47 protein-coding genes and 1 tRNA gene (1 of these 48 running past the window's edge) are annotated in these 57671 nt (G+C 37.0%); 14 read left to right on the top strand and 34 right to left on the bottom strand.

From position 1 onward, the window contains the following. The 8 genes from WBM60_RS18165 to WBM60_RS18130 form a co-directional block, all read right to left on the bottom strand. Positions 1–542 carry the 5' end (the start) of an argininosuccinate synthase gene (locus WBM60_RS18165; RefSeq protein ID WP_424277006.1) on the bottom strand. Its footprint begins 649 nt before the window's first position, so the window shows 542 of its 1191 coding nt (coding positions 1–542); its start codon is at positions 540–542; its stop codon lies off the left edge, out of view. After that, positions 539–1153, bottom strand: a complete 615-nt coding sequence (locus tag WBM60_RS18160) for a GNAT family N-acetyltransferase (RefSeq protein ID WP_424259788.1) — start codon at positions 1151–1153, stop codon at positions 539–541. The genes WBM60_RS18165 and WBM60_RS18160 overlap by 4 nt, the downstream gene beginning before the upstream one ends. Positions 1154–1363: 210 nt before the next feature. Then, positions 1364–2725 carry a mannosyltransferase gene (locus WBM60_RS18155; RefSeq protein WP_424259789.1) on the bottom strand — a complete coding sequence of 454 codons (1362 nt, stop codon included), beginning with the start codon at positions 2723–2725 and terminating at the stop codon, positions 1364–1366. Between the two features lie 136 nt (positions 2726–2861). Continuing rightward, positions 2862–4349: a cellulose synthase family protein gene (locus WBM60_RS18150; RefSeq protein WP_299158158.1), complete on the bottom strand. Its 1488-nt coding sequence runs from the start codon at positions 4347–4349 to the stop codon at positions 2862–2864. A gap of 1 nt (position 4350) precedes the next feature. Next, a complete protein-coding gene (locus WBM60_RS18145) occupies positions 4351–5040 on the bottom strand; it encodes a glycosyltransferase family 2 protein (RefSeq protein WP_424261456.1) in 690 nt (229 codons plus the stop codon). 18 nt (positions 5041–5058) lie between these two features. Further along, a complete protein-coding gene (locus WBM60_RS18140) occupies positions 5059–5187 on the bottom strand; it encodes a hypothetical protein (protein ID WP_424261454.1) in 129 nt (42 codons plus the stop codon). 94 nt (positions 5188–5281) lie between these two features. Then, positions 5282–6865, bottom strand: coding sequence for a 4Fe-4S binding protein (locus WBM60_RS18135; protein ID WP_424278266.1), 1584 nt, complete (start codon positions 6863–6865; stop codon positions 5282–5284). A 49-nt stretch (positions 6866–6914) separates the two neighbouring features. Further along, the gene (locus tag WBM60_RS18130) at positions 6915–8261 is read right to left on the bottom strand and encodes an NAD(P)/FAD-dependent oxidoreductase (protein ID WP_424261450.1); all 1347 of its coding nucleotides are present in this window, start codon (positions 8259–8261) and stop codon (positions 6915–6917) included. Between the two features lie 115 nt (positions 8262–8376). Between WBM60_RS18130 and WBM60_RS18125 the strand changes: the two genes are divergently transcribed. Both WBM60_RS18125 and WBM60_RS18120 read left to right on the top strand, forming a co-directional pair. Further along, the gene (locus WBM60_RS18125) at positions 8377–9378 is read left to right on the top strand and encodes a glycoside hydrolase family 113 (protein ID WP_424261448.1); all 1002 of its coding nucleotides are present in this window, start codon (positions 8377–8379) and stop codon (positions 9376–9378) included. An 85-nt stretch (positions 9379–9463) separates the two neighbouring features. Continuing rightward, on the top strand, positions 9464–10504 hold the full coding sequence (locus WBM60_RS18120) for an N-acetylmuramoyl-L-alanine amidase family protein (protein ID WP_424261446.1): 1041 nt from the start codon (positions 9464–9466) through the stop codon (positions 10502–10504). Between the two features lie 24 nt (positions 10505–10528). On the opposite strand, the gene WBM60_RS18115 is transcribed toward WBM60_RS18120, so the two are convergent. The 5 genes from WBM60_RS18115 to WBM60_RS18095 all read right to left on the bottom strand — a co-directional run bounded on the left by WBM60_RS18115 (position 10529) and on the right by WBM60_RS18095 (position 14075). Next, positions 10529–11236 carry a TIGR04283 family arsenosugar biosynthesis glycosyltransferase gene (locus tag WBM60_RS18115; protein WP_424261444.1) on the bottom strand — a complete coding sequence of 236 codons (708 nt, stop codon included), beginning with the start codon at positions 11234–11236 and terminating at the stop codon, positions 10529–10531. Next, positions 11223–11975, bottom strand: a complete 753-nt coding sequence (locus WBM60_RS18110; protein ID WP_424261442.1) for a DUF547 domain-containing protein — start codon at positions 11973–11975, stop codon at positions 11223–11225. The genes WBM60_RS18115 and WBM60_RS18110 overlap by 14 nt, the downstream gene beginning before the upstream one ends. A 154-nt stretch (positions 11976–12129) precedes the next feature. Continuing rightward, entirely contained in the window at positions 12130–12945 is an 816-nt protein-coding gene (locus WBM60_RS18105; RefSeq protein WP_424261440.1) for a purine-nucleoside phosphorylase, read from the bottom strand. Positions 12946–12949: 4 nt separating this feature from the next. After that, positions 12950–13570 (bottom strand): TIGR04282 family arsenosugar biosynthesis glycosyltransferase, encoded by a 621-nt coding sequence (locus WBM60_RS18100; RefSeq protein WP_424261438.1) that lies wholly within the window; start codon positions 13568–13570, stop codon positions 12950–12952. Between the two features lie 13 nt (positions 13571–13583). After that, complete coding sequence (locus WBM60_RS18095) at positions 13584–14075, bottom strand: rhodanese-like domain-containing protein (RefSeq protein WP_424261436.1); 492 nt, start codon at positions 14073–14075, stop codon at positions 13584–13586. 117 nt (positions 14076–14192) lie between these two features. Here WBM60_RS18095 and WBM60_RS18090 point away from each other — a divergent pair, with 117 nt between their 5' ends. Further along, positions 14193–15761 (top strand): glycoside hydrolase family 32 protein, encoded by a 1569-nt coding sequence (locus WBM60_RS18090; protein ID WP_424261434.1) that lies wholly within the window; start codon positions 14193–14195, stop codon positions 15759–15761. 4 nt (positions 15762–15765) lie between these two features. Here the strand turns inward: WBM60_RS18090 and uxuA are convergent, their stop codons facing one another. The 14 genes from uxuA to WBM60_RS18020 form a co-directional block, all read right to left on the bottom strand. Beyond that, entirely contained in the window at positions 15766–16926 is a 1161-nt protein-coding gene (gene uxuA / locus WBM60_RS18085) for a mannonate dehydratase (RefSeq protein ID WP_424261460.1), read from the bottom strand. A 5-nt stretch (positions 16927–16931) separates the two neighbouring features. Continuing rightward, positions 16932–17747: an SDR family oxidoreductase gene (locus WBM60_RS18080; protein WP_424261432.1), complete on the bottom strand. Its 816-nt coding sequence runs from the start codon at positions 17745–17747 to the stop codon at positions 16932–16934. Positions 17748–17862: 115 nt separating this feature from the next. Further along, entirely contained in the window at positions 17863–19266 is a 1404-nt protein-coding gene (uxaC, locus tag WBM60_RS18075; protein WP_424261430.1) for a glucuronate isomerase, read from the bottom strand. 1 nt (position 19267) lies between these two features. Continuing rightward, positions 19268–20584 (bottom strand): ADP-ribosylglycohydrolase family protein, encoded by a 1317-nt coding sequence (locus WBM60_RS18070; protein WP_424261428.1) that lies wholly within the window; start codon positions 20582–20584, stop codon positions 19268–19270. After that, positions 20581–21552, bottom strand: a complete 972-nt coding sequence (locus WBM60_RS18065; protein ID WP_424261426.1) for a phosphotransferase — start codon at positions 21550–21552, stop codon at positions 20581–20583. The genes WBM60_RS18070 and WBM60_RS18065 overlap by 4 nt, the downstream gene beginning before the upstream one ends. Before the next feature lie 264 nt (positions 21553–21816). Further along, positions 21817–23379: an arylsulfatase gene (locus WBM60_RS18060; protein WP_424261424.1), complete on the bottom strand. Its 1563-nt coding sequence runs from the start codon at positions 23377–23379 to the stop codon at positions 21817–21819. A 355-nt stretch (positions 23380–23734) separates the two neighbouring features. Continuing rightward, entirely contained in the window at positions 23735–25165 is a 1431-nt protein-coding gene (locus WBM60_RS18055; RefSeq protein WP_424261422.1) for an alpha/beta fold hydrolase, read from the bottom strand. 24 nt (positions 25166–25189) lie between these two features. Continuing rightward, the gene (locus WBM60_RS18050; RefSeq protein ID WP_424261420.1) at positions 25190–26122 is read right to left on the bottom strand and encodes an NAD-dependent epimerase/dehydratase family protein; all 933 of its coding nucleotides are present in this window, start codon (positions 26120–26122) and stop codon (positions 25190–25192) included. 81 nt (positions 26123–26203) lie between these two features. Next, positions 26204–27154, bottom strand: coding sequence for a proline iminopeptidase-family hydrolase (locus tag WBM60_RS18045; protein ID WP_424261418.1), 951 nt, complete (start codon positions 27152–27154; stop codon positions 26204–26206). 364 nt (positions 27155–27518) lie between these two features. Continuing rightward, on the bottom strand, positions 27519–30086 hold the full coding sequence (locus WBM60_RS18040) for a M1 family metallopeptidase (protein WP_424278228.1): 2568 nt from the start codon (positions 30084–30086) through the stop codon (positions 27519–27521). A 7-nt stretch (positions 30087–30093) separates the two neighbouring features. Then, entirely contained in the window at positions 30094–32061 is a 1968-nt protein-coding gene (locus WBM60_RS18035; protein ID WP_424283447.1) for a S9 family peptidase, read from the bottom strand. A 25-nt stretch (positions 32062–32086) separates the two neighbouring features. After that, positions 32087–32299 carry a hypothetical protein gene (locus tag WBM60_RS18030; RefSeq protein WP_424261412.1) on the bottom strand — a complete coding sequence of 71 codons (213 nt, stop codon included), beginning with the start codon at positions 32297–32299 and terminating at the stop codon, positions 32087–32089. A 98-nt stretch (positions 32300–32397) separates the two neighbouring features. After that, positions 32398–33117, bottom strand: a complete 720-nt coding sequence (locus WBM60_RS18025) for a DUF6090 family protein (protein WP_424283446.1) — start codon at positions 33115–33117, stop codon at positions 32398–32400. Positions 33118–34027: 910 nt separating this feature from the next. Next, positions 34028–34100 (bottom strand) — tRNA-Phe (locus WBM60_RS18020). 144 nt (positions 34101–34244) lie between these two features. Between WBM60_RS18020 and WBM60_RS18015 the strand changes: the two genes are divergently transcribed. The 7 genes from WBM60_RS18015 (at position 34245) to WBM60_RS17985 (ending at position 41968) form a co-directional block, all read left to right on the top strand. Next, entirely contained in the window at positions 34245–34973 is a 729-nt protein-coding gene (locus tag WBM60_RS18015; RefSeq protein WP_424259197.1) for a type III pantothenate kinase, read from the top strand. Continuing rightward, on the top strand, positions 34974–36245 hold the full coding sequence (locus tag WBM60_RS18010; RefSeq protein WP_424277626.1) for a hypothetical protein: 1272 nt from the start codon (positions 34974–34976) through the stop codon (positions 36243–36245). A gap of 40 nt (positions 36246–36285) precedes the next feature. Then, positions 36286–37656: a tetratricopeptide repeat protein gene (locus WBM60_RS18005; protein WP_424263164.1), complete on the top strand. Its 1371-nt coding sequence runs from the start codon at positions 36286–36288 to the stop codon at positions 37654–37656. A gap of 2 nt (positions 37657–37658) precedes the next feature. Then, on the top strand, positions 37659–38264 hold the full coding sequence (gene lptC / locus WBM60_RS18000) for an LPS export ABC transporter periplasmic protein LptC (protein ID WP_424263162.1): 606 nt from the start codon (positions 37659–37661) through the stop codon (positions 38262–38264). Then, positions 38261–38464: a hypothetical protein gene (locus WBM60_RS17995; RefSeq protein WP_424263160.1), complete on the top strand. Its 204-nt coding sequence runs from the start codon at positions 38261–38263 to the stop codon at positions 38462–38464. Before lptC ends, WBM60_RS17995 begins: the two co-directional genes overlap by 4 nt. 2 nt (positions 38465–38466) lie before the next feature. After that, positions 38467–39756 carry a hemolysin family protein gene (locus WBM60_RS17990; protein ID WP_424263158.1) on the top strand — a complete coding sequence of 430 codons (1290 nt, stop codon included), beginning with the start codon at positions 38467–38469 and terminating at the stop codon, positions 39754–39756. 91 nt (positions 39757–39847) lie between these two features. Further along, on the top strand, positions 39848–41968 hold the full coding sequence (locus WBM60_RS17985) for a peptidylprolyl isomerase (protein WP_424263156.1): 2121 nt from the start codon (positions 39848–39850) through the stop codon (positions 41966–41968). 89 nt (positions 41969–42057) lie between these two features. Here the strand turns inward: WBM60_RS17985 and WBM60_RS17980 are convergent, their stop codons facing one another. Both WBM60_RS17980 and WBM60_RS17975 read right to left on the bottom strand, forming a co-directional pair. Continuing rightward, positions 42058–42999 (bottom strand): GYDIA family GHMP kinase, encoded by a 942-nt coding sequence (locus WBM60_RS17980; protein WP_424263154.1) that lies wholly within the window; start codon positions 42997–42999, stop codon positions 42058–42060. Continuing rightward, positions 42996–44318, bottom strand: a complete 1323-nt coding sequence (locus WBM60_RS17975; protein WP_424277625.1) for a hydroxymethylglutaryl-CoA reductase, degradative — start codon at positions 44316–44318, stop codon at positions 42996–42998. Before WBM60_RS17975 ends, WBM60_RS17980 begins: the two co-directional genes overlap by 4 nt. Before the next feature lie 165 nt (positions 44319–44483). Between WBM60_RS17975 and WBM60_RS17970 the strand changes: the two genes are divergently transcribed. The 4 genes from WBM60_RS17970 (at position 44484) to WBM60_RS17955 (ending at position 52443) form a co-directional block, all read left to right on the top strand. Next, entirely contained in the window at positions 44484–46649 is a 2166-nt protein-coding gene (locus WBM60_RS17970) for a S9 family peptidase (protein ID WP_424283445.1), read from the top strand. 18 nt (positions 46650–46667) lie between these two features. Beyond that, entirely contained in the window at positions 46668–48053 is a 1386-nt protein-coding gene (locus tag WBM60_RS17965) for a peptide MFS transporter (protein WP_424263148.1), read from the top strand. Positions 48054–48136: 83 nt separating this feature from the next. After that, positions 48137–49921, top strand: coding sequence for a peptide MFS transporter (locus WBM60_RS17960; RefSeq protein WP_424263146.1), 1785 nt, complete (start codon positions 48137–48139; stop codon positions 49919–49921). A gap of 299 nt (positions 49922–50220) precedes the next feature. Beyond that, on the top strand, positions 50221–52443 hold the full coding sequence (locus WBM60_RS17955; protein ID WP_424283444.1) for an efflux RND transporter permease subunit: 2223 nt from the start codon (positions 50221–50223) through the stop codon (positions 52441–52443). Here WBM60_RS17955 and WBM60_RS17950 read toward each other — a convergent pair whose 3' ends face one another. The 5 genes from WBM60_RS17950 to WBM60_RS17930 are packed head-to-tail and all read right to left on the bottom strand — an operon-like array spanning position 52444 to position 57357. Further along, on the bottom strand, positions 52444–53358 hold the full coding sequence (locus WBM60_RS17950; RefSeq protein ID WP_424263142.1) for a fatty acid desaturase family protein: 915 nt from the start codon (positions 53356–53358) through the stop codon (positions 52444–52446). Between the two features lie 6 nt (positions 53359–53364). Beyond that, a complete protein-coding gene (locus WBM60_RS17945; RefSeq protein ID WP_424263140.1) occupies positions 53365–54471 on the bottom strand; it encodes a DUF3419 family protein in 1107 nt (368 codons plus the stop codon). A 20-nt stretch (positions 54472–54491) separates the two neighbouring features. Continuing rightward, complete coding sequence (locus tag WBM60_RS17940) at positions 54492–55559, bottom strand: NAD(P)H-binding protein (RefSeq protein ID WP_424277622.1); 1068 nt, start codon at positions 55557–55559, stop codon at positions 54492–54494. Beyond that, complete coding sequence (locus WBM60_RS17935; protein ID WP_424261105.1) at positions 55535–56272, bottom strand: long-chain fatty aldehyde decarbonylase; 738 nt, start codon at positions 56270–56272, stop codon at positions 55535–55537. The genes WBM60_RS17940 and WBM60_RS17935 overlap by 25 nt, the downstream gene beginning before the upstream one ends. Before the next feature lie 32 nt (positions 56273–56304). Next, positions 56305–57357 carry a GNAT family N-acetyltransferase gene (locus tag WBM60_RS17930; protein WP_424277621.1) on the bottom strand — a complete coding sequence of 351 codons (1053 nt, stop codon included), beginning with the start codon at positions 57355–57357 and terminating at the stop codon, positions 56305–56307. Between the last annotated feature and the right edge of the window lie 314 nt (positions 57358–57671).

The following is a 57671-nucleotide window of genomic DNA, read 5'->3' as shown; positions in this document are numbered from 1 at the left end:
CCCCATAATCCTTTGTTTATTGAATATTTGGCTTTCTCCCAGGAATAATCAATTCCATTTTCCTGCAGGTATTTAATCTCAGCTTCTCTGGACAAACTTTTATCTCTTATTGGAGTAATAATTTTGATATCAGGCGCGAGAATCTGGAAAATCATATCAAACCTTACCTGATCATTACCAGCACCGGTACTCCCATGAGCAATATACTCAGCTCCTATTTTTTTAGCATGGTTCACAATTTCGATAGCCTGAACTATTCTTTCGGCACTTACGGATAAGGGATAGGTATTATTTCTTAACACATTACCATAGATAAGGTACTTTACCACCTTTTCATAAAAATGTTCCAGTGCATCAATAGAAGTATAGCTGGTAGCGCCTAACTGAAGGGCTTTTTCTTTAATAAGTGCAATTTCTTCTCCGGAAAACCCACCGGTATTGACACTTACTGCATGTACTTCAAAGCCTTCTTCCTGGGATAAATATTTGGCGCAGTAAGAAGTATCAAGTCCACCACTGTAAGCCAAAACTAATTTTTTCATTTGTTCTTTCTTTTAAGAAATAATTGCTCTTTAATTGTTTTAAGCCTTTTAAACGCCTTATCATTTAGCTTTTCTTTTTTGGCTACGGCCAGTGCGGGGTCATATAACATACCGGTGCACAGGCACATTTTTTGATCGGTTCTGGTGAGTACATCAAAATTTTTACATGTTTGGCATCCTTTCCAAAAGGCCGGATCATTGGTTAATTCTGAAAAGGTAACGGGTTTATATCCTAATTCGTAATTCATTTTCATTACAGCAAGACCCGTTGTAATTCCAAAAATTTTAGCTTCCGGGAACTTTTTCAGGGAAAGTTCAAAAATTGCTTTTTTAATTTTTTTCGCAAGGCCTTGATTTCTGTAATCAGGATGAACAATAAGCCCTGAATTGGCTACGAATTTTTGGTGTCCCCATACTTCTATATAACAGAATCCAGCAAAATTATCACCATCCAAAGCAATGACAGCATTCCCATTTTCCAACCGTTTGATTATATATTCAGGTGTTCGTTGGGCAATACCGGTTCCTCTCACATTAGCCGATTCGGCAATAGTGTCACTAATTATTTTGGCGTATTTAAAGTGCGATTCGTTAGCAATTAATATTTCCATTGCTAGCTTTTTTTTTAAATGGTAAAAAATAGTTGATCTGATTGTGCGGAAATGGACTCACCTATTTCCAAGAAAGAAATACACCCTTACGGGCGTGGACGTACAAAGGAGCGTACGGGAATAGAATTCCAAAGAGGTAAAGTTATGTTTATGCATTTTTTCATTGCAGATCAAATGTACAAATTAAATTGAACTATCATAATTTGCGTTCTAATTTTTACGAATTAGCAATTTTAGACCTTTCGATTTAAATATTTCGTAAATCATAAATCCAAATACTACGAAATATTCAATAAATAGAAACCCAAGATTCTCTTTGAATTCAGGGTTTTCATAGGCAGAATAACTTAAAATGATCACTACTGACCAGGCCAGTGGGAAACGGTAATCTGTAAAAACGGACAACCCTACTAGGAAAATTATATACCACGGATGTACCGTCGAGGACAGGAAGTAATAAAGTACGAGTACCCATAACATAGAACTTATCAGGATTGGCATTTTTTTATTATCCCTTAAAAAAGTCAGTAACAACACAAAACCTATCATTATGTAAGGAACTAATTTCCCATAGATTTTAATTAGCTCCCATGGTTTTGCATCAAATTTAATCGCGATCTGCTTAATTAAATTGTAGATACCGGCATTGAATTCAAAATTAGAAAACCACAAGCCAACTGTATTCGTATAATTGTTAAGGAATTCGGATGAGTAAAATGGCAAAACACCTATTAAAATAACCAATCCCAGCACCATATAAAATTTCAGACTTTTCCTAAATCCAAAATAGGTAATAAACAAAGGAAGGAACATTAAGGGTACGAGCTTCACTGAAATGGAACATGCAAATGCGATAGCTGCAAACAACCACTTATTTAGCGTAATTAAACACAAGCCCCAAATAAAGAAAAATAGCATCACCCCTTCAAAATGGAGATTACCTGTAAGTTCTATAATTACCAGGGGATTTAAAAAATACCAAAAAATAAGATATGGTGATCTGTTTAGGTACCGCAGTAATTTCTTCCCAAAATAATAGATGCCAATATCGGCCAGTATAATGATAGATCTCATGGCTATTAAAGATCCCATAATACTCTTCCCTCCCAAAAAGGCAGAAATAGCAAACAGCAGTTGATTTAAAGGCGGATAATTACTAAAATGTCTGGCGCTTAAAGAGCCCATGCCGCTATGCAATTCCTGAGCATTGGCCAAAAGTATTCCGCCATTTTCCATAATAGTATCAGGTGTCTGTAAATACGGATTTATACCGGAGAGGACTAATTCACCATCCCAGATAAATCTATAGAAATCCTGAGACAAGTTTGGTTCGACCAAAAGAAAAATCAAACGAAAAAGAATACCGGAAATCAGCAGAAAATTAAAATTCCACTTTTCAAATTGAATCAGTTTATAACAGAGGAAAAAGAGAGCAAAAAAAAGGCTGATAAGCTTTATGAAATCTGTTCGCACAAGGTCATACGCGAAGCTGGTATAGAACAAGAGGCTTGCCAATACCATTAGAATTGTAAATTTATGGAGATTCCAATAGGAGGAAATCCTTGAAGCCATTGGTCTTTATAGTTTGGTCTCTACAAAGTACACAAAAATTGATAATTTTCAAGCACTTAAATGTCGTATAAATGTGCCAATAAAAAAGTTTAAAGATATCCCTGTACCCTCTATGATTTAAGCTAATATTAAGTGCTTAGGTTTGAGCAGATAGCGATTTAAGAGCGACAAAACCGAATCCGAGGAACAACATAAAATGAAAAGGAAACAAACCAAAATCATTTAAAGGAATAGCACTATACATTCCAAAAAGGAAATAGATCATCAGGCCAAACTCAAGAATCATATTGGGCGATATCTTTTTAGCCAGATATTTATTACCCTTCCAACTGTCTGTTAGATTATTGATATTGAATTTTGGCGTTCGTACAAATTCACTTCTTTTTCCCATATGTCCTTCAAGAACAGCAACGGTATTGTGCAAGGAGAAGCCCAGAGCTACGGAGAAAAATGTAAAGAAAAGTTTTATATAATCCACAAAATTATCAAAACTACTCCCTTGTATACTTTTATAGGTGAACCAATAGCATATGAATAATATGACCGTACTTAATATAAAAAAGCTGGTTACTTCAAATATCCAACCTAAATGGCCATACATGTTCTTTATATATAGCATTGGAATACTCAACAAGGCTACTATAAAAACAAAGAGGAACATGGAACTGTTTAACAGGTGCATTACCCCGTGAAATTTGGTTTTGAATGAAATATTCTTAGAAGTAATAACACTCCATACGGTTTTTCTAAAGTTTTCTGCACCACCTTTATTCCATCTGAATTGTTGTGATCTTGCAGCGCTGATAACTACGGGAAGTTCAGCCGGGGTTTCGACATCTTCAAGGTATTTGAATTTCCAGTTTTTTAACTGGGCTCTGTAGCTGAGGTCCAGGTCTTCGGTTAAGGTATCGCCTTCCCAGTTTCCTGCATCAAGAATACATTCCTTTCTCCAGATACCTGCTGTTCCGTTAAAATTAATAAAGTGACCTTTTGCATTTCTTCCAACCTGTTCAAGTGTAAAATGTGCATCGAGTGCAAAAGCCTGAATTTTTGTAAGCGTGGAATAGTCTCTGTTAATATGTCCCCACCTGGTTTGAACAACACCTATTTCCTCATCTTTAAAATAAATAACTGTTTTCTTTAACCAGTCGTATTCCGGAAGAAAATCGGCATCAAATATAGCTATGAAATCACCTTTTGCTATTTTTAGCCCCTCTTTAAGGGCTCCTGCCTTATAACCTGTCCTGTTTTCTCTTCGAATGTGCTGAATGTCTAATCCGGTTTCCTGCAGCGCTTTAATTCTTCCTGCTGTTTCTTCAACCGTTAATTTATCTGTGGAGTCGTCTAAAACCTGAATTTCAAGTTTGCTTTTAGGGTATTCCATTTTGGAAATATTTTCCAGCAAGCGTTCCACAACGTATTCTTCATTGTATATTGGTAGCTGAATAGTGACAAAGGGAATCTCCTTTGCGTCCAGTAAATTGTATTTAGGAGCAACCTCATTTATCTTCTTATTCCCTAAATAATTGACCAAAAGGTTCAATTGTGCCAGACTGTAAAAAAAGATCAGTAACAAGGATGTGCTGTAAATCCCAATAATGATGTAAGCAATTGTTAGTCCCATATTATTTTAAACTGTATTTAAAAATCCAACCCAATATTTTTACGCCTGCAAATATACTACCTTTTACTGTGCCTGACACCTTAGAAACACCAATTCTTTTCTTGTAATGCACTGGTATTTCGACATATGACATTTTATTTTTAAGTGCTTTTAGCTGCATTTCTATGGTCCAGCCATAGGTTTTGTCTTCCATTTCCAGCTCTAAAAGCTTCTCGTATTTAATTGCCCTAAAAGGTCCTAAATCTGTAAATGTTGACCCAAAAAACAACTTCATTAAAAATGTGGCCAATTTATTGCCAAAAATTTGCTGCGGGGTCATAGAGCCATCCTCTCTTAACGCTTTTGTTCTTGCCCCAATCACCATATCCACATTTTCCTCCAGAATAGGTTTTACAATTTTGTTTAGTTCTTCCGGGTAATCTGAATAGTCTCCGTCGATAAATACGATAATATTGGGCTTCCTGGACTTCTTTGCGATATAATCCATTCCTCGGAGGCAGGCATATCCATAGCCTTTTCGAGTTTCATTTAGTACCGTAGCTCCTGCTCTTGTTGCGTTTATTGCCGTATCATCCGATGAGTTATTGTTTACAACAATTATTTCAGAAACTATAGCCGGGATTTCCTGAATGACCTTTGCAATGGAATTTGCTTCATTATAAGCCGGGATTATGACCTTGATATCTGTCATACCTTCCAAAAAGATTTATTATTCTCCACGTCTATTATTTATTTCGGTCATTTCTCGCCAGGAAGAAATATTCTTCGGCTTATGCGGTGCAAAAATATCACTATTTATGGCACCATCGATACCTGAAATAATTCTTTTTAGTTCCATTTTCTTAATGAGAACATTAGAAGTACAAACAATATGAAAGAATAAAAAAATAAGACTTAAAGACAGTATTAAAGTTAACGATACCAGGTAATATCTATTTTTGGTTTACGAGAGTCATTAAATCTACGTCATTGCCCAACAAGACCTCATTACCATCAATACGGCCTTTTAATGGGCCATTCTCAAGTTTCAAAACACCTCGCGGACAAACTGCAGAACATATGCCGCAACCAACACAGCTTGAGCGTACTATGTTTTCGCCTTTCTGAGCATAAGCACGCACATCGATGCCCATTTCACAATACGTAGAACAATTGCCGCATGATATGCACTGGCCACCGTTAGTTGTTATTCTGAACCTTGAAAACAAGCGTTGTTGAAAACCTAAAATTGCGGCCATAGGGCACCCAAAGCGACACCAGACCCGGTTGCCAAAAATAGGATAGAAACCTGTGCCAATAACCCCCGAAAAAATACTGCCAATGAGAAATCCGTATGATTTCCTTAAAGTTTCAGATTTAAAAAGGAATACGTTGCCATCTCCACTGAGGTAGTGAAAACCAATAAGGGCCATAATTATCGCGAAATATCCAATAGCACCATAACGGGCATCTTTTTGAAATTGCTCTCTTTTGAATACCATAACCAGAACGAAAATCAAGGTCAATAACAGGGCTACACCAATAAGAAAATAATTTTTAGTCAACCAATATTTGCTGGTATCGTTGCCCAGATAAGAATAAATTACTGCTGTAGTCATTAGAGTAACAAAAACCACAACACTATGAACCACCCAGCGCTCAACTTTCCAAGCCGATAAACTTTTGTCGCTTAACTGTCTAAATGAATCTCCCGCTGTTTCGGCCAATCCACCGCAACCGCAAACCCATGAACAGTACCAACGTTTACCATATTTATAAGTCAGAATAGGGGAGATCACAAAAACGGACAATACACCGAATAGGAGCATAGCCATGCCAATATCTCCTGAATCTATAAATGCGTTGATACGGTATCTCTCAAAATTATAATAGTTTAACGGCCATATATTCTTCAGATCATAATATGGGAGATTGCCATTTAATCTGGCCATTATTTCGGGAATGATGAATGCAAAAGCTGTTTGAAAGAACATAACACTTATGGTACGAATGATTTCGTATCTGTTATGTCTGTATTTCCAAATAAATTTAATTCCGAAAGCCAGAATAGCAACGGTATATAGTGATCCGTAAACAAACCACTGGCTGGCCGGATTACCGCTCAATAATTTGCTTAGTGGGTCAAATAGTGCAATTATACCCGTATTTGTACCATTCTTCACCAGCCCCAGGAATTCCGGGAAAAAGTAAAGGACTATATAGAATCCTGTAAGCGTAATTCCGGTTATCCAGGCCCATAGTCCTTTAGAAGATATTGATTTAAACCAAACACCGTCATTTTTTATGCCCTTCAGTTTTAGAGCATATGCCTCTTTTGTAAACCAAAATACTCCGATAAAAATTGCCGTGAGGGAAATGCTCAGCCAAATTCCTTTATTGGGAAAGTCTACATTAAAACCGGCAAGCAGAACAATAAAAAGACCTGATAATCCCAATAAAACGGCTAATTTTTGAAATCGACTCAAAGCCGCAGGCGGTTCTCCTGTTAGTGCCATACTTTTATCCGCAATGCTCATTCTTTATTTCAGTTTTATTAAGTTTTTAAAAATCCCATAGTTAAACGACTCATTCGAGTGCAAAAATTCGTTTCCAGTTTTTCTTTTCAGGCTTAATATCTGTACCAAATTTTAAATTGAACTCAGCTGCAATTTCATTTTCATACACTGCATAGAATTCAGGATCAAAATTGGCATCTTTAAGATATTTAATCACATGCATAACATCTCGTCCTTCATTTAGCCATTTATTGAAGATCTCGTGGCGGAGGCGAATTCCAAAAGTATTTATTCCTAGAAATTTCCTGGTTTCTTTATGAAAAGCAATTGTCAGACATATTTTTTCTTTGGAGTGTCGCCAATGAAAATGTTGTTCATGTTCTTTTCTGCCGTTGCTACTAAAAACCCACCCATAAGTTTGGTATTCTATGTCCAGAAATTTGGCGGAATTAAACCAGTATCCCGGTTTGTATTCTGTCCTGTTTCCGCAAATAGACTGGGCAACTGTTTCTCCCATCATACGGCCTGTATACCAAACAGCTTCAATAGGTCTGCGATTACCAATGGGCTCATGTTGTTCTGCACAGTCTCCTATGGCATAAATATCTTTTATGTTAGTTTCAAGAAATCGGTTTACCTTAATTCCTCTACCCAACTCAATTCCGGAGTCGTTTAAAAATGAGACATTAGGCGAAACACCGGGAGTTAATCCTACCATTTGACATTCAATGGTTTCACCCTTATCTGTCGTAATGGCCTTCACCCTGCCGCTATCATCGGCCAGAATTTCAGTCAAATTCGTCTCCAGACGCAGATCTATATGATGATCCAGAATGTGTTCATTCAGCATCTCAGATTCTCCATCCGGGAGCACCACATTCCAAAAACTCTTTTCCCGGACTAGAAAAGTAACTGGAATTTCTCTGCTTCGAAGCATTTCAGCCAATTCAATCCCAATTAATCCACCACCAACAATAACAGCACGTTTGCAAACTTCTTTATTGGGGGCATTAATTTCTAATAAATCGAGATCTTGTTTGGAATACAAACCCTGTACCCCGTGCAGATCCTGTCCGGGCCAACCAAATTTATTGGGTTTTGACCCTGTAGCCAGAATTAACTTATCGTATTTTAATATTTGGGCGTCCTCAATATGCAGTTCTTTTTTCTCATGATCTACTTTACTGACATAGCCCCGCAGGAGTTCAATCCTGTTTTTCTCCCAAAACCAGTCTTCATAAGGCTTTATATGTTCAAATTTCATATGACCCATATAAACATACATCAATGCTGTTCTGGAAAAGAAATAATCGGTTTCAGCAGAAATTATTATAATTCTCTTATTCGAGTTTTTACGGATATGTCTTGCGGCGGTTACACCTGCAACTCCATTCCCAATAATTACAATATTTTCCATGTTGTTTAAGGTTGATAGGCATTATGTCGAATATAAAGATAATAACTTAACACCCTCTTTAAATTTACATCAAGATTTATTACCTTAATTTTGTAAATGTCCTTATATATCAAATATGAAGAGATTCGGGTTTTTAATATTGCTAGTTCTTCAACTGTCTTGTAACAGCCAATCGGTAAATAAGATTAATGGAATTAGTTTTGTTGCTTCCAGGGATAAAGCCGTCCAGGAGCATGTAGATGCTTTCCTGAATATTCACGCGGATCATGCAGCCGTAATGCCATTTGGTTTTATAAGAGATATTTCAAGTCCGGAAATAATTTTTGATACGGACCGCCAATGGTATGGCGAAACCCAGGGTGGTGCTAAACAGTACATTGAATTATTGCGGGCAAACAATGTTAAAGTGATGGTAAAGCCCCAAATCTGGATATGGCGTGGGGAATTTACAGGAGGCCTAAAGATGGAAAAAGAAGAAGACTGGAAGATTCTGGAGGCATCCTATGATAAATTTATGCTTACTTATGCCAAATTAGCCCAGGATACTAAGGCTGAAATTCTTTGTATTGGTACAGAACTGGAGCAATTTGTGATGAACAGGCCAAAGTATTGGGAAGATTTAATTGTAAAAATCCGAAAGATTTATAAAGGTAAATTAACCTATGCTTCAAACTGGGATGAATACAAACGAACCCCCTTTTGGGAATCTCTTGACTATATAGGCATAGATGCGTATTTTCCTTTATCTGATGCCAAAACCCCAACGGTAGAGCAGTTAAAGACGGGTTGGAAACCCTGGAAAGAGAATATTGCTGCTCTTTCAAAAAAAACTTCTCGCCCGGTACTTTTTACAGAATTTGGATATCGAAGTATGGATTATACTGCAAAAAAACCATGGCTAGTTGATCGAAATGAGGAAGGTGTAAACCTCGAAGCTCAGGTAAATGCCAAGAGAGCTATTTTTGAGGAGTTTTGGCAGGAAGACTGGTTTGCAGGGGGGTTCGTTTGGAAGTGGTTTCTTAATCACGAAAAAGCAGGAGGGGGAATGGACAACAGATTCACGCCTCAGAATAAACCTGCCGAAGAAATCATTAAATTGTTTTATCAATCTAATTGATCACCATATTTTATTCCATTTTTTCTATTCGGATGTACTTGCAATTTGGCAACATTTTTGATAATCTTTGTAAAAATTGATTATTGTGCCACAGAATCTTATAAAACCACTTTTAATACTCCTATGGTTCCCACTCTTAACTTTGGTGGCACAGGATTCCCTGAAATCAGTTGTTGCTGAAAAAGGGGATGGTATTTATTCATTGCTTCGCAAGCAGGGAGTTGACCCTTATATCACCTATGATGATTTTATTGCTCTTAACCTGCCAAGACTTAGGGATAGTCTGCATTTGTATGAAGGAATGGCCTATGTCATTCCTAAAACAACAGGAGATAGTCTGGAAATAGTTAAAGAAGATACCAAAGTTGCAGGAATAAAAAATTCTGTAAAAGGGATTTCCTATGATATTTTTGGAGAGAAATATGCCGAGGTAACTGGTAAAAGCGAGCGTTTAAAAGGCACAGTATATTATTTGATATCAGGACATGGGGGTCCTGATCCAGGTGCTATGACCCAATACGCCGGGAAATCCATTTCAGAAGACGAATATGCTTACGACGTGACCCTAAGGTTGGCAAGAGAATTACTTTCCCATGGGGCACAGGTTTATGTTATAGTACGTGATCCCGATGACGGTATTCGCGATGAACGAATTCTGGAAATGGATAAGGATGAGTTAATCTTACCTGACCAGATCATTCCTTTGGACCAAAAAGACAGGCTTGAGCAACGTGTAGATGCCGTAAATAAATTATATCTGAAGCATAAAGGTAAACATCAACGCCTCGTGGTTACTCATGTCGATAGTCGTAGTAAAGGACAAAATATTGATGTTTTTTTCTATTACCACGAGAAAAGTAGTAATGGTAAAAAACTTGCTGAAAGCATTCACAATACATTTAAAAAGAAATACAAAAAGTACCAACCCAACCGAAGCTATTCGGGAACTTTTGAAGACCGGAGCAATCTATACCTGGTTAAGAAAACCTTGCCTGCAATGACGTTTATAGAAATTGGTAATATTCGCAATAAAAAGGACCAAAAACGGATATTGGATTACGATAACAGACAGGCTTTGGCAAAATGGATTTCAGAAGGGGTAATCCTGGACTACGAGACGAAATAGCTAACTGCAAATCCGCGGAATAAATTAGGTAGAAATTTTTCTTTTATAGTAGCGGTATAACTGTTCGGGATCTGCCCCGAAATAATTCTTAAGATGAATTATTCCAAAGTAGAATTGAAGTTTTAGCTTCCCTATTTGCTCATATTTACGCGCTGAGGTTTGCACTTTATCTGGAAGGATCTTAAAATTAGTAAGCTCGTAGAGACGGCTTGTGAATTCGTTATCTTCATATATTTTGTAACTTTCATCATAGCCACCAGAAGTATGGAATAATGCCTTGGTGATAAAAAGGGATTGATCTCCACCTCTACATATCCTATGATTTATTCTGCTAAACCAGGAAAAGAAACTCAAAAAACGGCTATTGCTATCAAATTTCATCCTAAAACATCCGGCTTCACCACCTTTTTGAATGGCATCTACGATTATCTTGTCAAAGTTTTTTGGAGGAAAAGTGTCTACGTGCAGAAAGTACAGAATATCACCTGCGGCATGTTTAGCGGCATAATTCATCTGTTTTGCGCGACCTTTTTCAGAACTGAGTACAACGGTATCAAATTTTGAAGCGGCCTCCATCGTTCCATCAGTACTGCCTCCATCTACTACAAGAATCTCTTTTATATTTGAAGAACTTCCATTTTTCAGAATATAATCTATAAGCTTAACTATATAGCCCTCTTCATTCAGAACAGGAATAATAATGCTTATTGAGGGCTTATTATTTAATTTCATTTAAACTCCAATTGTATTTAAGATATTCAATTTTCGCATCAGGATTAATGGGTGTTTTTAAATATTGGCTCAAATAAACTATTAAGGAACCGTTATTTTCAAAATCTTTTTTATACCATTTGAAGATTTTGGACAATGCTACTTTATTTTCAGATATTTTATTTCGGCTGGGGTCATTTACAAAGTCTTTTGAAGCCTTTTCCAATTGTTTATCCAACTTTCCTTCCGTATAGGCTTCGTTTAGTAATTTTGGACATGAATATGAGGCACAGTTGATCGCAAAATGAATTCGGGGTTCATTCATCTTTCTTAGGATCTGATGCTCTATTTCTCCTAATGAAATGAATTTTCCGCCATATTTGATCCACGCCTTGTCCCAGGGGTTATTTATATCTCTTATGCTGGCCAAAGGATAATTATCCAAAATTAGTTTAACTGTGGCGGCATTGTAAAGATTTATATAGTATGCCAGTTTTTTTTCTCTGGCCCAGTTTTCATTTACCGTATTACTACCCAATTGCTCTAAGTACCGGTTTAGAGTTTCTGATTCCTTTTTAAAACCTAAATAGTCTACGTTGCCTTTCTCGTCAACAAAGCTATGCAGCAATCTGTCCCAGCTTTTGTGGTCTGCTTCTCCGCATATCTGTTCACTGGAGATTGGATCTAAAACCAATGAGTCCTGCAAGAGTGAAATCGGCTGGAAAAGACAGCATAAAAGGAGGAAATTTATTTGGAGCATTGTTTATTTTAAAACTTTAGTTGAATTAGTAGTTTAAACCTTACATCAAATCATAATTACTTCGCGAATAGATATTTATGTCTCCCATGAATAACTACGGTGCACATAGTTTTAGTAATTGGACTATAGCCATTTAATGTAATAGCGGTATAACTCATAATTCCCTTATTAATTCCATAAATAATTTTATCATTTTGGGTTCGGTTTCTTCTGCGACCTTAATTATTTCGTCAATATGTACGGGCTGCAGATTGTCGGGATCGCATTCATCAGTAAGTACGGACACCGCTACAACAGGGAGATTTAAATGCTTAGCCACAATTACTTCGGGCACCGTACTCATACCAACGGCATCTGCCCCAATAGTTTTTAGCATTCGATATTCGGCTCTTGTCTCTAATTGAGGTCCAACCACCGAAGCATATACGCCGGTATGTAATGTAATACTTTCGCGGACTGCAATTCCTTTAATTTTTTCACACATTTCAATATCATAAGGTTGGCTCATATCCACAAAACGCACCCCAAAATTGGCAACATTTTTGAATGCCAAAGGCGATCCCCCCTGAAGGTTAATATGATCTTCGATAAGCATGATATCACCTTTTTTATAGTTGAGGTTAATAGCCCCGGCGGCATTGGAGATGAACAACTTTTTTATTCCCAATTCGTGCATGACCCTTATAGGATAGGTAACATCATCAAACTCATAACCCTCGTAAACATGAAAACGACCTTGCATAACCACTACTTTTTTATTTTCGAGTGTGCCATAAATAAGCTTACCACTATGAAATTCAACGGTAGCCAAAGGGAAAAATGGAATGTTATGGTAATGGGCTACAACACCAGATTCTATATGGTCTACCAATCTGCCAAGTCCTGTACCCAGTATAATCCCTATTTCAGGACTTTCAAAGCCTTTATTTGTGAGGTAAAGGGATGATTCTTCAAGCTGTTTTTTGGTCATAGGCTCAAATTTTTACAAAGGATTCAAAAACATCAAACTCTTTTAAATCTTCGTAGACATCAATATCATTTTTGATTTGCAACAGTTTTACCTTTTTATGATTTAAGTTATTAAGGGTATCTTCCAGGACGGTTTCTGTGCCCCAATTCTTGTTTAAGAATATCTCCTTGTTCAATGTCTTCATTCCCAGGAGATAGTAACCTCCATCTGCTGCCGGACCTATTACAAAATCAGAATTTTCCAAACTATTAAAACCTGCTTCAATGGTTTCACTATTTAAGTCATAAATATCACTGCCTATAATGATAATCTTTTGATAACCCTTTTGAAATCCAGACTTAAATCCATTATACATTCGTTCTCCCAAATCATTACCTTCTTGCAACTGTTTTGCGTAATTGTCTTTATCCCATAAATCATTTTCGGGTATTTCTTCTGAATAATAAACTTCTTTTGAACAATTAAGGTCTTTTGTAATCTCAGCCGTATGCTGCAATAAGATCATATAAATATCCAATGCCGCCTGATCTCCTATAACCGCCGCCAATCTTTTCTTACACTTTCCTAATTTGGGGTTTCTAGTAAAAATAAGTAGTAATCGGTCTTTATTTTCTTCCAACTTCATATATGAATTAATCCTAATATACTTTTTCTGCCTTGGTCAGATATTTCCCCCATAACTTACCATATGCGTGTACTTTTTTGGTTTTTTCACCCTTGGTATTATAAACAGGATACCCCTCATTGGTCCATTCAAAAATACCCCCATATAAATTCTTCGTATTGAAATAGCCAGATTCTAAAAGTTCTTCGCCAATATTCTCAGATCTGACCCCTATAGAACAATAAACCACAATATTTAAATTTTTATCAGGATATTTCGTTACCACATCTGCCAATTTAAAATCATCATAACCTATCCAGACGGCATTTTTTAAATGACTTACCTCATATTCTTCCCATTCTCTTGTGTCTAAAATAAGTTGGTTTTTTAAATTTTGTAATTCAGTAACAGAAATGTAAGGGACACTCTCGTTATTATACCAATCAAGAGCCTGGTCTATAGATGATTGTGCATTAGCCGAGAATAGGAGAAAAAAGAAACATGAACATTTGATAAAAAGAGGCATCGCTACGAATTATATCCAGGTGTAAAGATACTCATTTGGGCAAAAATTTATCCTATCTTAAGGTGGTTTTCGGGTCCAATAAATAAAATGTATTTTTATAAAAATCAACTGTTTGTGATGAGAAATTATATCCTATTTAGTCTTCTGAGCGTATTATTTTTTTCATTTTCTTCCTGTAAAAGCAAAGAAGAAGAAAAAAACACAGAAATAGCGTCTATACCAGAAACCACTTTTTTTAAAGAGCCTTACAGGCCACAATTCCATTTCACACCAACAGAGATGTGGATGAATGATCCTAATGGACTGGTTTATAACGACGGAATATATCATCTTTTCTATCAGTATTATCCTGAAGATATTGTTTGGGGACCAATGCATTGGGGTCATGCTACAAGCAAGGACCTGATATTTTGGGAACATAAGCCTATTGCTTTATTTCCGGATGAAAATGGTTATATTTTTTCGGGCAGTGCTGTTCTTGATAAAAATAATACGTCCGGTCTGGGCACTCTGGACAACCCTCCTCTGGTGGCTATTTTCACTTATCATGATATAAACAAGGAAAAAGATGGTTCGAACGATTTCCAGACTCAAGGGATAGCGTATAGCCTGGACAATGGGGAATCGTGGACTAAATATCAGGATAATCCGGTTCTGGGAAATGAGGGTATTAGGGATTTTAGAGATCCCAAAGTTTTCTGGAATGAACCAACTCAAAGTTGGATCCTTGTATTGGTCGCAGGTGACCATGCACAACTTTACAGGTCTGACGACCTAATTTCCTGGGCCTATCTAAGTGAATTTGGAAAGGAATCAGGGGCGCATGGAGGTGTCTGGGAATGCCCCGATCTGTTTCCACTCAAAGTATCTGGCTCAGAAGAGGAAAAATGGGTGCTTATTATTAGTATAAATCCAGGGGCACCAAACGGCGGTAGCGGGACCCAATATTTTATTGGTGATTTTGACGGGACCACATTTACCTCAAATCAACAGGCCGAAAAATGGATAGATTGGGGAACGGATAATTATGCAGGGATTACTTATAACAATGAACCAAATGACCAGCGGATATTTATCGGATGGATGAGCAACTGGGCCTATGCAAGAGACACGCCAACAAAGGAATGGAGAAGTGCTATGACCGTTCCAAGAAAGTTATCACTTATTAAAGTGGGCAATTCATATGAATTGGCCAATTACCCCCTGGATGATTTTGGAACCGTCTTTAAATCGGAATTTAAAAAGGACCTTGAATTGGCAGCGGGTGAGTCGGAAACTGTCGCTTTTGACAATTATAATCAATCCGAAATAAGGTTTAAAACCATGAATCGAAATTTTGAAATTTCTTATAATAATAGTTTAGACGAGGAACTGGTATTGACCTTAGACGGGGATCAGGAATTGTTTTTATTAGATCGAACTAAGTCGGGCAAAACCGCGTTTAAAGAAGAGTTTGCAAAAAGTGTTCAGAAAATGCCGATCAGGAACTTGCCTGATGGGGAATTCGAAGTGCGGATTTTGATGGATTGGTCTTCAATAGAAGTGTTTATAAATAACGGGCAATATGTAATGACTTCACAAATATTTCCTAATGAATCGTATACAAATCTTATTTTCAAGAATTCCTCTTCCTCAGTTTTGACAATTAATGCATTAGAGGTAAACAGGGCAGAATCTATCTGGTAGGGATTCAGGCATTTTCATTTAAGATTCCATACATAAGCCCTCGCAATTCCGCGAGGCCTTTTAAACGCCCTATTCCGGAATAGCCAGGATTTGTCTTAATATCCAGGTCGTTTAACAATTGCTGTCCATGATCCGGGCGCATAGGTAATTGTTTGTTTCTTTTCTCCTGCAATTGAAGGAGTTCCTTCACCACGCCATACATGGGAACATCACCTTCTAAGTGGCAGGCCTCATAAAAGTTGCCATCCGCATCCCTTCTGGTACTTCTAAGATGAACAAAATGAATATGATCTCCATAGTCCTTTATGATTTGTACCAGGTTATTATCTTCTCTTACGCCGAGGGAACCGGTACAAAATGTAATCCCATTATTAGGGCTGTTGTTTTCCGATAGGATTCGCTTTATGTCCGCCGCCGTGCTCATAATTCTTGGCAGACCGAGTATCGGATAAGGTGGATCATCCGGATGTATAGCGAGAAAAACATTGTTTTCTTCAGCCGCAGGAAGTACTTCATTTAGAAAAAGATGCAGGTTTTTTTCCAAAGTTGGGGCATCAATATTTTGGTAACTATCTAATGCTTTCTGAAACTCCTCCAGTGTATAGCCTATCTCTGCCCCGGGAAGATTGTCTAAAATGGTTCTTTTGAGTTTATCAATTTCTAAAGCACCCAAACCCTGATAATAGGTTTCGGCTTTTTTGATGATATCCGGAGGATAAGATTCTTTAGCACCCTGTCGCTTTAAAATAAAACAGTCGAAGGCGGCCAGGGCTCTCATTTCAAAATTTAGTGTTCTTGCTCCGTTTGGCAGTTTATGATCCAATTCTGTGCGTATCCAATCTAATATGGGCATAAAATTGTAGCAGATAATGTTTATGTCTTCGGAGGCAAGATTTTTGATAGTTAATTTGTAGTTCTCTATAAGTTCCTTGAAATTTTCACTCCGCCTCTTAATAAATTCATGAACGGGAACACTTTCTACAACAGACCATCTGAGTCCCGCATTTTCTATAAGACGTTTTCGGTTTTGTATGGCCTCTTTAGTCCATACCGCTCCATTTGGAATTTCATGCAAAGCTGTTACAATGCCAGTTGCTCCTGCCTGTCTTATATCACTTAAGGTTACAGGGTCATTAGGCCCGTACCATCTCATTGTTTGTTCCATTGTCTTCATACGCCCGAATATGCATTAAATCCGCCATCTACCGGAATAATTGTCCCGGTTACAAATTTTGAGGCATCGCTGCTAAGCCATTGCAGTACCCCAAAGAGTTCATCGGGATTACCAAATCTGCCCATAGGGGTATTCTCAATAATTTGTCTGCCTCGTTTTGTTAATTTGCCGTCTGCCTCTGTAAGTAAATTTCGGTTTTGTTCGGTTAAAAAGAAACCGGGAGCAATAGCATTAACTCTTAACTCTGCACTGTGTTTATTACAAAATTCGACAGCCAGCCATTTGGTCAGGTTATCAATAGCGGCCTTTGCAGAACCGTAACCCAAAACCCGGGTTATGGGCCTTTGAGCGGCCATGGAAGAAATATTAATAATACTTCCTTTTAAATCTTTTAGAAATAAGGGCAGGAATGTTTTTATTGGGAGGAAGGAACCCATATAATTCAGTTCCATAACTTTATTTAATTCATCTATCCTGGCATCCAATATGGTCTGCTCCGGAGTAATTACTGCCCCGGCCATATTCCCGCCTGCCAGGTTAACCAGGACATCTATTTTTTCAAATTCATTTTCAAGTTCGAATTTTGCCCGATTTAAATCCTGGTTATTTGTCACATCCGCAATCAGTGGAAATACTTTGTGTCGGGTATTCTTTATTCCCTCGATTAGCGAATTTACTTTATCAGGATTCCTGCCCAGCGCAACTACCCTGGCACCTTGCCCTGCCAGATAGGCTGTCATGGCCGAACCTAATACACCGGTTGCACCACTAATTACAATAATTTTGTCGTCTACAGAAAACAATTCAGACATGATAGGATGTTAAGAATATTTCGATTTGGGAATGGCAAATACTAAGATTCCCGGAACCCGATTAATCTTTCCAAATATAACTTAAGAAAGTGAAATTATTAAAGTACTTCCCAAACTAAAATGGAAAATAAGCCTTTGCATTGTGGTAACAGATATCTGATACAATCTGACCCAACCATTTTTCATCTTCCGGTAATTCTCCATTTGCAACGTCTTTACCGATAAGATTGCAGAGTACTCTCCTAAAATATTCATGTCTTGGAAATGAAAGAAAACTGCGAGAATCTGTTAACATCCCAATAAAACAACTAAGCAGGCTAATATTGGAAAGCGAGTTCAATTGTTTTTCCATGCCGTCTTTCTGATCTAAAAACCACCAGGCAGAACCAAATTGAATTTTACCCTTGACGCTTCCATCATTAAAATTACCAACCATAGCAGCAATAACTTCATTGTCAGCCGGGTTTAAATTGTAAATAATTGTTTTGGCAAGTTGGTTTGTACTATCCAGGGTATCCAGGAAGTTACTCAGGGACACGGCCTGCGAAAAATCCCCTATAGAATCAAACCCTGTGTCCGGCCCCAACCGTTGAAGCATCCTTTGATTATTATTTCTGAGGGCACCGAGATGAAATTGTTGTACCCATCCATTTTTATGGTAGCATTTGGCAAGAAATTTTAATACTTCAGATTTAAAATAGGCTACCTCATGCGGATTAAGGGACTCCCCATTTTTTAATTTTTTAAAGATTTTGGAGCTATCAAATGTTTCATTTTTGAAAAAAGGGAGGTAATCCAAGCCGTGATCTGCCAATCTGCAGCCATTTTCATGAAAGTAATTTATTCTTGATTCCAAGGCGGACAGAAGGTCCGTATATGAATGAATAGAAGCATTGGCAACTTCTTCCAATTGGCCTAAATATTTAAGGAAAGCGGTGGTATTTTCAACGGCATAGGCTTTATCCGGCCGAAATGCCGGCAACAATCTTAGACCCTTGTTCTGTCTGGCTTTTTTATGATATTCAAGTGTATCCAAAGGATCATCAGTTGTGCAAACCACTTCAACGTTCATCTGTTCCAATAGACCGAGGGTACTATATGTGGGAAGTTGTAATTGTTCAGTGCACGTATTATAAATATTTTGTGCATTATTTTGATCCAGGAGCACATCAATATTAAAATAACGCTTTAATTCGAGGTGGGTCCAATGGTACAAAGGATTTCTAACCGTATATGGAACAGTCTCTCCCCACTTTACAAATTTTTCCTGATCTGTGGCATTTCCGGTAATATATTTTTCTTCAATACCAAGAGTCCGCATAGCTCTCCATTTATAATGGTCTCCGTTCAGCCATACCTGGGAGATGTTATCAAATTGAAAATCTTCTGCTATTTTCTCAGGCGACAAATGATTGTGGTAATCAATTATTGGCAGATCTTTTGCATAATCGTGGTAAAGCCGGCTGGCAAAAGGGGTCTGCAATAAAAAATCTTCATGTATAAAATTATTGACCGCCATTTTAGTTCACATTTACGGTTTCAGGCAACATTGTTCCAACCATCCTGGAAGCAAGTTCTTCCAGATCAATACCCAATTGCTCTTTGTTTACACGAAGTACTTCGGTGCGTAATTCTAAAGGTAAATTCGAATAACCATCCTTTGCCCCCAGGATCATTCCGGCCACTGCAGCGACAGTATCATTGTCTCGCCCGTAATTTACAATAAACTGAATGCTCTTAACAAAATCACCTTCCCCGTAGGCCAATCCGGCAATCATAATTTGCCAGATTTCACCTGCATGAAAAGGGATGGCCTTTTCGTCTTTTTCCAATAATGCGTAAACAAATTCCTGTTGTGCCCAATCCGTCTTAGAGCCGTTAAAATGATCGGGAATTTTTATCTCCAATGAATCTGTCAATGTTAGAGAATCTGATATCATGATTTCCCGGGACAGGTTTACATATTTTCTGGTCGCGTTTGCTGTGTTATAGGAAATACGGCCTACCAGCCTACTGTCCTGATAACGCATAGGATCAATAAAAATGGCAGTATTAAGTATGGAATCTATATCTGTGGTTCGCATGGCCATTTGGGTCATCGCTGCTACCAGCCCCGAAATATCCTTAGCGTATCCAAGATCAAAAATTGAATGTTTGTAAGCTTTAAGATATGCTGTCTCCGGATTAGGCTCTATCAAACCAAACATGGGGGTGTATAACATCCCTGCGCAGGACATTTCTCCCCCATAAAACCTGTTTTGAGCCTCCAGATACTCCTCTGTGCCTTTCTGGTAGGCCAGTGCCACCCGGGCCCATTCTTTAATCCAGTCTACCTTTTCTAACCTGGCGTCCAGGGCATCAGGAGAAGCTAAAATTTCCTTATCACCCAGCCTGGAAGCTATAGATTGATAGTAATCTGTAATAAATTTTGCAAAATGTTTCGCATCTAGTTCGTGTGAATAGGTGTCAAAATATGAAACCATAAAGTACTTCCATCGGGTATCATCAGTAGTAGCGCCGGCATTCAGGTTATGTTCCCAGGTTCCTTCAGGAGATTGTATGCGTTCTGCAGGGGTAAGCCCGGTAATGTACCCATATTTATGCTGAATGTCAGACCTGTGCCACATTTCAGTAGACGCTCCCATGGCATCACCTATGGCAGAACCAACAAGTGCTCCTAAAATCTTATCGTATAATTCTTCCTTATTTAAGATAAGAGAATCCTGGGCGTAAGCAGATTTCTTAGGTTCAGGGATATCAATGTCTGCCTTCCGATCCTTGCATGATAAGATGATCACAGACAATAACAAGGCGATAATAAAAAAATTATATTTCATACTAATATCATTTTTCTGGCAAGATGTAAAAGATAGTCTTTTTCCTCGATAGTTCGTTGCAATGGTAGCTGTGCCAGGCCAATTAAACGCCGCATAATTTCAATACCAGCTACCTGGGAAACAAGACTATTACTTGCTTCTCCTTTATAGAGTTCCATTACTGTGGCTAAAGAGGAATCATCCATTGTAGCCATAAGCAGGTGTGCCGTCATAACGCCCAGGTCAAACTCCCTAAAACCAATAAAACTAAATTCGGGATCTATAATATACACCTCATTTTCCAGTTGCATCCAGCTACCGGGATAATAGTCGCCATGGATTAATACATTTCCTTTGGAAAGGTACATGTCGCCAAGTTTATTGACAACTGTTTTTATGGCTGCATCCTTTTTATATGGGAGTGATAATTCCTGCAAGCCTTCCTGGATATCATTTAACTGAAATCCGTTGTCTTCCATAAAGGGAAGCACAAAAATATGCTGATGATTTAATTGCCTCAGGATTCTGTTTTCAGGAAAATTTTCTACATTAACCGCGTTGTGAATAATTTCTGAGATGCCTACAAGTTTTTCCAGAGCAGGCAGGGAAATCCTGCGTTCCCCGTAACAAAAAGTCATGTCCTCACACTGTCCCAGATCTTCCATTTGAATTAGGTAGTTCTCCTGATCAAAGGCTAAGATAGCAGGGATATGATCCGCAATGGCAGCCCCCTGTATTGCTTTATAAAACTTATATTCCACCTCTATCCGGTCGAGAGGAGCTTCTATCTGCTGGTATTTCTGTACATATGGTCGTGATTGCTTTAATATAAAAGAACGCTGATTCGATTTTACACGAAGTACAACATTCATGTTGCCTTCTCCTGGTTTTGAAACTGCACTAATTTTTTCATTTGGATTCAGCCACTTATTGGATTCCAGAAAATCCTGAAGCGCTGGTAGAGGAGTATGGGTATCTAAAGAAATCAAATGGCGAAGAATTTTATTGCAATATAGTCCCAAAACAAAAAAATCCTTACGTTAAGCAGGATTTTTTATCAATTTTAAAAGGCGGAGAATACCATCCAATTTTGATCGGTAATTTATATTTCTTCAAAGGCTATAGTTCTGTCAATTTATTATTTATTACGAGTCGAAAGTTCTCCTTTGAAACGTTGTGTACTTGTTGAGTAAGGCCAAGGTAAATAAGGGCCGCTAAGCACCATGTGCGTGCGGCCCTTAAAAAATAAATATCTATTTGCCGCCCATGGAGTTTTCAATTTGTTTCTGGACCTTTTCGAGATTGAAGGACCCTGGAGTCTGGCTCGGCGGATATTCCTTCATGGTCATGAGAAACTGTGCTGCTACTTTTTGCATTGGTCCGAGGACGAAAACCCGGTCAAGGAACCAATCATTATAGGTGTTTGAATTGTGCTGGGCTTTCTCAAATGGATCCCGGCGAAGATTGAATAACAGCGGTACACGAAGTTCTGTGAAGGGTTCGCGCCATACTTCGAAGGCAACCCCTCTGTTTTCTAGGAAAACGGCTTTCCAGGGCATATATCGCATGGCAACTATCTGACCATCATCATTCACATATATAAACTTTTTTCGAGGTGATTCTGTGGTTTTGCCACTGATATAGTCGAGTTGGTTGGCTCCATCGAGATAGTTCTTGTATGTACGTCCATTTAACTCAACCCCCGCCTTCAACTGCTCTATAATGTTGGGGTTACCGCCTGCAGCAGCGAATGTTGGAAGCCAGTCCTCATGGGAAACGATACCGTTTCGTACCGTTCCGGCAGGAAAATGGCCGGGCCATCTTACGAAACAGGGTACGCGGTAAGCTCCTTCCCAGTTTGAATTTTTCTCACTGCGGAAAGGTGTGGTGCCCGCATCTGGCCAGGTGTTGTAATGTGGCCCGTTGTCCGTGGAATACTGTACGATCGTATTGTCGGCGATGCCGAGATCATCCAGAAGTTTCAGGAGTTCACCAACCTGCATGTCGTGCTCTATCATGCCGTCTGTGTATTCGTCATTGCCTTTATGGCGGTTCTCTTCCTTTACATGGGTTCGGAAGTGCATACGTGTTCCATTCCACCAGCAGAAAAACGGTTTACCAGCCTTGACCTGCCGTGTAATGAAATCTTTGGCAGCAGCAATGGTTTCCTCATCAATAGTTTCCATCCGCTTTTTGGTCAGCGGTCCGGTGTCTTTGATAGTTTGGCCGCCTTTTCCGTCTGCTAAGCAGTGGAGCACGCCACGAGGACCGAAAGACTCAATGAAAGTGCTGCCATCAGCTAATATCATATCCCCCGGGTAATCTTCGTTTTCAGGTTCTTCCTCGGCATTGAGGTGATAAAGATTCCCCAGGAATTCGTCGAAACCGTTCACGGTAGGCAGGTGCTCATCACGGTCACCCTGGTGGTTCTTCCCAAACTGTCCGGTGGCGTAGCCAAGACTTTTCATAGCTGTGCCAATCGTAACATCCGTTTGCTGCCAGCCTTCCTTGGCACCGGGGATGCCAACCTTAGTCATACCTGTTCGGACAGGGACGGATCCGTTAAGGAAGGCGGCGCGGCCTGCAGTGCAACTTTGCTGGCCGTAGTAATCGGTAAAGAAGACGCCTTCGTTTCCTATACGGTCTATATTGGGAGTCTTGTAGCCCATCATGCCACGGTTATAATAGCTGATGTTCTCAGTGCCTATGTCATCTCCCCAGATAACTAAAATATTGGGTTTTTGATTTTTCTGTGCATAGGCCGACATAAAGACAAGAGCCAGCACAATAGATAGTAAAGTGTTTAACTTTTTCATGATTAGTTTTGATATAGTATTATAATTTGTGGAGAATATAATATTCTCTATTAAAAAACACAAAAAAACCAATATAATAATTAGTTTGTTCTTTAATAATATCCCTGTAAGCCATGATTTTATGCCTATTAAATCAATTAAAATAGATTAATTGCTGACCACGGAATTTATTCAGGGTAAAAAACTCTTGCTTAAATAAATATTAAGACTTAAACAAAATACGCAGCGAATTTTGAAACTTGCTTGGATATTTATTCAGACAATGCAGATATAAAATATGTGCAAATCTCTTTAAAATAGCAGATTAATCAAGATTCCTAATAGATGGATGCTGGGCTCCAAATAAATACGTTTTTTAGTCCGTAAATAAATTTAAACAAGAGGTGTTCAATTTACCATTTGGGTTATTCATAAAATCTATCATAACCTGGTTTTTGCATTCCCGATTTCCACCTCCATGTCCTCCTTCATCAAGGATTAATAGGTTTCCCTTGCTCAGGTTTTCCATAAATAAATCACCGTTTTTGGGGGGGGTAACAGGATCAAATCTATTTACGAAAACTAATGTTGGGACATCAGAATCCTGGAATTTTCGTTCTTCCAAAGGCAAGTTATTGGTGTGCCAATTCATCCCTGCGATGTAAAAAGCATCAAAAAAGCCAAGTTTGACAGGAATTAGAGGAAATTTTTTATAGTCCTCAAAAATCACTTCCGCAGTATTTGCCGGATTAAAATTTTCAAATTTTTCTACCGAAAGTAACATGGTGAGGTTTAGTCCTCCGGTTAACTCATATTCAAACTGCAGCACTTCAGTAATCACTTCTCCACCTCCCTCAATGAAGGCTCTAATGAGTTCTGGAGCCTTTTCTCTTGAATTACTCTGATATAGCAACCTTCTCAGAAGATAGATCCCGTCCTGGGCATTGATAGTTACATCTATTGAATCATTCATGGTGACTGTCAATGGCTTTTCCTTCAATGTCGAAATCGCTTTAAAATAATCGTCTTTTAGACCTGGAAATTGTTTTTTGCAATCGGAATCATTTTCACAGTACTCAAAAATTCGCCCTAGTGCTAGGGAATAACTGTCTAAGCGATTTAGAAGAAAATCCCCGCTCAGCGGAGCTGGGGAATCCAGAACAGAACTATTAATAAATTCCGGAAACATATCCTGCACAATCCTTGCAATACGAGTGCCATAAGAACCCCCGAACAGGTTGTATTTCTCATACCCCAAATGCTTAAAAAGCATTCCTACATCCTTCGCATTTTGAATAGAATTATAATACCCCGGATTAATATCTTGTGCCTCACATTTCTTTTTATATTTAAAAATCAAGTCTGTCATCAAAACCAATTCCTCTTCTTCATCGGCATCCTGGGCCATAATATCAAAGGCATCAAAAGACATGTCGGGTAGGGCAGAGGAATATCCAATGCCGCGTTGGTCAAAAAGAATTATATCGCGTTCATTTCTCATGGGGTGTTCCAATAAGAAACCAACCATGCCCTGACTCAGAGAATTGCCACCCGGGCCACCCGAAAAGAAGATCATTGGAAATGCAGCAGAAATACTGTCTTTGGCTTTTAAAACTATGTAGGTAATCTGAATTTGTTTACCATCGGGATTATCGTGATTTTCAGGCACTAAAATTGCACCGGCCTGCACATCTTTTCCCTCCGGGAGCCAATCCAGGCCTTGGGGCTGAATTGATTTCGGGTATTTCTGCGCCTGACAAACAAAAGTTAGCAGGAATACTACAATGTAAAAATTAATTTTTCTCATATAGAATATTTTTTATGAACCCTATCATTTACTGTAATCTAATTGTATAATTTCCCTTATTCCATCCAAATAGGAGGTTGGTTTAAAATCAAAATGATCGTTAAACTTGTCTGAATTAAACACATAATCTCTGTCGTACTGGTACATCATTTCAGGCATTTCCCGCATCAAAGGAATAAAAAGGCCAAGTAATTTTACGATGAACTTTGTAGCTGTCTGGGTTTTAGGTTTTACATTCATTTCTTTTGCAATTGTGTCAATCCATTGCCTTCCGGTAAAAGGATTTTCAGCCGTAGGCAAATGCCACACCTGGTTATAAGCGTTTTCAGAATTGCCAAGAAGTGCAGTTGCTTTACCAGCGTCGGGAGTATAGGTAAATGAGTGTTTAAAATTTAAGGAAGCCATCCAATTGGCCTTTTTGCCGATGCTTAAGGGTTTAAAAACAGTCTCGGTTAACATACTCGTATTTTTAATGCCCGGGCCATAAAAATCTGCTGAACGCGCGATAAGTGCAGTAAGCTTTCCTTCTTTAACTTTAGACAGGATCATTTCTGCTATTTCTGCCCGTATTTTCCCTTTTTTGCTGGGAGGGTTAATTGGTGTTTCCTCATTCATCCCATTTAAGTGGTCTGGGTCGTACATATAGATGTTGTCAAAGAATACCAATTTGCAATTATGTGTAATACAGGCATCAATTACATTAGCGGTGAATTTTGGCCAGTTTTCCTTCCAGATTTTTAAATTGTATGGAAATCCAACGGTTACATAAACTATGGTTGAACCTTTCACTGCTTCATTGACTTCAGACGAATTGAGGAGATTGGCCGGGAAAGTTTCATCTGTCTCATTGACTTTTCTAGGATTTCTGCTCACCAACCTAATTTGGGAGGTATATTCTTTTAAGGCTTTGGCTAATTCTATCCCAATTGCTCCGCCTGAACCTAGTATTGTTTGCATATTTTTTTATTACCACCCAAGCGTTTGATTACAATTCCTTTTATAAAGTTAACAATAAATGAATATGAATAAGGCTTAAATTTAATTCTCCAATTCGAACAAAAAATCTCTAATTGCAAGGTTGTTCTCTTCCGGGTTATCGTGCATTGTTATGTGTGCGGCACCCTTAATTACGACCATCTTGGAGTTTGAAACAAGACTTTGAAAATGCCGAACTGTTGAAGGTCTGGCTTCGTCGAACTCACCACAAATGAACAGGGTGGGGATTTTTATTTCTTTTAGTTGTTCGCCCCTTTCATAATTCTCTAGTATTCCGGTTGCATTGAATTCGCTCGGCCCCCACATATAATTATAAACATTCATATTTGCCCCTGTAAAAGTACTATCCATATTTGCATCCCATGGCAGTTTTTTAGCCACAAAATTCTCATAGAATATATTTATGGCCTGTTGGTATTCAGGAGAATCATAGGTTCCGTTTTCATTGTTAATTTTTATAGCAGATTGGATGGAATCCGGGAGTGTCTTTATTAATTCTTCGGTATCTTCTGACCATCTTGAAATGCTCAATGCCGGACTTGCAAAGATCAGTGCTTTTATACGATCCGGATATTTAAGATAATAATCCATTCCTAACATAGTACCCCATGAATGACCATACAGGTAAAATTCTTTTACCCCCAAATTTTGCCTGAGGGTTTCAAGTTGTTCCACAAAATTATCAACGGTCATTAGGGTGCTGTCAACTTCCGTTTCTGACCTTCCACAACCAAGCTGATCGAAAAAAATTACCGGCCTGTCCTTACCTAATTCTTTCATTGGGTTTAAGTAGTAACTCGGGAATCCCGGCCCTCCATGCACTAATAGTAGAGGGGTTTTGTCACTATCACCGACAATTCTGTACCATATTTGTCCTCCTTTAACTTCGGTATAGCCTTCTCCCGGAATAAGCTTAGTTTTCGATTCACAACCAACAACCATTATTGTGAGTATTGCTAAAACCGCCCATAAATTTATTTTATGTCTTTTCATTATCCTGTGCTATAAACCTTCCGCCTTAAGATAATAATTAATCCAGTAACCCTAAACTTTATCTAAAGCTTTCCAAAATTACAATGATCCAATTGATATTGCTAAGTGAATAGCTGATATATGTCTTATTAAAGACCATTTGTATTTCCACCATATTCCGAGGATATCTTCATTGAATCAGAAATAGAGCAGGGCATCTTTAAAAATAAAACTACCCCCAAAAACAATTATGAAAATCCAAAAAATTAGAGACAGATAGCCTTTGAGTTTGGATATGGAAAAATAGTTGATTGTTTCATTTCTTTCTCATTTTAAGTTGGTTGCTTTATTTGTTGTGGGAAGTATTTTTTGACATTATCTGAATTTAAGGTATTCCATTGCCTTTACGCTGAATTCGATATAAATCATCTGTCGCTTGTAAGATCTTCAACCTGAGTTGGGGGTTCAGATTGGGATTAGCCTGGAGAAACTCCGTTAAGATGGCGTAAGCCTCACGGGATGAATACATACCAATGGTATTGTTTAACCATGCTTTCGGGAAAAATATGTCCCCGGTTTGTTGAATTTCTTCAATCAGATTTAGGCTAAGTTCAAGTGATTCAATAGCCGTTTCTTGTCTTAAGGGATGGTGAATGTAGTAGCAGGCAGACAATACCCAATTTTCCTTCTCCCGATTTTCTTCATCTGCCAGTGACTTGAAAAAATCCATCCTGATTTCATTTTCAGTTGACAATGCCGGCATAAGGAAATCAAATCGTTTCACCTTATTAGAATCTTTTAGAGCTGCCCTCGATTCGTTAAGTATTTTAGATGCCGCCTGGTGTTCATAAAGAGCCAACCTCATTGCAATTCCGGTAAAGTCATCTTGATTCAGCAGCAAGTCGGGAATTACTATTTCTTCACGCCAAATTTTATATAGTCTATCCCGGGCTATCCCGGTATAAGCAAAGGATAGAAATGTATTGAACAAGGTTTTTTTAATGCTCGGTTCCTCATTCTGTTGAAGCCGGGCAAACAAGAGTTCCTCTATTTCGTTTTGTTGCTGAATTCGTTCCTCCTCTGAAAAATAGGTCCAGAATAAATGAATTATTTGGTTGGAGAGTAATGATAATAGCAACTCGTTTTTTTCTTTTTTTAATCCCTCCTGAAAAATCCCGAATGCTTTGTTTTTAGATATATTACTGTTTAATGCATTATCATAACAGCTAAGGTATATACTTGCCCGGCCTATTTCATCATTAATTTTTGACGCAAATTCTAAGGCGGCATCTGATACCGGAAATACGCCATATCCCAAGCCATTGCTATTGTAGATGATGTAATTTGGTTTTGCCAAACCCTCCGCTTCTGTAAGCTGGATTTTTTGTTCTTTTAAACCAACTTCTATTACATGTGTGCTGTCTGGATAAATAAGTGATAATTCGAATACCTGAGGCCAGATATTTCCGGAATCATTTTCTGACCGCTGCTCAATAACAAAGGATTTTATGTTATTTAGACCATCATAGAGAATAGTACTTTCAATAATGGGACGCCCGGGTGAATTAACCCATACGTTACTCCATTCTATTAAATTTAATTCCGTGTATTTATCCAGGATATTTACAAGATCGTTCCAGTCGGCATTATCATTTTCGAACGTTTTTATGTATTCTATTATCCCTTTTTGGAAATTGTCTTCCCCAATAATGACCTCCAATTGGCGCATCATTATTGGTGCTTTATGATAGATTATGTTACCGTAAAGTGATCCTGCGTTGTTGAGGTTATCAAGATTTTGGCGAATAGGGTTTGCCCCTGTGCTGCGGTCTATATTGTAAGCTGGCGGATAGTGATCGATAAAGAAAGACAAGTCATGGTTTATACTATTAAACTGTGGATTTACGATTTTGTCTGCCATAAAATTGGCAAAGACCTCTTTTAGCCAAACATCGCTAAACCATTGCATGGTTACTAAGTTACCAAACCACATATGAGAAGTTTCATGTGCTATTAGTTTAGCGCGCCTTAACTTCTGATTTTGAGTGGCACTTTTATCCAGAAAGAGAGGAGATTGCCGGTATTGGATGGCTCCCGTATGTTCCATGCCACCGTAAGGATGACTATATATGGAGGCATAATCTAATTTTTGAAAAGGAAAATTATAACTCGTGTAGTTTTCTAAATAATTAACGGATTGTTGATGTAAATCGAATATTCTTGAAGTACTCAATTGAATTTTTGTACTGTCTTTCTCCTGATGAAGTAAAGTCATATTGAATCTTGTGCCGGTTGAGGTTACTGCATCAAATTTTCCTGCCACAAACGAGAATAGATACGTGCTCATTCTATCAGATTCTTTAAATTGATATTCTACAAAATCACCTCTGTCTTTAGTATTGTCTAATGGTGAGCCACATAACACTTTCCAACCTTCCGGTGCACCAATATTTAAAAGGTAGGTTGCTTTAATATTGGGCTGATCAAAACAGGGGAATAAAGTTCTTGCGCGGTCTGGTACAAGCAACGTATATAAATAGTCATCGTTTCTGTTCAATGACATTTCTCCGGCTATGAATTCGATTTCAATTTTATTGCTACCTATTACCAAATGTTTACCAGGGATAATTAAATGTTCATTTTGATATTGAATTGGAACACTTTTACCATTTGCAATGGATGATTGAGGTATTTTTTTGTTCGACTTAAAATCTAAGATTAGAGGTTTACTTAAGTCATTTACGGACAATTCTAAAATGAGTTTGGAATTTATGGAGTCTTCTTTTATTAAAGGAATTTTAAAGAAGAGCTGGTATTTAACGTTTGAAACTTGATTTTTTCTATAAGATGCAAGTTCTTTTGAAACTCCTTCTGAAAGGTCCAATTCATTGTTCGATTTCCTTTCACAGGAAAGAAATAATAGGATAGCAATGCAGAGCAGAATATTTTTCATGTTTTTATTAATTCAAATATTCTTTTAACCAGCTAATCCACCTGTCATAAACATCTTTCCTATTTATAGGATCTGAAGGGAAATGACCTCCTCCGGGATAAGCAATGAACTTTGTCGGGATGTTATTTGCCAATAAAGCATGGTATAATTTATATGATCCGGTAATTGTTACAACCTGATCTTCTACTTTAGACATTACTAAGGTTGGAGTTTTTATCTTAGATAGATTTTTTAATGGTGACATATTGTAATGATCCTTGTAGTTATCACCTACCCATGGTGACTTTGTGATAGCATGACGTAAGGTAAGATTCATGCTACTTAGACTGGTCATATCTGTAAAATCGATTGGAGCAGCGCCGGCTACTGCAACTTTCCAGAAGTCCGGATATCTTCCAATAAGCCATGAAGTCATATAACCTCCATACGACCAACCCGAAACTGCTATTCTGGATTCATCTATATATCCACGTGATTTCAAGGCTTCAATGCCTTCCATTACGTCTCTGCCGGGCCCTTCACCACCATCATTCATAATAGCTTCCTGAAATGAATCACCACGGTTGTTGCTGCCACGATAGTTTGGTTGAAATACAATCCATCCATTTCGTGCCATCTCTTGTGCTACCGGATTAAATGACTCCATAGATGAGGCAGTTGGACCTCCATGAATTAGCAACACCAAAGGATATTTTTTGCTGGTAGTAAAATTTGGTGGATAGGTTACTACACCATCCGTGGTTAAATTTAGATCTGTTTCCCATTCAATAGTTTCTACCCTGCCCAGTTTCATTTTTTTAAAAGTGTCATTATTGTGAGTAAGTTGAATTGGGGTAGAGGAATGATCTTTTAGATAAAACAATTCCAAAGGTTGATTCCCTGTAGATCCTATTAATACTATTTCTCCATTTTTATTTATAGATAAACTTGAAATCACAAAAGAATTGCTGAAAGATGCTTTTCTGATTTTGCCTTCATTAGAAATAATCCATACACCATCCGTAGTGCCGTCTTGACCATATGCAAGAATTCCTTCATCGGAACTGAGCCAATCATAGGATTTTATATTTCTATCTAAAGATGAGCTGAGGTTTACAGATGTATTATCTTCATTTCTAATATATAAGTCCGTTAATCCTGCGGGATTTTTATCTGATTTATACCAATATAAGAGCTGGTTATTCTTTGGTGTAAATTCAGGATCAAATTCAAATTTGTTGTTTTTGGAAAATGGCATCAAGGACTTAGTTGCTAGATCATAAAACATGATTTCAGAATCATTCCAGCGAGATGGATAGGCATCTGTTTTTTTTGTAAACACAAGTTTTTCATCATTTAGCGACCAGCTTATACCTGAATTGATGGTCCAATTTCCTTTTGTTAATCGCTCTTCATTTTGAGTTTTAACATCTAATAGATAGAGGTGAGAAGGCAAGTATTGATGGTCACTGAGATACCCTTGTGGTCCGACTTCAAAAGCTGATATAAATTTTTCATTTTCTTCTTTTTCAATTGGGATATCCCTTGAAATAAAAGCTATTTTGCTTTCGTCATGACTCCAGTAAAACCGTGAAATATTTGTGTCATGATTACTAATAGCTTTTACTTCTCCTGTTGAATATTCTTGCACATAAATCTGACTGTTATCCTCATCAGTTGCCAAAAATGACAAGTATTTCCCTGAAGGGGACCATTTAATTTCACGAACATCTTTTTGATCAAATTGAAGAATTGAATCCTCCTTGCTGGAGATATTCATTAAATGATGTTCGATAACCCATTTATTTGAATCAAAATCTGAATTCCTCGTTGAGTATAGTATATGATTGCCATCTGGTGAAAATTGAAGATCACTCAGATAGGTTGCCTTTTTATTAAATTCATCCCAATTAAATGGCTGTTGAATTGTTTGACCATATAAATTACAGCTAAGGATAATTGAAGCGATTAGAACAGAGTATAAATTTTTTTTCATCTTCTTAAAGGTACTTTTTTATCGGTTATTTCTTTTTTGTGAAATTACGATATGTTTCCAATCTGGAATTTCGGTTTTTCAAATACGTTTTAATGTTTGCGATGCGACTGCTGCCAATTTTTGCAGCAATGGCATCTAAAAGATGATCTTTTTCTCTTTGAACCAGGGCAAGGAAATCAGCATCTTCTTCACATAGTTGCATGTTCCAATAGCTATGGGGATGAAGTACAACGTTCATGTTTATTAAGCATAATGGCGATTAGCCTCTATGACTTCATACACCTTATTAGCCTTTGGTTTTACTTTATGATAAAAAGATCCAATCTGCATTCTTTTTCAGTTATCTAAATATCTATTTATCTGGCTAAGACATAATTCTACATTACCAATTGTTCGTTCAAAATCTCTTAGAAAATTTGCTCTGCCGCTAATTGCCTCTACCACTAATGTTTCAAATTCCGGATCATTTACCAAGGCTGTATAGTTATTAGGTACACCAATCTTGAATTTATTTTCTCTAAAATCCGAATAATCTACATCTTTAAGGAATTTTGTTGTAAAATGCTTTTGATAATAAGGAAATAGCAGACGAGCTGCATTTCTCCTTGTATCCACTTTGTTTACGATTCTCTTAAAACCAGTTTCATAAACATCAGTAATAATTTCCTTCAGACTATCTGATTTGATTAGTTCCAGGTTTCCGGATTTTAAGGATTCGTACGTAGAAGTCTTGGGAAAGAAATAAGTGAATTGAACACAATTAAAAAAATCCTTATACAAAGAATCTATTTCTGTCGGCTTCATTAAAATGAAGTCATAGACATTTATCGTAGCCTGATGAAATTTAAGTGTCCTTTCATAATCTGTATTTAATTCATTAAGGTTGATTATTAGTTCAGACTTTAAACTATTTAGAATCACTTTCTCTCTCCGGGAATTAATTCGATCTTCATTCCAATTATTAATAGATAATGCTATCAAAATTCCAATGACCACAAGAACGATTTCCCCAACTGCATAGAGCAGGTACTTGCTAAATTTGTTATTAGTTAGCAAACGTTGACGGATTTGGCGGAAGAATTGGAGCATAGGTTGGTTGTTACCCCTTAAAATTACAAAAAACGAGCTAAAGCTTTTATGCTCTGTTTGTGGAGTGGATCAGGAATGAAGAGCGCTACTTGGTTTTTCGAAGTTGTTGGTGCGCCACACTGCTATCATACCCCAGAGCTATCCCCCCCTTGGTCGTTTTCGATTTATGGGGTGCCCCCCGCCTTCGAGATAGAGTTTTTGAATTAAAAAGCACCCTAGCGAGCACCCTAATAAAATGAAAAATCCACAATTAACTATAAATCAGTTAACTATGGATATTGATAGTGGTAACTCCAGGGTTAACTTCGATCCTTAGTAACCTCGCCTGAAAATGTCAAACTTCTCTGCCTTTTATTTAAAGCTTAAATATGGCAAATCTTTGACGTCAAGAAATGTCTTGAAGGTTTTTCAGAAATAGCAAGGCCTGTAGCGGAAGTGCGTTTCGTGGAGCGAAAAAGAGCATGTAGCTATGAAAGGCAATTGCGGTTTTGTCAAGGGCCAAAAATTTCATTAAAAGCTTCTTGATTTTTTGCTTCGTTTTGTATCAAGACAAAATGAAGAGAAGCAATCATTACCGTTTGCAGAAGATTGGATATCGAGTCAGCATGATAAATATTGAATGTATATAAGAAAAAATAAATGGATCTTTTAGAAAGGCTAGGCTGCCTTATAAAAGATTTGAATTCCCTCCAGGGTTAACTCCCCCCATTGTTATCGGGGTCGTTGTTCCTTTGTTCCCTCAGTTGAAAATGCCAAACCCGCCTGCCTTGGGCAGGGGTTTTTTTATTTCCCCGATCCTCAGGAAAGTAAACTTTCCACGTCCGATGAATTAAAAAACCCGCTTCTTGCAACAAAGAAGCGGGTTTGGCGCTTTAAGTGGTACCTCCAGGAATCGAACCAGGGACACACGGATTTTCAGTCCGTTGCTCTACCAACTGAGCTAAGGTACCTTATTTAGTTAGGGTCTGCACCCTCCGAAGCACACGCAATAGCGCAGTGCGTAGGAGGGGGCAAATATACTTTCAAATTTAGGAACTACAAACAAAAAAGAAAAAAAAGCCTGCTGTTTTTTTTCATTTTATAATCTTTGTGTTATGAACCTTATTGTAGATGCCGGAAATACCTATGTAAAGCTGGCCGTTTTTAACGGACATAGCCTGTTATGGCAACAAAAGTTTGAAAAAGAGGACTTTCCAAAGATGGTGAAAAAAGTGTTTAAAAAATATCCTGCTATACAAAAAGCCATTGTTTCTTCAGTAGGTGTTTTAGACAAAAAATATATTTCGGTATTGTCTGTTTTTGTTGAGGTACATTTATTGAGTCATAACAGTAAAATTCCCTTTAAGAATTCCTATGCCACGCCTCAGACCTTGGGAATGGACAGGGTGGCACTCGCCACAGCAGCCTTCTATTTTAATCCCGACGCCAATACCCTGGTCATTGACGCAGGCACATGTATAACTTATGATATGATAAATGACTATGGCGAATATCTGGGAGGTGCAATTTCTCCTGGCTTACGTATGCGTTATAAGGCATTGCATGAGCATACTTCAAAGTTGCCTTTACTAGAACCTAAGAATTATAATGATATTATAGGAAACTCTACAGATGCAAGTATCCATAGTGGTGTTTTAAATGGCATTTGCAGGGAGATAGATGGGGTCATAGGCCAATACCAATCGCGATTTGAAGATTTAACAGTTATTTTAACAGGCGGTGACGCTCAAATTTTGTCTAAACGATTAAAAAATACCATATTTGCGCATTCTAATTTTCTCCTAAAAGGCTTGAATTATTTACTGGAATACAACAAACGCTAGATGGTAAAGAAAATCGTATTGCTAATACTCTGCTTAACGGCGATAGCATCATACTCCCAGAGTGGTAACGGAACCGTATCACCTTATTCTTTTGGCGGGATAGGAGATTTTAGACCGCAGACTACAATAGAAAATCAGGCTATGGGAGGATTAAGCATGTATACGGATAGTATTCATGTCAACTTAAATAACCCTGCGGCTTATGGAAAACTGAGGTTAGTAACATATACCGCAGGCGGGGGACATAAAGAAGTAAAATTAAAAGATTTTACAGATAAAGAAAGTTCTTCGGTCACCACTCTTGAATATATTGCCCTGGCATTTCCAATATCGCCAAAATTTGGAATTGGGTTTGGAGTTCTTCCTTATACGGCCGTGGGTTATAATGTTTTTTCTCAAACAACTAATGTCACCCAGGATACTGTTGTAAATCAGTTTACCGGGGATGGGGGATTAAATAAACTATTTTTATCAGCTGGATATGAAATTACTAAAAATCTGCATGTAGGAGCAACAGTAAATTATAGCTTCGGGAATATAGAATATCAGAGTGTTCAAAGTATTGAAGGAGTACAGTATGGTACAATAAATATTCGTGAATCTGAGATTAGCGGGTATGATTTTAATTATGGAGCAACGTATACCCCCAGGATTAAAAATAAATACACTTTATTTAGTTCAGTTACTGTGAATACACAGGCCAATCTGGTATCTTCAAACACGGAAAGGTTAGGTTCATTTTCATTAAGCACAGGAGAGGAAATTGAAGTAAGAGATGTAAATTTAGAACCTTCAAATCTTAGGAATACGGAACTGAAAATTCCAACAAGGACTACTTTTGGACTTGGGTTAGGTCGAGATAAAAAATGGTTTATAGGTGCAGAATATAGTTTACAGGCGGTGAGTTCGTTTAGAAATGATTTTATTGACCCCGAAAATATAGCATATGAAGATGCCAATACTCTTAGAGTAGGCGGATACTATGTACCCGATTATGCTTCATTTACCAGTTATTTGAAAAGAATCACATATAGGGCCGGGGCACGTACTTCCAAAACGGGCCTGATAGTCAATGATACATCAATACATGATTTTGGCATAACTTTTGGACTAGGTTTACCTGTTGGAGGAGGTTTTTCCAATATGAATATTGGATTTGAATACGGCAAACGAGGAACCACAGTGGCCAATTTAATAGAGGAAACTTATTTCAAAGTCAGTGTAGGACTATCATTCAACGATAAATGGTTCCAAAAAAGGAAAATAAATTGATAAAAATTTAGTACATTAACCACTTTAAAATTTATACAAGATGAAAAAGAAGTTTTACTGTATGATGATTGGGTTTCTGGCAATAATGGGTACGGCAAATGCACAAGCGCAAAACCCTGAATGTATGACCAATCTTTCTATTTATGCTGAGCATGCAAAAGTAAAAAATTACGATGCTGCTTACACACCATGGAAAATGGTATATGAAACATGTCCGTCGATAAATAAAGCCAATTTTTCGCTGGGTGAAAAAATTCTGGCTTATAAAATAGATAATAGTTCCGGCGCCGAAAAAGATGGTTATACAAGTGACTTACTTGCTTTATATGACAATAGCTTGAAAGTTTTTCCGGATAAATTTCCCAAAGCCGTTGTTGCCATAGATAAGGCCTTACTATTATATGATAATAAAATGGCTTCTGATGAAGAATTATATAATATGCTTCATGTTGCTTTTGAGGAAGACGCTTCAAATTTTAAAAACCCTAAAGCACTTTATCTTTATTTTTCAAGTCTTGTAGACCTTTATAATGAAGGGAAAAAAGATCTTCAGACAGTTTTTGATACCTATGATGATGTTACTGAAAAAATAGAAGAAGAGAATGAAAAATTAACAGACGTAATTAGTCAATTGCTACCTAAGGAAGAGGCTGGAACCCTTACTTCTAAAGATAAGAGAAAGTTAAAAGTGGCAACCACTAATTCTGAATCTTACGGTAAGATTGCAGGAAGTGTGGATTCTAAATTAGGTGCCTTGGCAGATTGTGAAAATCTTATTCCTCTTTATCAAAAGAGTTTTGAATCTAAAAAAACCGACGTCACCTGGGTAAAAAGGGCAGTAGGAAGAATGTTTAGTAAAGATTGTACCGATGATCCTATGTTTCAAAAATTATTTGAGGCCCAGTTAGCACTGGATCCTTCTGCGGATGCTTATGTTTACGGAGGAACCTTAAAGAAAAAGGCAGGGGATACCAAAGGAGCTATAGCGGATTTTAATAAAGCTCTTGACTTGGAGACAGATTCTAAAAAGAAATCCAATATTGCTTATAAGATAGCAACAAGCTATAGGAGAACCAATAAATCAACTGCAAGAAGTTATGCCCAGAAGGCTATAGATGCAAATGCTGCTAATGGAAGAGCCTACCTTCTTATTGCAAATTTATATGCTACAAGTGCTAATGATTGTGGTAGTACACCATTTGAAAAAAGAGCTATCTATTGGAAAGCAGCAGATATGGCCAGAAGAGCTGGCAGAGTAGATCCTTCATTGAGTAGCAATGCAAATCAATCTGCGGCCAGTTATAGTGCCAAAGCACCCTCAAAAACAGATATCTTTAATTCTGGAATGGCTGGTAAAACCATCAGCTTTAGTTGTTGGGTGGGAGGCAGCGTAACGGTGCCTAATCTATAACAATGGATAATTCTTACGGAAATAAATTTAACAACATTGCCATAGTATTTTCTGTGGCAATGTTGTTTTTTGGTTGTAAGGATAATTACAAAAGGGTTGGAGAAGAAGCACAACAAACCATCTATCCCCAGGGGGTTGCCCAGAATTTTGTACTTACTTATACAGAAACTCCTGAAAAATTGGGAAGCGAAGATACCAAAGATTCCAAGATCATAGCCATTTTAAAAAGCCCGTTGAGTGAAGATTATGACAATATGAGATTTAAGTTTAGGACTTTTCCAGATGGATTAGAGGTGGATTTGTTTGATGCTGAAAACAACAAAAGTACAATTAAGGCCGACTACGGGATTATTTATTCCAACACGAATTTAATAGACTTGCAGGGAAATGTGGTAATCGAATCTCATGATGGAAAAAAGCTTGAAGCTCCTCAGCTTTTTTATGATCAGACAAATGAGTGGATTTTTACTCAGCGTAAATTTAAATTTACCAATCCCGAAGATGGGACAATTATGGATGGTGAGGGAATGGATTTCAATAAAGACTTTAGTTTCTTCAATGCCCATAAGACTTATGGATTAATCACAATTAAGGAAGATAAAACATGATTAAAATACTAAGATATACGGAATACTTATACCTGGTTGTGGCAATAATATCTGTATATAAGACAATTGAACTTTGGAATACAAACAGAGAAGGTACTTACATCTTTATTTTCTTTGCACTCGTCTCTATAGGAATGTTTATTTTTAGGCGTAATTACAGAAAACGTTTCGAAAAGCGAAAACGGGATAATCAGCAATAGCCTTGGACTCTAGCATACTTATTATTTGTATTTGTTTGTTGTTATCTGCATTCTTTTCCGGAATGGAGATAGCTTTTATCTCTGCGAATAAGATTCATATAGAAATTGAAAAAAAACAGGAAGGTCTGTTGGCTCAGATACTTACACGGTTAACAAAAAAGCCTTCTAAGTTTATTGCTACCATGCTCATAGGCAATAATATTGCTTTAGTGGTTTATGGGTTGTATATGGGGGAGTTGTTGATGAATTGGTTCCAAACCAAATTAGCATCAGAGAATAACCTTGTTCAACTTTTGTTTACAGATTTTAGCCTTCTGACCCAGACGTTAATTTCCACCATTATAATTTTGCTTACGGCGGAATTTTTACCCAAAGTCCTTTTTCAGATCTATGCGAATAAACTACTTATATTTTTTGCGGCTCCTGCATATATTTTCTATTTGTTATTCTCTTTTGTTTCCGATTTTGTCATTAAAGTTTCCGATATACTCCTCAAAACCTTTTTCAAGACAGACGGGGATGAAGTGCAACTGGCATTTAGTAAGATTGAATTAGGAGACTATATCACAGAACAAATGGAGACGGTAATGGAAGAGGATGAAGTGGATTCTGAGATTCAGATCTTTCAGAACGCACTTGAGTTTTCTGCAGTAAAGGCAAGGGAAGTTATGGTTCCCAGGACTGAGATTATAGCTGTAGAATTGCATGAAACTCCAAAAAACCTGGCAAAACTATTTACCGAAACCGGCTTGTCAAAAATATTAGTCTTTAAAGACACTATAGATAACATTATTGGGTACATCCATTCTTATGAGCTATTTAAGAAGCCTAAAACAATAAAAAGTATACTCCTTCCGGTAGAGTTTGTGCCGGAGACCATGTTAATTCAGGACATCCTAAATGTGCTGACAAAAAAGCGAAAAAGCATTGCTGTAGTCCTGGATGAGTATGGTGGTACGTCAGGAATAATGACCGTTGAGGATATTGTAGAAGAACTTTTTGGCGAAATAGAAGATGAACATGATTCTACAGATTTACTGGAAGAGCAACTAAACAGTAATACCTACAAATTTTCTGCCAGGTTAGAGGTAGATTACCTTAATGAACAATACAAGCTGGAACTTCCTGAAAGCGAGGAATACGAAACACTTGGCGGTCTGATAGTGAATGAAACAGGTGAGATCCCGGACCAGAATGCAGAAATACAGGTTGAACATTTTTTGTTTACTATCCTGGAAGTTTCCAGCACAAAAATAGATTTGGTATCACTTCAAGTCCTGGAAAAGGATTAGCACTATAAATATAAGTTAGATAGAAAGCTTTAAGTTTTTATTTCTTAATGTAAAATACTAATTTCGCCAACTGATTTTAAATAAATAAAAAATGGCAATTCTAGAGAATATTAGAAAACGAACAACTATTTTAATCCTTATCATTGGGATGGCCTTATTTGCGTTCGTAATATCTGGAATTTTTACCAGCAATGATTTTTCTGGTGGAAAAGTTGGGTCTTCTGTAGGTGAAATTAATGGAGACGAAATTTCTATCGATAACTTTAGACGAAAGATTGAGAGGGCATCAAGAAGGTCCGGGCCAACAACCTCATCTATGCAATTAGTAAATTCTGTCTGGAACCAGGTAGAACGAAACACTATTTTGGGGCAACAGATAGAAGACCTGGGTATTTCTATTGAGCAGGACCAGATAATAAATGTTATTAAATCCAGCCCCGGGATAGCTCAGAATCCACAATTTTCAGATGAGAATGGCGTATTTGATGAAACAAAATTTCGGGATTTTATTGCCGAATTAAAAATCAATGCCCCTGCCCAATATAACGATTGGTTGCAGGACGAAGAAGCTATTATTCAGGGCGCAAAGGAACAAACGTATTTTAATTTAATAAGAGCAGGAGTTGGTGCCACTTTGAAAGAAGGGGAATTGGATTATAAATTAACTACCGATAAAGTAGATATCAGATATGTAAGAGTTCCTTACACGTCCATTCCTGATAGCACTTTTATTATTACTAAAAAAGAAATTTCGGACTACATCAGTGCACATAAAGAAGAATACAAGCAACAAAGGTCCAGAGATATTCAATTTGTTTATTTTGAAGATAAAGCTTCTCTTGAAGATGAGGCTGCCATAAAAGGTCAAATAATAAAACTTCTTGATGATACCGTGGAATATTTCGAAGAACGCGATGAAACAGATACCATTCCGGGATTTAGAAATACAAAAGACAACGCGGCTTTTCTTGACAGAAATTCAGATAGCAAATTCGATACTATTTATAAGTCGAAAAATGAACTTCCGATAAAATTCGCAGATACACTAATGGCCTTAAATATTGGTAAGTTATTTGGGCCTTACCAGGATGGTGATAGTTTTAAAATCACCAAAATGGTTAGCAAAAAACCTAATGGATCTGTAAAGGCCAGTCATATACTGATTACATGGGAAGGAGCCGAAAGAGCAAACCCTGAAATCAAGAGAACCAAAGAAGAAGCCGAGGCCATAGCACAAGACTTACTAAAACAAGCTAAAGCCGAAGGAGCCGTTTTTGCTGAACTGGCAAGAGATAATTCTGACGGACCTTCCGCTCCAAGAGGTGGCGACCTGGGTTATTTTCAGGAAGGTGTAATGACTCCCAAGTTTAATGATTTTGCCTTTGGAAATGAGGAAGGACATATTGGACTGGTTGAAACAGAATTTGGGTATCATATTGTACGGGTGGATGATAAGGAAGATCTAGTTCAGCTGGCAACTCTAAGCAGGGCAATCGAGGCTTCAGACGAAACATTAAATACATTATTTACGGATGCGACTAAATTTGAAATGGCGGCAACATCTTCAGAAAAGTCTTTTTCCGATATAGCAAAAGAAAATGAATACTTAGTAAGACCTGTTAATAAAATAAATGCATTAGACGAAAACCTTCCGGGACTCTCTAACCAAAGATCTATTGTTCAATGGGCATTTAATGACGAAACTGAAATAGGTGATATTAAAAGGTTTGGAATTGGTAACGGTTATGCAGTTGTCCAGCTAACGGCGAAGTATGAAGAAGGTTTAATGTCTGTAGAAGATGCTTCCGCCAATGTCCTTCCAAAAATTCGTAAAGGGAAAAAAGCTTCAAGGATTATTTCTCAAAACCAGGGAAAATCTTTGGAGGATTTAGCGTCAGGCAACAATACTAATATATCTACTGCCTCTGCCTTAACGGTTAAGACTCCTACAATACCAGGTGCCGGCAGAGAACCTTTGGTTGTGGGTACTGCATTTGCTTTAACAGAAGGGAGCGTTTCAGATCTTATTGAAGGCGAAACCGGAGTTTTTAAAATTGAAGTATCCAAAAAAGAAGAGGGGCCTAAGCTGGAAAACTATACCACATTCGCCAGTTCTTTACAGGCTTCAAACGGAACCCGGGTAAATACAAGTGTGTTCAATGCCTTAAAGGAAAATTCAGAGATTACAGATAACAGAGCAACTTTCTATTAAGAACTATATCGTTTATCGGTAAGAACTTTTTAGAAAAGAAATCCAATTAAATCATTTATAAAAAAAGCTTCTCATAGGAGAGGCTTTTTTTATAATATCATTTCTGCAAACGGAATTACAGTCTTATAGCCCTTGTTATTGAAGTATTCAGGAGTATTAGTATCTCCTATGGCAAGTATAAAATCTCCGCCCCATGCCCCTAAACTTTTTAGAGACCCTTCAAAGTCGGGAAACAGTTTTTCCTTTACAGGTGTCAGATTAAGAATATCTGCCAAAAGCAATTCATGAGTGTTCATTAATTCCTTAAACCTGGTTATTTCGGTACAACGAATACATTCTTCTGTTAGTTCTGAAATTTTAAGTATTAAAGATTCTTTATCAAATTCCTGTTCTTTATATCTGGTAATCCCTTCTCTGCTGTTTTGCTTTCTGTTGAGATGTACAAAGAACAAGGCGTCTTTGAATGGAGGGTTAAATTCAATTTCTTTTATAAATTGTCCGCTGTTTTTTATTTGATAAATTATTGGATGATTATGTTGTGCACAGGCAATATCGTATCCGCTTCCATTAAATGTTTTGGATAAAAGAACAAAAGGATCAACGTTTGCCCATTGCGCAACATTATTAATTAGGGTTGAGGAAGATCCAAGTCCCCAATCCCTTGGAAAGCTGAGGTTTGTATGAACTTCATATCCCTTTTTTCCATTTAAAAAATTCGGATTCAGTTTTTTTGCCTCCAGCAGAATTTTCAACAGCATTTTGGAGACCTTATCTGTAGATGCTAAATGGTTTTCCTGTTCATTTGAAATTTCTAAATCCGTAGTCCTAAAAAGCTCCAATGGCAGAGAGGTATGAAACCATATTTCACCTTTTTCATCCAGGCTCGTCCATAAGAACTTCGGAGAATCCAATTCTTTAACCGTTAAAGCTTGCCCGTATTTAGTAGGCAGGGCAAAGGACAGGGCGCCGTCAAGAACTGCGTACTCGCCGGTAAGCAACAACTTTCCATTGCTATAGAACCTTTGAGTCATAGATTGTTCCGTAAATTTTGAAGCGCTTCAACAACAGCATTATGAGTGGCTGCATTCTTTTTAAAATAGGCGATCAAAGTTTTCTTTTCATCATCTGAGGCACTCATTTGATTAAGAATATTTAGCAAATGCATTTTCATATGCCCCTCCTGAATTCCTGTTGTGACTAACGATCTGACTGCGGCAAAATTCTGAGCCAATCCGGCCACTGCAACAATTTGCATCAATTCACGGGCTGATGGTTTCTGTAAAATCTCCAGCGCTAGGTGCACCAATGGATGTAAACTGGTAAGGCCTCCTACAGTTCCCAGGGCCAGAGGCACTTCTATCCAAAATTTAAAAATACCATCCTCCAAAGAGGCATGCGTAAGACTTCTGTAAGATCCATCTTTTGCCGCATAAGCATGAATTCCGGCTTCTACTGCCCTGAAATCGTTACCTGTAGCCAGGACAACAGCATCTATCCCGTTCATTATGCCTTTATTATGGGTTACCGCTCTGTAGGGTTCAACGTTGGCAATATTAACTGCCCTTACCATTTTTTCTGCGAATTCTTTTGGGGAAACAGACTGTTCCACCTCTAAATCATCAACAGGACAACTTACCTCAGCCCGAACAAGGCATTCGGGAACATAGTTTGAAAGAATGCTCATTACCACTTCTATTCCCTTTTCATCTTCATTAAACAGTGCGCAGGTTTGAGCTTCTCTTTTCAGTGTTGTGGCAAATTGTTCCAAGCAGGAGTTAATAAAATTCGCCCCCATAGCATCAAGGGTTTCAAATTTACAGTGCAACTGATAATAGTGATCAAGTTTGTGTGTCTGATCCCTAAGTTCTATTGATGTTATTCCGCCCCCGCGTTTTTCCATATTTCGGGTGATGGACTTAGTATCATTAATGAAAATTGGTTTTATTTTTTCAATAAATTCTTGCAATTTCTCTGAAGATCCTTTGAAGATAAAATGTACCTGTCCTATCTTTTCGGTTCCTAATACGCTAGTCTTAAATCCGCCCTTATCCAGCCAGAATTTGGCAGCTTTACTGGCGGCCGCAACAACAGAACTTTCTTCAATAGCCATTGGAATGGCATATAATTTATCATTTATAAGAAAATTAGGAGCAATTCCGAAAGGCAGGTAGTAGTTACTGATCGTATTCTCTATGAATTCGTCATGGAGTTTTTGTAACCCATTATCTATATTCCAGTACTTTTTAAGTATTTGTACTGTGGCCTCCGAATTATCAGTATAATTATCGGCAATCCAATTGATTTTTTCTTCTTTGGAAAGTTTGGAAAAACCCTGGATCGGTGTTGTCATAAGCTGTGGTTCTATAAGGGCAAAGATAGTGATTACACAATTATGCCATGGAGTTTCTTCATTCGGGGTATCAGGGTATAAAGTTGGAATATTTTAAGATTAAAGTTATTTTTTTCGCAAAAATATTAGTAAACTTGGTAGTTTATAATCAATTTTCTAGATTTTATGAATAAATCTTTCGTTCTTATATTTCTTGCCGTTTGCTTTTTAAATTACGCACCTGCTCAACAAAAAAAGATTTCTCTGGAAGAGCTTTGGTCCGGAGCCTATGTTACTGAAGGCATGGAAGCCATTTATCCTTTAAAAAATGGCAAACACTACACAGTCCTAAATACAGATATAACCAAAGGTATTGTCAGTATTGATAAGTACGATTATAATACATTGGAGAAGATAGAAACTATGGTCTCTTCACAGGATTTAACTTCAAAAGCGGCATTTAGTTCATATACATTTAGTACAGACGAATCAAAAATATTATTGGCCACAGAAGAGACTCCTATCTACAGGCGTTCTAAATTGGGGATCTATTATATTTATGATGTTGTCACTAAAAGGATAACTCAAATAGCAGATACATGGATTCAGGAACCCACTTTTTCGCCGGATGGAAAAAGAGTAGCTTTTGCTAACAATAATAATATCTATCTTTTTAATATAGCCGATGGAACAATATCCAAAATAACCTCAGACGGGGCGAAGAATAAGATTATTAATGGGATTGCAGATTGGGTATATGAAGAGGAATTTAAAATTGTAAGGGCCTTTGAATGGAACTCAGACGGGACAAAAATTGCTTTTTTAAGATTTGATGAAACGGCTGTTCCTGAATTTGCAATGGATGTTTATGGAACAGACTTATATCCTTTTCAATATATCTTCAAGTATCCCAAAGCCGGGGAAAATAATTCTGTTGTTACATTGCATAACTATGATATTGAATCAGGGGAAATTTCAGATGTTTCACTTCCGGACGCCTATTACATCCCCAGGATAACACAGATGAATAATCCGAATTATTTAAGTGTCCAAACATTAAACAGGCACCAAAATAATTTAAATTTATATGCTGTTAACCTTCAAAATAACTCAGTATCTCTTTTACTTGAGGAAAAAGACGAAGCTTATGTAGATATTACAGATAACCTTACTTTTCTAACCGATGATAGCTTTATCTGGACCAGTGAAAAGGATGGATATAATCATATTTACCTACATTCCAAAAACGGGGATTTAATGAATCAGATTACGCAGGGAGACTGGGAAGTGACCAAATACTATGGATATGATCAAAATAAGGATAGGGTCTATTACCAGTCCACAGAAAATGGATCAATAAACAGGGATATCTATCGCATTGACAGTAGAGGGAAGAATAAGAGGCGACTCTCATCCAAAGACGGAACCAATTCTGCCAAGTTTAGCGCAGATTTTACATATTTCATAAATGAGTTTTCCAATTCAACTACCCCTCCTGAATTCACCCTGCATAAGGCGGTATCGGGAGATAAATTAAAAGACATTTTAGACAATACTAGCCTTGTTAGTAAATTAGAACAATATGAGTTAAGCCCTAAGGAATTTTCTACAATGTCTGTCAATGGTAATGAATTGAATATGTGGATGGTGAAACCAAAAGACTTTGATGAGTCCATAAAATATCCCTTACTAATGTTTCAGTACAGCGGACCGGGTTCTCAGCAAGTAGCCAACAGATGGATGGGCACAAATGACTATTGGCATCAGATTCTGGCTTCACAGGGGTATATTGTTGCTTGTGTAGATGGCAGGGGGACTGGTTTTAAGGGACGTGATTTTAAGAAGGTGACTTATTTGAATCTAGTGAAATATGAAACTGAGGATCAAATTGCTGCGGCTAAAAAACTAAGTGAATACCCTTTTATAGATCAGGATAGAACAGGGATATGGGGTTGGAGTTTTGGCGGTCATATGTCTACAAACTGCCTTTTAAAGGGCAGTGATACTTTTGAAATGGCCATTGCCGTTGCACCGGTCACTAGTTGGCGTTTTTATGACACTGTATATACAGAACGATTCATGAGAACCCCGGCTGAGAATCCAGGAGGTTACGATGAGAATTCACCTTTTAATTATCCCGAGTTATTAAAGGGAGATTATTTGTTGGTGCACGGCTCAGGTGATGACAATGTACACGTGCAAAACAGTATGCGCATGATTGAGGCCCTGGTACAGGCCAACAAACAATTTGACTGGGCAATTTATCCCGACAAAGACCATGGTATTCACGGGGGTAATACCAGACTGCATTTATATACTAAAATGACCAATTTTATTAAAGAAAATCTATAAGTTAACCCGGAAATAATTATGGAAAAATCAACTAAACCAGCAATTCAAAAAGAGCTTTTTGGACATCCAGTCGGACTTTATATTCTGTTTTTTACAGAAATGTGGGAACGATTTTCTTACTATGGAATGCGCGCTATTTTGGTGCTTTATTTGGTGGCTAAAACTACTGAAAGCAATGCTGGATTGGGATGGTCTAATGGAGAAGCACTTGCTTTGTATGGCTGGTACACCATGTTAGTATATGTGGCGTCCATTCCTGGGGGATGGATTGCGGACAAATTTCTTGGACAAAAAAAGTCTGTCTTATATGGCGGAATTCTTTTGGTAATTGGTCATAGTGTATTGGCAATAGAAGAAATGTGGGCTTTTTATTCGGGCTTGGGATTCATAATTGCAGGGGTTGGCATGCTAAAACCCAATATTTCTACAATGGTGGGAGGGCTTTACAAGCAAGGAGATATTAGACGGGATAAGGGATTTACAATATTTTACATTGGTATTAATGTGGGAGCATTCCTCTCCAGTTTAATAGTTGGCACCGTTGGGGAAGTTTATGGTTGGCATTATGGTTTTGGATTGGCCGGAATCGGTATGGCATTGGGTCTTCTTCAGTATGTTTATGGTCAAAAATATTTAAAACATGTAGGTAACTTTTTGGGATCTTCCGAGAACAAATTGGAAAAGGAGGCCATGGACAATCCTTTGACCAAAATTGAAAAAGATAGAATTGTAGTGCTATTCATTTCCTTTATTCTGGTCATCGTTTTTTGGGGTGCATTTGAACAGGCAGGTGGCCTAATGAACTTATACGCCTCGGATAAAACCAATAGAATACTCTCATTTTCCGTGCCGTTTATTGGGAATGAAATACCAGCGTCCTGGTTTCAATCTCTAAATGCCATGTTTATAATTTTCCTTGGAACTTCAGTAGCCGGGTATTGGGCCAGACGAAAGTTGAAAGGAAAATTGTCAACCGGCTTGTTCAAGATGATATTGGGGCTCATTATTATGGGAACTGGTTTCTTCTTTATGTCAGCTGCCGCGGTAGAATATAATAGTGATGGCTCATCCGCCATGTACTGGTTGGTCCTGGCTTACTTGTTCCACACTGTGGGAGAGTTATGTATTTCTCCGGTGGCATTATCATATATCACAAAATTAGCCCCGCTTAAATATGCCTCTTTTATGATGGGAATCTATTTTGCCATGACGGGCTTTGGAAATAAGTTGGCTGGATTACTAGGAGAATCTGCCTCAGAATTCGGGGAATTAGCCGTCTTTAGCGGTATCGCCATTTTTTGTATCATTTTTGGATTACTGGTAATGTTATTTAGAAAAAAATTGGAAAAATTGACACATGGAGCTGAAGATGATGAGCATGTAATAACAGCTGATGAAGCGTAAAATTTAGGCTAATTTGAATCAATTAAGCTGTTTCTTGTTGATTAATTGTGAGTTAACAACCATTATTAATACCAATAAAACCAATGAATACTGATATTGAAAATCTTTTTAAGGATAAGGTCTTAGGCCATCCAGCGGGCTTAATGGTCTTATTTTTTACAGAAATGTGGGAACGCTTTTCATTTTATGGGATGCGTATTCTTTTAATCCTGTTTCTTACTGCACCTTTTGCCAGTGATAATCCGGGATGGGATTGGCCAAGAGAACATGCCCTGGCACTTATAGGCACTTATGCTTCCTTGCTTTATTTAACCCCGATTATTGGAGGTTATGTAGCTGATAAGATTACGGGATATCGCATGGCTGTTGTAATAGGCTGTGCAATTATGACTTTGGGCCATGCTTTTATGGCATTAGAAACGACTACGACCTTCTATTTGGGGCTTGCCTTTTTGGTTATAGGAACCGGCTTTTTTAAACCTAATATCACTTCTATTATTTCAGAAATGTATAAAGGCAAAGAATCCAAAAAAGATGGTGCATACACCATATTTTATATGGGTGTAAATGCCGGTGCATTTTTCGGAATGATGCTATGCGGGTATCTGGCTGAGAATTTTGGTTGGTCCTGGGGATTTGGACTGGCAGGTATTTTTATGTTTTTCGGAATGATGCAATTTTTATTAGCTAAAAAACTATTTGGGAGTATAGGAGGCAAACCAGGCAAAGTACATGAGGTAGAATTACCTCAAAACATTAATGAAGAGTCTCCTGTAAATATTGAGGAAGAAAAGGCGGTGGAAAAATTAAATCCGTTTATGACTTTTGATTATGTCCTTATTATCATGTCATCTATCGGAGGATTGCTCTATCTCTTTAATGATCCTATTGAAAAGATAAGTGGAGATAATTTATTGCCTTTTGAGGTCTGGGGCTTATCAGGGTCAAATTTTGTGGTACTCTTTGCATTAGTTTTGTTTCTTATTCTTCTTGTTTCAAGGATTTCAAGATATATTCCTTTAGTTAGAGACCGGATTATTGCAGTTGTTTTCTTTGGGATTTTTACGGTAATTTTCTTTGCAGCCTTTGAACAGGCATTAGGATCTATGACCCTCTTTGCAAGAGATTACACCAATAGAAATTTGGTAGGATCTTCAGCAATGATCTTCAAAGTAGTGGATGCCCTACTTACGACTGTTCCACTCTTGATTATCACCTGGGTTTTATATCTTTTGTTTAAAAAAACCTATTCCAGGATTGGCTTATCTAATATAGTATTGGCCTTGGCATTTGTTGGGATTTGGGGATTAGTGATTTATAGGCTGATTGATAAATTTTCACAAGAGGGAAATCAGATAGACGCCTCCTGGTTTGGAATTTTAAACTCCTTTTTTATCATTACCCTGGCTCCTATGTTTTCGAGATGGTGGGAAAGTAAATATAATCCTAGTGCTGCAATGAAATATGGCTTGGGATTAATACTTTTAGGACTTGGATTTGCCATATTGTCTTATGGTTCCGCAGGTATAATCCCGGGGTCAAAAACGGCTTCGGTAAGTATGATTTTTCTTATTTTGGCCTATTTGCTTCACACTATGGGAGAATTGTGTCTTTCACCGGTGGGTTTATCTTATCTGAGTAAATTGGTGCCTGCCAGGATGATCGGTTTTATGTTTGGTATTTGGTACCTTGCAATAGCCATAGGACAAAAAGCAGCGGGAACTATGGGGGGAATGATAGATAAAATTTCAGAACAATATTCTTTAAGTACCTTCTTTTTAATGTTTACCCTGGTGCCTATTGCTTTTGGTCTTATTTCCATTGTACTAAACCCGGTTTTAAAAAGACTTATGCACGGAGTGCGCTGATTTATTCTATTTCCAGTATAAATGCCCCTTTTTCACCTGTATAGTAAAATGGCAACTTCCTGTCTGTGCACGATTTTTTCCACCTTGCGATATCACTCCTATAATTGCTTTTATTAAGAGGATTTAAAGAGGCAACTTCATATTGAATAATTTCGATCTTATTGAACAGGATTTTAAAAAATGAATTAAGTTCAAGGATAAAACCTGTTTTGAAATTACGTACTTCCAGAAAATATGGGTAGCTTGAATATGTTAATCCAAAATTAAGAAGGAAAATGAGGTTTTTAATCAACTACAGATTGGTCGTACTTGCCATTGTAGTTGGATTATGCATTTATGGAAGTAATTATATTCCCATTGCTATGCAACCAAATAACGACCTGGAGGTCTGGTTTGACAAAAGTGATCCAATACTGGAAGCCTACTATGATTTTCAAAAAGAATTTGGAAACGACAGGATTATTACACTCGCTTTTAAAGAAACAGGGGGTGTTTTAACACCGGCATGTATAAAGAAAATTAAACGTATAGAAGAAGGATTAGAACAACTAGAAGGTATTGATCGAGTCCTATCAATTGTCAATGTCAAAGACTTTAGAAAACTCACAAAAGACCAAACTATTTCCTATCAGTTCACGTCTTGGTTCAATGAAGGTTTGGATACAATTACGCCAGCATTAAAAAGAGAAATAGAGAACTCATCACTTTATGAAAATAGATTAATAAACAAAAAAGGGGATGTGACAATACTTGTCATTCATTTTGAATCATTTGGATTAGTTCATGACAAGATGGATAAAATTATTCCCAGAATAAAAAGTATTTGTAATAAGGAACTCGGTGAAGATAATTTTCACTTAGGAGGTGCAGACATCATTGATTTTGGATTGAACGAACTCTCAAGAAGGGATTTCATCAAATTTACTGGATTGAGCTATCTTGTTATGTTCATCCTGATCGCTTTGTTTTACCGACGAACCATGTACTTAATATTAGCCTTTTTGATTGCTTTCACAACTATCTGGTTGACCTTTTCTATTTACGGTTTCTTTGGTAATGGCCTCAATATTTTTACAGTAATGACACCTACAATCGTCATTGTTATCAGCCTTATGGTATCAATGCACATTTTTAATGAGTTCGAAAATTCAAACACAAACGAATATGACAACCAGGAGGAAAAAGCTGTCAATTGTTTAAAGAAAATTGTTAGCCCTTGTTTTTATGCGGCCTTAACAACAATGATTGGATTTTTATCACTACTCACCTCTTCTACAGCGGTCATTAAAGAATTTGGATGGCTATCAGCAGTGGGTTGTTTTCTTGCTTTTGTAATGGCCTTTATTTGGAGTGCTGTATTATTACCTTATGTAAATATTGAAGGGGAAAAGGCGAATCGTAGTCATAATTTAGGTCAGGCAGTCAGCAACTTTTCTAGTTTTATTTTGGAGAAATCAAGTGTTTTTAATTTCCTTTCTATATTCATTTCAATAGTAGCCATTCTCGGTATTATGAATATCAACATAGATATGGATCCGATAGGTTTCTTTCCTAAAGATCATTTTGTAGCCAAGGATCACCAATTCATGGAAGACAACTGGGGCGATTATTATCCAATTGATATTGTCTTGCAAACTGAAAATGAAAGTCAGATAAATAATATAGCCATCATCAATGCAATGATAAATTTTGATGCTCAAATTGTAGAAAACAATTTAGCAAGAAATACTTTTTCCTATGTCAAAGTATTGGAGCGATTTGCCGAAGTAAGATATAATCAGGACTTGAAGAAGATTTTGTTAAATCCAATGCTGAATAAATATTTTTTGAAAAGTTTTAATAGACTTGTAGCAAATGAATCTGATATATTAATCTCTGAAGATCAAAAAAAGGCTAGAATTACAGTCACTGGATCAATTCAAAGTGTGAGAGCATTAGAAGGAAGTATAATGGAGATGAATAAAATTAGTGACGAGGTTTTTAATAATACCACAAGTTTACAAGTGGCTGGCTATCCAGCTCTGTTTGTTAAAATAATGAATACCTCATTTGACTCTATGAAGTCAAGTTTGATCATGGCTTTACTTCTGGTTTTCATAATCATGTTATTATTGTTACGTAATTTCAAAATTGCAATTATTGCAATTATTGTAAATATATTCCCTGTAATTATAATGTTAGGTTTCTTAGGATTTAGTAGTATAAATCTTGATTTAGCAACCTGTACAATAGCGGCAATCATTCTTGGGATTGCGATTGATGATACCATTCACATTCTCTACAGATATCAGCGGGAAAAGAGGGAAGGTCTTTCAGTAGAAAGCGCATTAAAAATTACCCATTTCCATATAGGCAGAGTTGTTGTTTTGACCAGCTTATTGCTATTTGTAGGTTTTTCCATTTTATTATTGGCCAGCTTGAAAACAGTTTTCTATTTCGGACTGCTTTCAATCATTTCTGTTATTGCCGTTTTTTACGGCGATATTATTCTTTTAACCCTATTATTGAAGAAATGGAAATGATTAATCTTTATTAGTTGAAGGTTTTGGAGAAGGTTCTTTTGTCAATAAGGGTCCATGCCACAACCTCACATAATTCTTAAAAAAAGAAAACCTTCCTTTGTTGGATTTAATATACTTCGGCAAATGTATCCAAGGGATCTGTGGGTTTTGATGGTGTGCCAGATGAATATTAAAATTGAGATAAATAATATTCAACCATTTCGGAATAGTCAAATTATGAGCACCATTTATTATGTCACGAGGACTAAAAGCATGATTGACATAATTTTGTGAAGACCAGATGAAACCGTGTATTATATAAAAGATAATCCATGTCATAAAATCCCAGCCAATAAGCCATAAACTGAATACTTGAAAAACTATAATTATTATAGATTCAATTTGAAAGAACTTCATTTTGAACGAATTATCCAGGCCTTCTACAAAACCTCTCATTTCTTTATGATGCTTAAATATCTTTGATCGTATCATATTTGGGGAGATAGCAAAAATAACTATGCTCAACCACAGTGAAAAATAACCAAAACCAACCATCATTAAATATAAATTACCATATCGTACCCACCTGTTTTGATGTTCATAATATAAGTCCCACATTTCTTCATCCGTTCTGTTTTTTTTGTGATGTTTGAGATGGCAATGACGAAAAAAATGATAGGAAACACCAAACAAGGTACTTAGAAATTGACCTAAAAATAAGTTCAAATTTTGATTAGGATGCAATGTTTTGTGCGCAGCTTCATGCATGAGTGAATAAACTGGAATCATAAGTATCCCAAAGGCCAAACCTAAAAGTAGCTTCATTCCAATTTCCGGGGTGTTTGATCCGACTTGAAGAAGAAAAAAGTAAAGTACCGTACATATGATGATGATTGTAACATTAAGTTTTGTAGGTATTTGATATAGATCTTTCATATAGGATTATTTGCGGATGGAGTAGGCGGCCACCTTCCCGTAAACAAATGAGCGATCATTGGCATAAATTTGTTTACTCAAGGTCTCGTCTTTTACAATCCTATCCTTTAATTTATCCGGTACCTCCCTCGGAATCATCAGGTTTCGAAAAATGACCCTTGCTCCTTTTCTAGCGGTTTTGTGTATGCCAAGAAATAAGCGATGTGTTTCCTTCTCGCTCATCAATTCGCAAATATTTGATAAGGCAAAACAGTCAATACTTAAGTCTGGCATTGAATCTAACCAACCTTGAGCGTCTGCGGTTATGATTTTAATTCGATCCAATTTTGCTTTAATCATTTCATAGTTTTCTTCTTTGAGATAATTAGGTACTTCATGATCATTTTGGAATTTCCCTAAGAGGTAAAGTGAAAGAAAGTAATTTCCTTTTATTGGAATATCTCTAAATGCATTCTTGGCTCGTTTATAAAAACTCTCTGAAAATGATGTGCTCCCATCATCAAAATGAAAATACTCAGCTACTAAACCTCGTTTTGCAAGCATTCGTTTGTTGAATAATATCTTAAAAATGTAATGAAATCGTTTTGTATTCCATATTTTATCGAAATAAGTTTCTTGCTCTTGTTTAGATTTTTCATTAAAGAGGCCTAGAACCCTTTTCTTGCCTTGCAATAGCATAATGAATTTACCGGCAATTTTTATGAACTTTTCAAATTGGCCATTCATGATAAATCCATTCTTAATTATTTTATTTTGCTCATCCCAATATTTGCGAGCATCCTCACTCAACAAGGGTTTTATCTTTTCATATTGCTCCAACCTATTTTTAGAATCTCTTAACCCCGCAAAGGATGTAAATGCAATAAAATCTAAACTTTTAATTGCAGCTACCTTTAGTTCTAATAAATAGGATTGTGTCGGATTAATGTCAAGAGTGTAAATTACCTGAGGGTCAAACAACAGAAATCCTAACACATTGCAGCCCCCGGAAGTAATGGCCATTAAGGCATCATCCTTTTTAATTTTCAAAACGACATGATCACTTTCAGGATCTTCCCAATTATGCGTAAAAACTAATTTAAATAATGAAACCTGGTCCTTTTGGTTTTTCATCAGAATTATTTTAAAACCTGTTAATTAATAATCAGTCCTTTCGAGTTATAAAAAGGTGCCACTGTAATTCCATGTTTTAAACCAAGTTTATAAATCTCTTCAATTTTATCAATAGAAATGTTGCCCTTCCCAATAGAGTAATCTTCATATTTGTTTTCAAAAGCCAAAATCATCGCCTCAAGAATACAGCCATGGATAATATTTGGGGCCGGATATTGGTAAAATGAATCTGTATAATCTGGATAAAACTCGAAACCAAAGTTTACCTGTCCCATGCCTCCATGGAAAATTAGATCAAAATTATTCTCCACTTTTGAGTCGAGATTTTTTGGATAGCCGGCATCAGAGATAATCACATTTTCCTTACAATTCGAAATTTCAGATATATTGGAACTGGCAACGCAAATAATAATATCTGCTTTTGGAATTAAATCCCTTAAGGAGATTGAATAATCGTTTTCAATATTTTCGTCATCAAGCTGATCTGATAATTTCTTAAGTTGCTTTTCATTACGTGCGCAGAGGAGTAATTTGTGAGTCCTGTTTTTCAAATATTGCACGCAAGCCATGCCAATATCGCCTGTTGCACCAACAATTAACAATGAAGATAGTTTTAGGTCAACATTCTTTTGTAAAGCTGCTTTTTCTATACTTTTTACAATAAACGCAGAAGTAAGTGTATTTCCTGTTGTAAACTTTGAATTTTTCGTAGAAATAGAATCGAAGTTTCCCTCTAATACAATAGAAGTAAAACCTCCTAAAGCCACGACTTTAGCACCCATCTTCTTTGCACAGGCTATGCCATCATGAACCTTTTTAATATTTGATCGCAAATAACTCGTATTGAGCTTATCTGGCTCAATAAATGTATCAATATAAACACCATTTATAGAGGCTCCTGTTTTTGAATTTACTTTTACCCGAAACAAATCTCTGGCAGGAATGAATGGGAAAATGTTTTTAATCTTTTGCAAGGAAAGATCTCCCTGACTTTTATTTCTTAGTCTATTAACAAAAGCCGCAATATTTTCCCATGAATCCTGATGTCCTACAACAGCAAAGTCTAAGCAGGGAGTTGAGCTATCCATACTATTGATTTTTCTCCAGGGATCCCAATATTGTCGAGTGTTTTTGCATAAAGTGACAAGGCGTTACCACGCATCTTTTCTATCTCAAGTCCAACATGATGCAAAGATCCTTTCATACAATCACCATTGCATACACCACAATGTCCACGTAGGTCCGTTGTGGCAGAAAACTGCGCTAGAATAGTCATACAATTGAAATGAATCTCCTCAAATTTATTTATGAAGGCCTCAGGATCTTCTTTTAATTCTGAAACCAATATATCTGTAGAATGCTCCAAATGTTCTTTTTCCTCATCTGCTATAGCAAGAAACAATCTTCCAGCTTCGCCACCAATTGCCGTTCCTACATCTGTATACATCGAAACTGCAAATGATTCTAAAATCACTTCTTGAATTATCAGACACGAGATGAAATCCTTTTTTTTGGCATAAGACAAAAATTGCTCTCGTATATTACGCCAATATTCTCCTTTCAAATTTATTTTCGTTTTCAAACCTGTTTTTTTCGCATAATCCAAAAATACTTCTGCATGCATTCTTTCACTATTCGCATGTTCCACGGCTTCTATTTTTTCAGTATAATCATCTATCGTCTCTGCAAGAGATGCGAAGTTTGACATACCAATGAGTTCGCCTGTTATTGCTTGTGAAAACAAATCAGAAATGACATTAAATTTTTCTAAACTTTCGTGCTCTTTTGGTAATGGCTCCATATTTGCTGGTTTTTATAGTAATTTCGTTAATATCAGACTAATGAAAAGTCTTCATAAGGAATTCCAGACTTCACTTTATCAATTAGGTTTTGATTATTTTTTAAACTAGTCAACATCCCTATTGAACTAAAAGTGAACTTCAGTATTTTAGAAAAATGCTTTTGTAAAGGATCTTTTTCATGACACCCAATTGACACAAAGGAATAAGATTTATTATAGGCTATGTTTCTAGCATGATCAATCAGCAGCTTAAGTGCTTTTTTTTCAGAAAGGTTAATCGCAAGGTATTTTATATAGATCATTTTAACCGGTTGATTCAGGGTTGGCATTTTTGAAAATCCAAATATTGGATTTACTACATTTAATAATTTCAGCATTAGATTCAATTTCCACGAAACTTTGATCACTACATTCTGTTTGATTGGCATTGTATCAATTATACTCATTGCTCCTATTAAAGTGCCTTTATAGTAAATGGTATATATACTTGTTCCTTCAAGTTGGATATTTGTTATAGGAGTTCTAAGATCATATCTTTGATACTTTGCTCCAATGAATTCTATTAACTCTTCTGATATTTCCGACAGCTCAATGGTGTAGTCAGGATTCGACCATTTAAACTGTTTGCCGATAAATTGATAAACAGTAAACGAGCCGATATTTTCAAAATTTGTGTATTCAGATTTGTTCTTTGAAAATGAAACTGGTTTTTTGTTGCCCTTAGAAAAGTTAAAAAAAACAAGATCAAAATCTAACTCATAAAGCTTTGCTGCCAAAACGCTTAAAAGTTTCATTCCAACACCTTTATTTCTATATGATTTTAGTACTTTAAAATCACCAACGTATTGGACAGGATACAGTTTGCCATCGATATAGCAATTTTGTAATGATGCACAAACCGCTCCGATAATCTTTTGGTTTTCTTCGGCAATTATAACTAAACTCTTTCCCCGTAATTGCAGAATTTTGAAGAAATCGGGATTTCTATCAATACGAAGGGATATATTACCTTCCATACTTACAGAAGAGGTTAACTCCAACAAACCTAGATTATCACTTTTACTGGCAATTCGGAATTCTACCATATTTAAGGATATAGATAAATAGAAAATTGGGGAATCTAAATATAAAACTAAAATTCTAAAATGGAAATTATCTAAATAATTAACTGATAATGATTATGGCATTATTTTTTATTTTAATTGTTTCTCGGATTTCTAGAGACATTCCTTATGTACCTTCTTTTTAATGTTTATCCATGTCCTTATTGCTTTTGGTGTTATATCTATATTACTAAATCCGGTTTTAAAAAGACTTATGCACGGAGTGCGCTGATTTATTCTATTTCCAGTATAAATGCCCCTTTTTCACCGGTATAATAGAATGGCAACTTCCTGTC

The organism is Eudoraea sp. (assembly GCF_049669105.1).
In the GTDB taxonomy this organism is placed as follows: Bacteria; Bacteroidota; Bacteroidia; order Flavobacteriales; family Flavobacteriaceae; genus Eudoraea.
This window is presented reverse-complemented; position numbering and strand designations above follow the sequence as displayed.

Excerpts from the sequence above, each read along its gene's own strand:
- WBM60_RS18160 (WP_424259788.1), bottom strand. The coding sequence starts at position 1,153 with ATGGAAATATTAATTGCTAACGAATCGCACTTTAAATACGCCAAAATA.
- WBM60_RS18155 (WP_424259789.1), bottom strand. The coding sequence starts at position 2,725 with ATGGCTTCAAGGATTTCCTCCTATTGGAATCTCCATAAATTTACAATT.
- WBM60_RS18150 (WP_299158158.1), bottom strand. The coding sequence starts at position 4,349 with ATGGGACTAACAATTGCTTACATCATTATTGGGATTTACAGCACATCC.
- WBM60_RS18145 (WP_424261456.1), bottom strand. The coding sequence starts at position 5,040 with ATGACAGATATCAAGGTCATAATCCCGGCTTATAATGAAGCAAATTCC.
- WBM60_RS18140 (WP_424261454.1), bottom strand. The coding sequence starts at position 5,187 with ATGGAACTAAAAAGAATTATTTCAGGTATCGATGGTGCCATAAATAGT.
- WBM60_RS18135 (WP_424278266.1), bottom strand. The coding sequence starts at position 6,865 with ATGAGCATTGCGGATAAAAGTATGGCACTAACAGGAGAACCGCCTGCG.
- WBM60_RS18130 (WP_424261450.1), bottom strand. The coding sequence starts at position 8,261 with ATGGAAAATATTGTAATTATTGGGAATGGAGTTGCAGGTGTAACCGCC.
- WBM60_RS18125 (WP_424261448.1), top strand. The coding sequence starts at position 8,377 with ATGAAGAGATTCGGGTTTTTAATATTGCTAGTTCTTCAACTGTCTTGT.
- WBM60_RS18115 (WP_424261444.1), bottom strand. The coding sequence starts at position 11,236 with ATGAAATTAAATAATAAGCCCTCAATAAGCATTATTATTCCTGTTCTG.
- WBM60_RS18110 (WP_424261442.1), bottom strand. The coding sequence starts at position 11,975 with ATGCTCCAAATAAATTTCCTCCTTTTATGCTGTCTTTTCCAGCCGATT.
- WBM60_RS18105 (WP_424261440.1), bottom strand. The coding sequence starts at position 12,945 with ATGACCAAAAAACAGCTTGAAGAATCATCCCTTTACCTCACAAATAAA.
- WBM60_RS18100 (WP_424261438.1), bottom strand. The coding sequence starts at position 13,570 with ATGAAGTTGGAAGAAAATAAAGACCGATTACTACTTATTTTTACTAGA.
- WBM60_RS18095 (WP_424261436.1), bottom strand. The coding sequence starts at position 14,075 with ATGCCTCTTTTTATCAAATGTTCATGTTTCTTTTTTCTCCTATTCTCG.
- WBM60_RS18090 (WP_424261434.1), top strand. The coding sequence starts at position 14,193 with ATGAGAAATTATATCCTATTTAGTCTTCTGAGCGTATTATTTTTTTCA.
- uxuA (WP_424261460.1), bottom strand. The coding sequence starts at position 16,926 with ATGGAACAAACAATGAGATGGTACGGGCCTAATGACCCTGTAACCTTA.
- WBM60_RS18080 (WP_424261432.1), bottom strand. The coding sequence starts at position 17,747 with ATGTCTGAATTGTTTTCTGTAGACGACAAAATTATTGTAATTAGTGGT.
- uxaC (WP_424261430.1), bottom strand. The coding sequence starts at position 19,266 with ATGGCGGTCAATAATTTTATACATGAAGATTTTTTATTGCAGACCCCT.
- WBM60_RS18070 (WP_424261428.1), bottom strand. The coding sequence starts at position 20,584 with ATGAAATATAATTTTTTTATTATCGCCTTGTTATTGTCTGTGATCATC.
- WBM60_RS18060 (WP_424261424.1), bottom strand. The coding sequence starts at position 23,379 with ATGAAAAAGTTAAACACTTTACTATCTATTGTGCTGGCTCTTGTCTTT.
- WBM60_RS18055 (WP_424261422.1), bottom strand. The coding sequence starts at position 25,165 with ATGAGAAAAATTAATTTTTACATTGTAGTATTCCTGCTAACTTTTGTT.
- WBM60_RS18050 (WP_424261420.1), bottom strand. The coding sequence starts at position 26,122 with ATGCAAACAATACTAGGTTCAGGCGGAGCAATTGGGATAGAATTAGCC.
- WBM60_RS18045 (WP_424261418.1), bottom strand. The coding sequence starts at position 27,154 with ATGAAAAGACATAAAATAAATTTATGGGCGGTTTTAGCAATACTCACA.
- WBM60_RS18040 (WP_424278228.1), bottom strand. The coding sequence starts at position 30,086 with ATGAAAAATATTCTGCTCTGCATTGCTATCCTATTATTTCTTTCCTGT.
- WBM60_RS18035 (WP_424283447.1), bottom strand. The coding sequence starts at position 32,061 with ATGAAAAAAAATTTATACTCTGTTCTAATCGCTTCAATTATCCTTAGC.
- WBM60_RS18030 (WP_424261412.1), bottom strand. The coding sequence starts at position 32,299 with ATGAACGTTGTACTTCATCCCCATAGCTATTGGAACATGCAACTATGT.
- WBM60_RS18015 (WP_424259197.1), top strand. The coding sequence starts at position 34,245 with ATGAACCTTATTGTAGATGCCGGAAATACCTATGTAAAGCTGGCCGTT.
- WBM60_RS18010 (WP_424277626.1), top strand. The coding sequence starts at position 34,974 with ATGGTAAAGAAAATCGTATTGCTAATACTCTGCTTAACGGCGATAGCA.
- WBM60_RS18005 (WP_424263164.1), top strand. The coding sequence starts at position 36,286 with ATGAAAAAGAAGTTTTACTGTATGATGATTGGGTTTCTGGCAATAATG.
- lptC (WP_424263162.1), top strand. The coding sequence starts at position 37,659 with ATGGATAATTCTTACGGAAATAAATTTAACAACATTGCCATAGTATTT.
- WBM60_RS17995 (WP_424263160.1), top strand. The coding sequence starts at position 38,261 with ATGATTAAAATACTAAGATATACGGAATACTTATACCTGGTTGTGGCA.
- WBM60_RS17985 (WP_424263156.1), top strand. The coding sequence starts at position 39,848 with ATGGCAATTCTAGAGAATATTAGAAAACGAACAACTATTTTAATCCTT.
- WBM60_RS17980 (WP_424263154.1), bottom strand. The coding sequence starts at position 42,999 with ATGACTCAAAGGTTCTATAGCAATGGAAAGTTGTTGCTTACCGGCGAG.
- WBM60_RS17975 (WP_424277625.1), bottom strand. The coding sequence starts at position 44,318 with ATGACAACACCGATCCAGGGTTTTTCCAAACTTTCCAAAGAAGAAAAA.
- WBM60_RS17970 (WP_424283445.1), top strand. The coding sequence starts at position 44,484 with ATGAATAAATCTTTCGTTCTTATATTTCTTGCCGTTTGCTTTTTAAAT.
- WBM60_RS17965 (WP_424263148.1), top strand. The coding sequence starts at position 46,668 with ATGGAAAAATCAACTAAACCAGCAATTCAAAAAGAGCTTTTTGGACAT.
- WBM60_RS17960 (WP_424263146.1), top strand. The coding sequence starts at position 48,137 with ATGAATACTGATATTGAAAATCTTTTTAAGGATAAGGTCTTAGGCCAT.
- WBM60_RS17950 (WP_424263142.1), bottom strand. The coding sequence starts at position 53,358 with ATGAAAGATCTATATCAAATACCTACAAAACTTAATGTTACAATCATC.
- WBM60_RS17945 (WP_424263140.1), bottom strand. The coding sequence starts at position 54,471 with ATGAAAAACCAAAAGGACCAGGTTTCATTATTTAAATTAGTTTTTACG.
- WBM60_RS17940 (WP_424277622.1), bottom strand. The coding sequence starts at position 55,559 with ATGGATAGCTCAACTCCCTGCTTAGACTTTGCTGTTGTAGGACATCAG.
- WBM60_RS17935 (WP_424261105.1), bottom strand. The coding sequence starts at position 56,272 with ATGGAGCCATTACCAAAAGAGCACGAAAGTTTAGAAAAATTTAATGTC.
- WBM60_RS17930 (WP_424277621.1), bottom strand. The coding sequence starts at position 57,357 with ATGGTAGAATTCCGAATTGCCAGTAAAAGTGATAATCTAGGTTTGTTG.